Origin of the sequence: Pseudoalteromonas sp. OOF1S-7 (assembly GCF_022347765.1) — a bacterium.
Classification (GTDB): Bacteria; Pseudomonadota; Gammaproteobacteria; order Enterobacterales; family Alteromonadaceae; genus Pseudoalteromonas.
Map to the genome: position 1 here is coordinate 1 of NZ_JAKRFZ010000017.1, position 57,671 is coordinate 57,671.

A 57,671-nucleotide genomic window follows, 5' to 3' on the forward strand; every position below is an offset into this window, starting at 1 on the left:
ATTTGCTTGGTAACCATAGCATTTTGGAACCACCTGACTCCATGCCGAACTCAGTAGTGAAACGAAATAGCGCCGATGATAGTGTGGGGTTTCCCATGTGAAAGTAGGACATTGCCAAGCGCCTAATTTTATATAAAAACTAAAATAAAAATTGAAAAGATTTTCCTGGTGAAAATAGCGTTTTGGAACCACCTGACCCCATGCCGAACTCAGTAGTGAAACGAAACAGCGCCGATGATAGTGTGGGGTTTCCCATGTGAAAGTAGGACATCGCCAGGGCCATATTATGAACCCGTTGCAGCAATGCAGCGGGTTTTTTCATTTAGGTTCTAAAGAGTTTAATAAAGACAGCATTTTGGAACACCTGAATGGAAGGTCAGCCCCGTGGAAGGCAAGCCCCGCCCATGTTGATGTCGCGCGCGAAAACTGCGAAAAATGGAGTTTTCAAATGGTTAAAAGAGCTTTCATACTTTCATTTGAATCTTTGCTTAACTTTATTCAGTTCCTCTAAATCTTTACGCCTAGATTCTGCATAGATTTCGTCGTTCAGATTATCTATTTGCTTAACCATATAAGATGAAAGGATCGATCGAACTGAACCGTCAGACTCGTTAATTGCTTGAAGGACGGCCTCTGTTTCTAGCTCAATTTCATAAAAACAAGAGTTGTAATTATTCATCAAAGTGAGAATGAGGTACCCTTCTTTCTCCGCTTCCAATTTAGTTAGCTGATATTCGCAAGTATATTTGAATAGTGGGTTTGTATAACCTGCGATGCATTCTTTCCCTTTGATATCACGGCTGAGAGTATGACAAGTTTCCCCATATTTGGGTTTGTATTCATCTCTTATAAGCCGATACAACTCCAAGCTGTTGCCACTTAACTTTAGTTCACTAAATACAGAACCAACGGTCCTTAAGTTGTCATACCATCCTTTAAAAAACCTGACTAAAGCCATGTATTTTATCCACTATTAGAGCTTAACTAGACTCTATTGTAGCGCTTGAGACAAATTATACCTCAAATTCTCTATAATGCAGGTCAGGTGCTGGGCCAGTGATGCGATCATTCTCGATGAAGGCACTCCCACTCGAGACACTATCACCCAGAACTGTACTCCGTATTCTATCACTATGCTGCGCTATTGTCGTGCCATCTGTATTGATCTGAACAACTTCTACAACACTTCGGCAAGTGCCTCCTAGGCCTGCGCCTAGACGGTTTAATAAATTAGATATTTGTTACTCCCCCCCTGATGCCTTGGTTTACAGTAATCGCCCCCTGTGCGTTGATAGAGGCGCTTATGCTGTCACTATCACAGGATGCTTTATATAGAGAATCAGCATACCAGGCTTGATGGGAGGCAATGCCTGAGTCAGCTATGTACGAATATCAGATATTCGCTTATTGCCACTTCTGGCCAGTTCATACGCCCCACGCTGAAGAGCTGCCTGGTTGTCAGTAACTAGCGAATCTACTCCATCATATGCATATTGAACACCTAATGTCCCCGCGCGTTTAATTTTGCACGCCATACCTTGTTGTTCACCCCTGACAAATATAGCCGTATATTCAGGGCTCATTGTTTACCTGGTGTTGTGCTCCAGTATCAGGAAATCATTTAGTATCACATCACACACAGCGCTATCTGTGTCCCAGGGGGTTACTGGCCATTCAGGAATGACGGATACCGTTTTTGTAATGTCATACCAATTTTACTTAATGCCTGTTCAATTTGAAGGAGTAAATCTGCCGCTAATTACATTAAAAATTTATCGTTTAGAACAATTAAATAGCAATATTTTTGCCTTGTTATCGACCCTATTTTCTCGCCTCAAAATAGAACACTTAATTAAGCAAATTGGTATCACTGAGATCCAATATACCGCCGACGCTTTGCGCTATCCGTAGCATCGCACTGGCTGGCGTCAGCCCTCTGTAACTAAATTCACTTTTTGGTATAGGGTAATCAATCAACTGTTTGTCCAAGGTCCAGCTTGTATTAGTTAAAGAGTCAGACATGATCCCCGCAAGTATTCGCATTGTCGGGTTTATGAAATTTGTTTCGCGCGCGTATGGCGAGGATAGCTTTGCAAGTTGCTCGCGTATTAAGGCGCTGTAGCTGGCCGAATTGAACCTGTCACAGGTGTTTGGCTGCTCACATATCATCACGTATTCATAGCCATTTACGCTAACCAGTAGTTCCCGAACCATGGCTCGATCCATATCGATGGCGCTGAAAAACTTGATTGAGCCAGTTGCGGTAGACTAACCGCGCTCAAGCGAATAGCTGCACGAGATGATCAATATATCGGTATTGCCGGATAGACGTTTGCAGGTGATTGTGGGTTGCATTATATAGGCTCTTCTTATCTGTGGCTCTATGGGGAGTTTTCGGTCCTGCGTCGGTATATTGTCATCAGAGCGAACCAGGCTGTTGGGTAATCTCCTGAATAAGAAGTCGTGGACCTCCCAACAGGGACTTGCTTAACTTCTAGATACAGACTCTTCCGTAAGTTACCTGTAGCGTCGCGATGCGGCAATTTTCCGCCACTTAAATATTGGCCTTATTCTTGCTTTTATCTCATCAAGTCAAATTTTTGGAGTCGGGTTATGGCTATTAGTTTTGATAAAGCATTGGGGGTTCACCCTCACTCTATGCTGATCCGCTCTCAGCGTGCTGAAATTTTGGCAAGTAACATCGCCAACGCAGATACTCCCGGATATAAAGCAAAGGATATCGACTTTGGTCAGGCTTTTAAAGCGGCAAAATCGGCACAGCTAAGCGGCAATAAGATGGTGAGAACCAATGAGAAACACCTTAGTGGTGGCACTCAATTAAATAACGGTGTTGAACTATATCGTACGCCAAATCAAGCAGATACTGGCGATGGGAACTCAGTGGATATACAAGTGGAACGAAACTTGTATGTACAAAATGCATTAGAGTACCAAGCTAGTTTGAATTTTTTATCTGGTAAATTTAAAGGGCTCAAGAAAGCCCTAAGTGGTCAAGGTAGCTAATCATGAGTTTATATAATGTTTTTGATATAGCGGGTTCAGGCATGAGTGCCCAGAATGTCCGTCTAAATACGACCGCCAGTAATATTTCAAATGCAAACAGCGTTAGTTCAAGTCAGGACCAGGTGTACAGAGCTAGGCACCCAGTTTTCGCCGCCGAATTAAACAAAGCTGCGGCAGCTCAACCGAACACCATGGGGTCGTCGGTTGGGGTCAAAGTTCTGGGCATTGTGGAAAGTGATAAGCCTTTGCAGGTTGAGTACAACCCCAATCATCCAAGTGCTGACAAAGACGGGTACATCTATAAGCCAAATGTGAATGTGGTTGAAGAGATGACAAACATGATCTCTGCATCGCGTTCGTACCAAACGAATGTTCAGGTAGCGGATGCCGCTAAGCAGATGCTTAGCAAAACCCTGCAACTTGGCCAGCGCTAAGTGGGAGTATAGCCAATGAGTAACGAAGTCAATTCAGCAACCTCGACCTATGTCGATTCATTGCGTTGGCCTGACAAGCAGGTACCGACAGAAAAAAATGATGAGTTGAAGCAAGAGGATTTCTTTGCGTTATTGACTCAGCAATTGTCTTATCAGGATCCCAGTAAACCGGCAGACAATGATCAGATGATTGCGCAAATGACGAACTTTACAATGGCTGAGGGGATCTCGGATCTGAATTCAAAGTTCGAATCATTGGCTGAATCAATGACCTCTAATTCAGCACTGCAGGCGTCAACATTGATTGGCAAAAAAGCGCTGCTTGAGTCAGATACGATCGAGCATGGCCCGGACATGCAGTCGCGGGGCTCTATTATCGTAACAGAGCCTGTTGAGAAATTGACGGTCAGTATCCTCAATGACAAAAACGAGCTGGTAAGAACAATTGACCTTAAAGATCAAAATCCCGGCGCAGTTCGCTTTGACTGGGATGGTAAAAACACCGATGGTGAAATGTTACCGCCTGGAGATTATACAATAAAGGCCGAGGGCTCTGTGAACGGCAAGTTTACAGCCTTGCCTACAGCGACTTTCAGAAACATTGAAAGCGTCAATGTCAATGGTGCAAGCGGCATCGTGATTAACACTAAAGCGGGTGCCGTGCGGCTTACTGACGTCGCGGAATTAGCCTAATTAAAAAGATTTAACCTTAATCGCAAGAGGTGAGAGTATGAGTTTCAATATTGCATTAACAGGTTTAGCTGCGGCTCAGAAAGATCTGGATACCACAGCTAACAACATTGCCAACGTGAACACGACAGGCTTTAAAGAATCACGTGCTGAATTTGCATCGGTGTATGCATCTTCTGTATTTAGTGCCGGTAAGACAAAAAATGGTGATGGTGTACAAACCACTATGGTTGCGCAGCAGTTTCACCAGGGTTCATTGAATTTCACTCAAAACTCACTGGATCTGGCGATAACCGGTGAAGGTTACTTTGCAATGAGTGAAGAGCTCGGGGCACAGGACTTTACGTATTCCCGTGCAGGTGCCTTTAAACTCAATAAAGACAACTTTATTGTTGATGCACAGGGTAACTTTTTACAGGGATTTCCGGTTGACCCAAGTACGGGTGATACGACCTCGGTAAGTCTGAGTACATCATCAGCACTGCAAATTCCCGATGCGTCTGGTTCACCTCGAGCCACCACCAGTGTGTACTCCTCTTTTAACTTGGATTCGCGTGCTTCGGCACCCACGTTAGCATTTGACCCTACAGAAAGCGCAACCTATAACAGTTCTACTTCAACGACGATTTACGATAGTTTGGGTGAACCACATATTTTGCAGCTTTACTTTGTAAAAGAAGACCCAGCTACCAATCCTAATGAATGGCAGGTTTACGCAACACTGGATGGTACACAATTTAATACTTCAGGAACCGATGCGGCACCACTTGGGCCGATTACAGAGTTTCAATTTGACCAAAATGGTCTGCCACTCTCAACCGGCGATCCACAGGTTGGTAACACAGGTACAACCTTTAACCCGTTTCCGATTCCTGCGGGGGCAGGTGCGGGACTATCAACCCTGTTGTCAAATGGCGCAACATTCCCAAGTAATGTGCAAATGAACTGGCGCGATGAGGCAAACACCTCAAACAAACTGCCGACACAGTTCGCCAGCCGTTTTGAGGTTAAAGCGCTTGAACAGGATGGTGCCACAACGGGTCGACTGGCCGGGATTGATATCGGTACTGATGGTAAAATCGTTGCGTCATACAGTAATGGTGACTCTACTTATTTGGGCCAGGTTGCGATGGTGCGTTTTTCTAACTCGCAGGGTTTACAGCAAGTAGGCAATACCGGGTGGAAAAAGAGCTTAACATCTGGTGAGCCGATTGCGGGTGAGCCTGGCTCCGGAACATTGGGCTCGATCAACTCCTCCGCATTAGAACAGTCCAATGTTAACCTGACAAATGAACTAGTGGACCTGATCAGTGCACAGCGAAACTTCCAGGCGAACTCACGAGCACTGGAAGTCAACTCAACACTTCAGCAGAACATTCTGCAGATCCGATAATCTACGCCATCACCTCTCAAGGCCGCTTTATGCGGCCTTTTCATTTTCTTGACGATCATCTTGGCATCTATATTGCTTTAATCAGTATAGATTGAACAATTTTAGGTCGTTCCCATGGATAAAATGCTGTATGTCGCCATGTCAGGTGCCAAACAAAACCTGGTTGGTGTCGGGCTAAAGGCAAATAACCTGGCCAATGCCAATACGACGGGGTTTAAAGCCGATTTTGCGCAGGCTCGCTCAATGCAGGCATTTGGTGAAGGGTTACCTACGCGTGTGTTTGCAATGCAGGAGCGCCCGGGAACCATGATGACGGGTGGTGCAATCACTGAAACTGGTCGAGAGCTTGATATTGCAGTGGATGAGAAGTCCTGGATCAGTGTTGTCGATGCAGCCGGCGAAGAGGCATATACAAAAGTCGGTACGCTGAATATCACCGCAGATGGTGCACTGGTGACTAGCCATGGCCGTCAATTAATTGGCGAAGGCGGACCCATCATACTTCCGCTGCCGGTAGAAAAAGTGGTCTTCAGTGATGACGGCTCGATTCAGGTTCGTCCGCAGGGCGCACCGGCTAACTTTTTAGAAGTGGTCGACCGATTAAAGATTATTAACGCAGACAATAGCAAACTGGAAAAAGGCAATGATGGTTTGTTTAGGCCAAAAGAAGAACTGCTCGAAGATGGTGTGTGTGGATTTTGTGAAATTTCCCCAACCGCGAAAGTGATGAGTGGTTATCTGGAAATGTCCAATGTGAACCCGGTTCACGAAATGGTGGACATGGTAAACCTTCAGCGTCAGTTTGAAATGCAGATGAAACTGATGAAAACAGCTGAAGAAATCGATGAGCGACACACTTCGCTCCTGCGTATCGTTTAAGAGAGTGAGGTATAGATTATGAACCCAGCATTATGGATCAGTAAAACCGGCCTAGATGCCCAACAGACTGATATTTCGGTTATTTCGAATAACCTGGCGAACGCCAGTACCGTTGGCTATAAAAAGAGTCGTGCGATATTTGAAGACTTACTCTATCAGAATATTAACCAACCAGGCGGTCGTTCCTCCCAGGAAACCGAGCTTCCATCAGGCTTGATGTTGGGTGCCGGTGCCAAAGTTGTGGCAAACCAAAAGAACTTTTCACAAGGTAATATGCTGAGCACAGAGAATTCACTTGATTGGATGGTTCAGGGTCCCGGATTCTTTGAAATTCAGATGCCCGACGGCACCATTGCATACACCCGTAATGGCCAGTTTACCACAGATGAAGAGGGACGGATCGTTACCTCAGGCGCGGGCTTTCCAGTGCAACCCGAGATGAATGTCCCGGACAATGCGAATTCCATTACCATTTCACAGGATGGAGAGGTCTCTGTCAGTATTCAGGGGGAAGCTGCTAATACAGTCATCGGTCAGTTGGTTATAAGCGATTTCATTAACCCGTCTGGTCTTGAGCCAATTGGTCAAAACCTTTACACCGAGACTGCCGTCAGTGGCGCTCCGGTGCAAGGGAACCCGGGTGTCGAAGGATTGGGATCAATTGTACAGGGAGCGCTGGAAACATCGAACGTGAATGTGACGGAAGAGCTGGTCAATTTGATTGAAACACAACGAGTTTATGAAATGAACTCGAAAGTGATTAAGTCGGTCGACGAGATGCTTAGTTACATTAATCAGCAGCTTTAATTGATTGGGGGTAGTATGGACAAGTTACGTACACTTGGCCTGGTAGCGGCAGGCTGTATAGCACTCAGTGGTTGTACAACAACGCAGAATAAAGATGTTAAGCGGGACGATCCTTACTACGCGCCCATGTATCCGGAAGCCGAAGCCGCACCCGTTGTACCAACAGGCTCGCTGTTCAATGCATATGCTAATGACCTGTATTCAGACAAAAAAGCGCTACGCACCGGAGACATCATTACGGTGGTGCTGAGAGAGTCAACTCAGGCTTCAAAAGCAGCAAACTCTAAGTTGGATAAAGACAGTGAAGTGGAAATCGATCCTATACTAGGGTTAGGCGGCGCGGCTGTTAACTGGGGAAATAAAAGTATCCAGTTGGATGCAGGATCTAATTCGTCTTTTCAGGGAGATGCGCAAGCTAACCAGTCAAATAGTCTGATAGGTAATATCTCTGTCAATGTAATGCGGGTTTTACCAAATGGTAATTTAGTGATCCGAGGCGAAAAGTGGCTGACACTGAACACTGGGGAAGAATTTATCCGCCTGGAGGGCTTGGTCAGACCGCAAGATGTGAACGCCGATAATACGGTGGAATCAAATCGCATTGCGAACGCGCGTATTCAGTATTCAGGCAAAGGTGATACTCAGGAAGTACAAAGTGCTGGCTGGCTGACCAAATTCTTTATGAGCGCCATCATGCCATTTTGAGGTAACAGACAATGAGATTATTCAATTTGCTTGTGCTTGTCACCGCACTTGCTACAAGCCAGTTTGTACATGCAGAGCGCATCAAAGATGTGACTATGGTTGAGGGGGTGCGCTCAAACCAGCTGGTCGGTTATGGTCTGGTGGTTGGCTTGCCAGGCACAGGGGAACAAACCCGGTTCACCGAACAAAGTTTTAAAGGTATGTTGAATAGCTTTGGTATCACGATGCCGGCTAATCTCAAGCCAAAGATTAAAAATGTTGCTGCCGTAGCTGTTCATGCCGAGTTACCAGCGTTTGTAAAACCAGGTCAAACAATTGACGTTACTGTGTCTTCTATCGGTAGTGCAGGTAGTTTGCGTGGCGGCACCTTATTACAGACTTTTCTGAAAGGGGTCGATGGTAATGTGTATGCGATTGCTCAGGGAAGCATGATTGTGGGTGGCTTAGGGGCTGAAGGGTTGGATGGCAGCCGGGTTGTGATTAACACTCCGACTGTCGGGCGTATTCCAAATGGCGGCACAGTTGAGCGTGCAGTCAGAAGCCCGTTTACACAGGGGGATCATATTACGTTCAACCTGAACCGCCCTGACTTTACAACCGCTAAGCGCCTGGCTGATACCATCAACGACCTGGTCGGACCGCAAAGTGCGCAAGCAATGGATGCCGCTTCGGTACGGGTGATCGCACCTCGTGACCCGTCGCAGCGCGTTGCTTATCTATCGACTCTGGAAAATCTGGAATTTACACCTGCAGATACCTCCGCCAAGATTATAGTCAATTCACGCACCGGTACCATTGTGATTGGCAAAGAAGTCAAACTACAGCCTGCGGCCATTACCCATGGCGGGTTAACGGTGACCATTGCTGAGCAAGTGAATGTCTCTCAGCCACAGCCTTTGTCAGAGGGTGAAACTGTGGCTACGCGTCAGAGCATTGTTGATGTTAATCAGGATGACTCCCGAGCTTTCGTATTTGACCCCGGCTCCAGCCTGGACGATCTGGTTCGGGCAATCAACGCAGTTGGTGCTGCGCCTGGTGATCTGATGGCTATCCTCGAAGCGTTGAAAGAAGCAGGTGCGATACATGGTCAATTAGTTGTCATCTAGTGCTTCTTTTATAATCAAATAGTTAGCCTCATTTAATGAGGCTTTTTTTTGGCTCAATAATTGCATTGTATTTAGTTATGAATATTGATGTGTTTTTGAGCAATGAATACTGATCCGACTCGCAACCAAAGTTTCTATGACTTAACCGACCTGAACTCGTTGAGACAGGACGCGCTGAAAAGTACCGGAGATGCCAATGCCTCTGAAGAAGCGTTGCGCAAGGCGGCTCAGCAGTTCGAGTCTATTTTCACCCAGATGATGCTGTCCAGTATGCGTAAAGCGAATGAAGTACTGGAAGACAAAGACAGTCCGTTTAATTCCAGCAGTGTTAAGTTCTATCGCGACATGCATGATCAGCAGATGTCCATGCAGCTCTCCAGCGAGGGAAGTTTAGGCCTTGCGGATCTTATCGTGCAGCAATTATCACCTAACCGCGATGGCTATATGCCGAGCTCGGTATTACGTACGGGTGCCGAGTTACAAAGTGATCGGATTGCCAACGGCGAAGTGAATCAAGCGAAAGTTGAGCAGCAGCCGAAAGTGGAAGAAAGTGTGTCAAGCGATGTGCGTTTCGACAATCCAGAATCCTTCATTAGCCAACTTTGGGAGCATGCTCAGTCCGCGGCGGCCAAGATTGGTCTAAACCCGGCTGTAATGGTTGCACAGGCGGCACTTGAAACGGGCTGGGGTAAGCACATTATTGCGCGTCAGGATGGAGAAAGCAGCTTTAACCTGTTCAACATCAAAGCAGACAAGCGGTGGCAAGGCAGCAGCGCCAGTAAAATGACGCTCGAGTTTGAACAGGGCTTGCCAGTCAAAAAGCAAGCGAATTTTAGAGCCTATGACTCGCTTAAAGATAGCATCAATGATTATGTCGATTTCCTGCAATCAAATCCCAGGTATCAACAAGCCTTAGCGAAGACAGACAATCCGGATCAATACCTGGATGCGCTGCAACAAGCCGGCTACGCAACCGATCCAGATTATGCAGAAAAAATTAAACGTGTGTTGGGCAGAGGAGAATTTCAGTCCATGTTGTCAGCGTCAGTGCATCAGGGAGTAAACTAAGATGTCCTTTAACCTTATGAACATTGGTACATCCGGAGTCAGAGCCAGCTCTGAGTTACTCCAGACGACCAGTAAAAACATCGCAAACCTGAATACCAAAGGCTATGTTCGCGAACGAACTGAACATACCACGATGATCAATAACCAGGTTGGCCGTGGTGAAACTGTGCGTTTGCTGAATGAGTTTGCCCAGAAACAGCTAAATCGGGACCTATCAAGCCAGGCTTACTACGAACAATTTGTCACGGAAGCGACCCGCGTAGATACCTTGTTTGGTGAAGAGTCAAATAATCTGAATCAGAGTATCAACTCGTTGTTTAACAACATGCAAGAGGCGATGAACTTACCCTCTTCTACGGTTGCGCGCTCTTTGTTTTTGACAGATGCACAGAACTTGATCGATCAAATGGATCGCCTATCTGGGATCGTGTTTGATCAGAACAATATTGTGAACGAGCAATTATCAATTTATTCTGATGAAGCCAATAACCTGATCCAGAAGATCAGTGATATGAACACGCAAGTTGCGGCTTTGAACGGTAATAATAGCGATGGCAGTGGTAGCTCCTTGCTTAATCAGCGCGATCAAGCCATCAGAGATCTTGCCGAGCTGGTGGACATTGAAACCTTAGATGGCAGCAATGGTGAAAAGTTGGTTTTTCTGGGGTCCGGGCAGTCACTGGTCATGGAGAACGGCAGCTTTAATCTTTTTTCGATGGATGGAGATCCAGACCCCAATCATAAAGCTCTGACGCTCGATGTGACTGACGGGGCCGCAGTGGCTTTGGAAGTGGATCATATAAATCTGAAAGGTAAGATAGGTGGCCTGATGGCGTTTCGCGATGACATTTTGGTACCAGCACAAACCCAGCTTGGTCAAATCGGGCTGTCACTTGCAGATGCCTTTAACCAACAGAATCAGTTGGGCATGGACCTGGATGGTAACCTCGGGGGTGATATATTCACACTGCCAACTGTGGGTGGTTATCCATACGCAAGTAATACCAGCACGGCGCAGTTAACCGCGACCGTTGAACCTGGCAAAGGAAAAGAGGTACCCGCGACAGACTTCAGGGTAACTTATACGGCGGCAAACACCGTCGAAATTGCAGCGGTAGATAGCAAAGGTAATGTACTGGGGTCACCTGTGACAGCAACGGTCAATGCAGGCGTGATCGATTCCAATTCCGTAGCTCCGGGTGTCGATATGTTCGGTTTACAAATGAACCTGACAGGCACAGCCAATGTTGGCGACAGCTTTCTGGTTAAACTCAATTCAGGTACTGCGGGCAACCTGCAACTTGCTACAGAACGGCCGGAAAGTTTGGCACTGGCCTCACCAATACGAACTGAGACAGCGGCGAATAATGTCAGTACGGCAAATATTTCAGTAGGCTCAGTGACCAACACCGACCCCGCTACAAGCAACTTTACAGCGGCACCACCAAGCCTGACCAATGGAACCATAACCCTGACTAAAACGGCAAACGCCAATGAATATCAGATTGTAGATGGTAATGGTACCAATACATTTACGATCACGCCGCCGGCTGAAAACATTCTTGCGCAGGCGGGGGGCGCGTATGCCAGCTACGGTTTCGACTTTAATATCGAAGGGACCCCAGCGACAGGTGATACCTATACCATAGAGTTTAACACCGGTGGTTTTGATGATAACCGCAATGGTCTGGAGCTCAGTAAATTACAAAGTTCAGAACTGGTACGCCAGAATGTTGTGACGACGGCGACGGCAGACAACTTAAAAACTTTTAATGAAGCGTATGCCGGCTTGGTAACAGAAATTGGGGTTGTGGCCAATCAGGCCAAAACCAACGGTGCTGCATACGAGGCCCTAGCGGCGCAATCTGAAGCCTGGTACGAATCTATGGCCGGCGTAAACCTGGACGAAGAAGCAGCAAATTTACTGCGTTTTCAACAATCTTACTCAGCGGCTGCGCAGGTACTCAGTGCAGCAAGAACTGTGTTTGACACCTTATTAAGTGCGGCGAGGTAATTATGCGTTTATCTCAAAATATGATGTATCAGAATAACCTGAATTCGATACTGGATAACCAACAAGAAGTAAATAAAGCCATGCAGCAGGTTAATACGCAAAAGCGCGTATTAACAGCATCCGATGATCCATCTGCGATGGCTCGGGCGTTACTGTACACAGATCGGATCCAGACCAATGAGCAATATACAAAAAACCTGACCATGCTCAAAGGGCGGTTGGACACCCAAGAAGGGGTGCTGGACAATATTAAGGATTCATTGACGCGTGCATTGACCCTGACAGTCCAGGCGGGTAATGGTTCTTTGGTAGATGTAGACCGAGCGTCACTTTCTGAAGAGCTCAGCGCGATTCAAACGGCAGTACATGACCTGATGAATGCCAAAACAGAGGACGGCAGGTATATTTTTTCTGGTTATCAGGATAATACTGAAGCCTACTCATATAATAGTACTCAGCAACGTTATCAGTACAATGGCGATCAGGGTCAGCATAAAATTAAGGTTGCCGAGGGCGTGGAAATTAAATCCAGTGACAACGGATTTGACGTGTTCGAAAGCGTACAAACACGCCTGAATGTGGTCTCTAATACTGCGACTGTGTCTGGTGGGGTTGTGAGTTCCGATGTGTATGTTACTAAACAAGGGCCTTTTGATGAGTTCCATAAAGCGAACTATAATCCGGACCCGACGGCACCTGCTGGATCTAATACCTTTAGTCTGGTACTTACAGCTGGCACGCCCAATACCTACACTTTACAGCAAGGTGCGACAGTACTGGCGAGTGGCAGCTACGAGGATAACCATATTGAAGTTGCTGGTATGGAATTCAGTTTAGCAGGGAATGCCCCGGGGCAAATAGACTTTGACCTTAAGGCACCTGAAAAAGACAATGTACTAAATATGTTAGATGATTTAATCACGGCTCTGAATGATCCTACACTCGGCGAAAAAGATTATCGCCAGGTGCTGGCTGACTCCATGATAGGCATTGATAACGCCAAAAACCGGGTTTCTCAGGTGCAGTCGGGTTTAGGGGGCCGGCTCAATACGGCAACTCGTATTACCGACGCCAATGCAGACCTGGACATTAACAATAAGATTGCGAAAGCGGAACTGGTTGAGTTGGATATGGCGGAAGCTATTACTGATCTGACGAAACATGAAACAGCACTTCAGGCGTCTCAGGCCACCTTCGGCAGGTTGTCTAATCTGTCTCTACTCGACTATATCAGATAATCCACTCTGCAAGCGGCTTTTGAGCGTTTCTTTAGCCGTTTGCTTTTGACCTCTCTTTTCTTCAGTTTAGATTCTAACTTCATAACTTTCTTATACTTTGCATTAAAGCGCCAGATTTATGCGGAAATATCTATGCGGCAATTTATTTCCTATCCTGGGTCGGTTTATAGTTTAAATTTCATTATAAAACAATAGCATGACTTTTTTTTAGAAAATCTTCTAAAGTATTTTTCCTGCCGCCCGATAACTTAAGTAACCAAGCCGGAGAGTGAAAACAAACCTCGAAGGTTATGAGAGTAAGTTTTAGAAGTTTGAGAGTGGGCACTTACAGAGTAAGCACTCAGATTATAGTGGGAGAATCACCATGGCACTTTATGTAAATACTAACGTAAGTTCATTGAATGCTCAAAGACAATTAAACAATTCAGGCAACTCGCTTGATGTTTCCTTCAAGCGTTTATCATCGGGCTTCCGTATCAACAGCGCTGCTGATGATGCAGCAGGTCTACAAATTTCAGACCGTCTGACTTCACAAATCAACGGTTTAAATCAAGGTAACCGGAACGCGAACGACGGTATCTCGCTAGCCCAAACCGCTGAAGGCGCGATGGACGAAGTTACCTCAATGTTCCAGCGTATTCGTACTCTGGCACAGCAAGCGTCAAACGGCTCAAATACAGACGAAGACCGTTTGGCGATTCAGGAAGAGATCCGCTCACTGTCTTCAGAGGTGAACCGGGTTGCAGCAGATACAACCTTCGGTGGTCAAAACCTGCTAGATGGGTCGTATGCAGCGAACTTCCAGGTTGGTGCTGATGCCGTGCAAACTATCAGCTTCAGTATGCAAACGGTCGGTGGTACTGCAAACAGCTTAGTTGCTAACAATGGCTTTACAATGTCAGGTATTGCCGGGGTGGCAAGTGGCGTAACTGGTGCCTCTTTGAGTGCAACTGCAGGTACAATCAGTAACAGCGTTGGTGCTTCGGCAGATAATACCGCTTTCTCTAACGTGTTTACAGCCGGCGGTATCTCGGTATCATCTCAGGCGAATGCTCAGGCTGTATTAGCTGGTATGGATGCACTAATCGCGGTAGTTGATAAAAAACGTGCTGAACTCGGTGCAGTTCAAAACCGCTTCCAGTCGACTATCAGAAACCAGTCAAACATTGCTGAAAACTTATCTGCTGCAAAATCTCGTATCAAAGATACAGACTTTGCCCAGGAAACCGCAAACTTGACGAAAATGCAGATCCTGCAACAGGCGAGCCAAACAATTCTGAGTCAGGCTAACCAGCGTCCACAGGCTGCGTTAAGTCTACTGGGATAAGATAGGTAAGAAAACAGGTGCCCTGACTTGATGGGGTATTTAGTCAGGGCACCCAATTGGATGATAAAGCGGAGGAGCTTAAATCCAATTACAGTTCATCAAAACAATGAACACGTTAATGTTAGCACTTTTCGTGCCAATATTATGAAAAAATATTGACACCCACTCTCAAACTTCAAAAAAGAGGCTTTAATGCCTCTTTTTCACATCTTGTCTATATTAAGATACGTAATAAGCAGGTTATTTTAGCCATATCATCACCACGTTTCTCATTACCTGTGTAGAAGGTTCTTTCCTGCTGGAGCAGGTGGTGGCTGAAACAAGTATAGTTAAGGGCGCAATGCGCAGCCTCCAGTACTTCTTTTTTAATCATTGTCAAAATTTCTTGGCACACACTTTGCTTTATTCAGTTCAGAAGAAATTAAGTTTGTACAAGCGGCATTGGATTGCCCCTTCACTGAGCTCCGGCCAGTGATAACAATTGCCTCCTTGTACACCAATGAACAGCTCAATGCTGAGCATTTGTATAGAGAGAGTGAATCATGGCTTTATTTGTAAATACCAATGTCAGTTCCATTAATGCGCAACGACAACTACAACAGTCCGGTGTTGAGCTGGATACGTCTTTTAAGCGCTTGTCTTCAGGTCTGAGGATCAACAGTGCGGCAGATGATGCTGCGGGTCTACAAATCTCGGACCGGCTACAATCGCAAATCCTGGGCCTGAATCAAGGTAATCGAAATGCCAACGATGGTATTTCATTAGCTCAAACTGCTGAAGGTGCAATGGATGAAATTACATCTATGTTTCAGCGTATCAGAACATTGTCACAACAAGCTGCCAATGGTTCTAATACTGATGAAGATCGCCTTGCAATCCAGGAAGAGATCCGCCAGTTGGCGGCAGAAGTTAACCGGGTCGCCAGTGACACGACGTTTGGTGGTCAGAACCTATTGGATGGCTCTTACTCTGCAAACTTTCAGGTAGGTGCCGATGCGGTACAGACTATTGGCTTCAGCATGCAGTATGTCGGCACTACCGCCAACAGCCTGGCCGGAAATGGTGGATTCACACTTTCAGGTATTGCCGGTGTTGCAAGTGGTGTGTCTGGTGCTTCGTTGAGTGCAACTACTGGCACCATTAGTAATAGTGTGGGTGTATCGGCCGATAACACCGCTTTCTCCGACGTGTTTACTGCGGGTGGTATTTCTGTCTCTAGTCAGGCAAATGCACAAGCTGTTTTAGCTGGTATGGATGCGCTAATCGCTGTTGTGGATAAAAAGCGTGCTGAACTGGGTGCGGTGCAGAACCGTTTTCAGTCAACTATCAGAAACCAATCCAATATCTCTGAAAACTTATCTGCGGCGAAATCACGTATTAAAGATGCAGACTTTGCAATGGAAACTGCAAAGCTGACAAAAAACCAAATCTTGCAGCAAGCTAGCCAGACTATTCTAGGCCAGGCTAATCAACGGCCTCAAGCTGCATTGAGTCTACTTCAGGGATAAAAAATTATTTTATAAATAAAGCTAAAGCTTTCGCTTTACCTGACGATAGAAGAGTTAGAGAACTATAACTTTAGGACTCTAACTTAGCGTTTGCTACAGGGTAGGGGTATCCCGTACGAACGTTTCTAAATTAGATAAAGCGGAGGCTATTATGGCTTTATATGTAAATACCAATGTGAGTTCATTGAACGCACAGCGGCAATTAAACAAATCTGCGGGTGCGTTAGATACATCGTTTCAGCGCCTTTCATCAGGTTTGCGCATTAACAGTGCAAAAGACGATGCGGCAGGTATGCAAATCACAAACCGTCTGACCGGTCAGATCAATGGTCTGAATCAGGGGATCCGAAATGCGAACGATGGTATTTCACTGGCTCAAACTGCAGAGGGCGCGCTAGATGAAACCACTTCGATGTTTCAACGGATCAGGACGCTTGCTCAACAAGCTTCAAACGGCTCGAATACCGATGAAGACCGTTTAGCTATCCAAGAAGAAATCCGTTCATTATCTGAGGAAGTAAACCGTGTCGCAGCTGACACCACTTTTGGTGGACAAAACTTGCTGGACGGCAGTTATGATGCAAACTTCCAGGTCGGTGCCGATGCAGTACAGACAATCTCATTCAGTATGCAAAATGTTGGTGGCACAGCCAATTCGTTAACGACTAACAATGGTTTTACCATGTCAGGTCTTGCGGGCGTAGCGAGTGCTGTAACAGGCGCTAGCTTAAGTGCAACGGCGGGCACCATCAGTAATACGGTGGGGGCAGCAGCAGATAACTCTTCTTTCTCAAACGTATTTACGGCTGGTGGTATCTCTGTGTCGTCTCAGGCAAATGCACAAGCTGTGTTAGCGGGGATGGACGCTTTGATTGCGGTTGTGGATAAGAAGCGTGCGGAACTGGGTGCGGTGCAAAACCGATTCCAGTCTACTATACGTAACCAGTCAAATGTTGCAGAAAACCTGACCGCAGCACGCTCTCGTATCCAGGATACCGACTTTGCAGCAGAGACTGCGAGTTTGACCAAAATGCAGATCCTGCAACAGGCGAGTAGTTCAATTCTGAGTCAGGCTAATCAGCGCCCTCAGGTTGCCCTGTCGCTATTAGGCTAATAATGGTGTGGCGTCAAGTATACATGAGAAATCTTGAAACTTGGCGTATACTTACAGTTAGACTAATGAATGGAGGTGTATTGTGAAAGAGATTCAGGCAACATTAGGGCTTGGCTCAAATAATGCGGTGCTCACTCCTGGTCAAATTAAACCTGAGGAAAGTGCGGAGACGCTCCGGGCTGTAGAGAAGTTAACCAAACTGGCTGATAACCCTACAGTTCGTGCCCAGGAAAAGCAAAAGGAAGAAGCTGACCCTGATACGCAGGACAAATTATTCGCTCAGGTGAAATCTGATCTGGCGAAGCTGAATGACTTTATACCGGTCACGGCAACCAATTTGTCATTTGAGTTTGATGACAAGGGCAACCCGCCCTTCATCAGAGTCATAGACAAAGGCAGCGATGAAGTGATCCGGGAAATCCCCTCAGAGGAATTTCGTGAAGTCGCTAAGGCTTTGGAAGAATTTGCCGATAAAGTATCAGGAAAAGGTTTGCTGTTTGACAGGACAGCATAAATGAAAGTGAATTGGAGGTAGCAAATGCCACTTATAACGTCTGCAGGCGTCGGCTCAGGTCTGGATTTGGAGAGTATTATCAAAGCATCTGTTGATGCTGAAAATATTCCCAAAATGCAGGCCTTCGTCAAGAAAGAAGAGTCTTTGAAAGTAGAACTCTCTGCCTTAGGCGAGATTAAGTCTGCTATCTCCAAACTCAATGATACTGTTGAAAAGCTGGCCGACCCTGATAACTTCGGTAAACGGGTCGCCAACATCACACAACCTACATCCGGCGATATTATTAGCGTCACGCCGACGTCAGATATCTCTGTTGGTAACTTCGACATTGCCGTCAAACAATTGGCACAAGGTAGCCGAGCGGTGTCGGCAGACGGGGCTTACACGTCAATTGATGATGTTGTTAGCGCCACGGGAGGAACCTTAACGTTCGGTGCAGGTGCAGACAATAGCTTTACGTTGGATGTCACTGCTGGTATGACTCTCGGTGAGTTAAGAGACGCCATCAATGCATCAGAGACTAACTTTGGGGTGACAGCCAACATTGTAAACACAGGCACTGCAGCGGGCTCCAAGCTGATATTAACATCCAATGTGAGCGGTTCAGGCAATGATCTGACCGTCACCAATGACAACGCAGAGCTTGATAAAGTATCGATTGGTACAACTGGTGGGATGACAATTGCCACAGATGATGCCGCGCGTAATGCCATTATTACTGTAGATGGCCTGGAAATACAAAGCGATACCAATACTTTTAAAGATGCAGTGCAGGATATGACTATCAAGGCGCTGGCAAAGAGCGAGGGTGATGATACTAATGGCTACGATACAGCGAGTCTGAATGTTGACTATGACAGAGAATCAGTCAACACACTGATTGATGAGTTTATCGCAAACTATAATAATCTGATTGGTAATATTGGTTTCCAGACCCGGATCGGTAAACCTCTTAATGGCGATTCATCCATGCGGACACTCAGTGATCAGCTGGTCACGGGCTTGTCTACCACTTTGACTGACGCAGGGCCATTTGAAACCATCTTTGATATTGGTTTGGGGATTGACAAAGACGGATATCTCGAGAAATCGACTCTGGTTCGAAGCCTAAATGAAGCTATGGATAGCAATTATGATGATATTGGCACAGCGTTTGCAGGTGAAGGGGGAGTTGCCAAGCAGCTTGAATCGTTGCTTGGTAATTATATAGATTCAAGTGGTTTAATCAAAGATCGTGAAGACAGCCTGAATGGCCAATTGAGTGATCTGGAAGATGATGTAGAAAACCATGAATATCGGATGACGTCTTTAGAGGAAAGGTTGAGAAAGCAGTATGCCGGTCTTGATGTATTGATCGCACAAATGCAACAAACTCAGTCATATCTGGGGGCACAGCTCGCCAATTTACCTGGATTCACGAAGTCTAAGTAAGGAGCCATTATGTATAATGCAAGAGTAAAAAATTATCAAAAAGAGGCACTGAAAACCCGTGTCGCAGGTGCTGACCGCTACGAAGTAATTCAAATGCTAATGGCGGGGGCTGTTGAGAAAATGGTGCTTGCTAAAGTATCTATTGAAAAACGCCATCTCGAGGCCAAAGCTGAGCATATTTCAAAAGCATCCGCCATCTTGGAAGCGTTGCGCGGCTGCCTGGATTTTGAAGTAGGTGGAGAAGTAACAGAAAACTTGTATGCACTGTATTCATACATGATTGATAGGTTATTGGATGCAAGTATCCAGAATGACCCTGCAATCGTTGAAGAAGTGTCAAATCTACTCAAAGAAATCAAATCGGCCTGGGATGCGATTCCTTTTGAAATAAGGGAACAGACCCTAAATCAGAATGGTTCTGATGCGAATGTTAACGCAGGATAATATTCAGCAGCTGCACGAGAAGTTAGCTTTATTAAAGCAGCACAGCGAAGATGATAACTTTGACAGTGCCGTTAAATGTGCAGCAGAAATTGATACCGCTATTAAGCAAATAGTCGTGTCAGAAGAGATCCCAGAAAGTGGTCGGCTTGTTTTGGTTGAGTTATATAACGAATTGAATGAGCTTTTAGGCCACTTGGTGCAGAAAAAGAAAGAGACGGCTTCTTTACTCAGTAAGCACATAGGCAATAAAAAGAAATTAAACCTCTATAAAAACACTTAATACAGTGTGGCAATTCAATGAAGCAAGACTCTTTCCAAGATCAGATAAAATCGTTAGATGAAAAACTAACCGAAACCCTGGAACATCAAAAGCGAGAAACTAAGTTTGCAGAACAAGCGAATGTGAGGTTCGAAAAAAACTTAGCCTGCTTTGAACACTACTTTCCCGATATTGCTAATACCATCGTCAAACATCAGGTAAGAAGTGATTTCTGTATTCATGTAACTAAGACCGGGGAGGGCAACTTTGTACCAAAAGGGTTTGACGCTCCCATCTATTCCCAGGACCCCATAGAACAAACTAAAGAGCAAGTTCAGTGTCAGATAGATAACCCTGTTTTTAGTCTGACGGATTATACAGGCTACCCGATTAATGACACAGATGACCGTATTCATATTAGATATATGTCTAAACTGTCTAAGTTTATGAAGCGTGTGCGTAGCGAACAAGCACAGTATTTCGATACGTTACCAGATACTTTTCCTTCCGCAATCATTTTTGGTATAGGTTTGGGCTATCATGTTCCGATGTTGATGGAGCACACACGGTTCGATTACACGTTTCTGATTGAGCCAGACTTCGAGCAGTTTTATGCCAGCTTGTTTTGCACTGACTGGTTTACGGTGATAGAAAAGATAGATGAGCAGGGCGGCTGTTTGTTTTTCCATCTGGGAGCAACATCACATTCATTCATCCAGGACTTAGAGAAAATTGCAGAAGATGTTGGAGCCTTTTCAATAGTTCGAAGTTTTTGCTATCAACACACGCCCGATGCAGATTTAAATGTGCTCATTAAAAAATGGACTCAAGAGTATTTCCGGTTTCAATATGGTCATGGGTTTTATAATGATGCAATAACGGGTCTTGCTCATTCAATTCTGCATATCGAAAATCAGGTACCAGTGCTGACTGGGGAAGCCAAACAACTGGACTATGATACCCCGGTTTTCATCATAGGAAATGGCCCCTCGCTAGATGACGCCGAGCACTATATTAAGCAAAATCAGGGCAAGGCGATAATTGTTGCGGCAGGGACTGCAGTCGCGTCCCTGTTTAAGAAAGGCATTCAGACTGATTTCCATGTTCTTGTAGAGCGACCGCTTCATAATCATAAAATCTTTGAACGTATACTATCGAAAGAAGAATATGCCAAGATTAACCTGCTAGGGCTAAACACGGTTTATCCGCAAACCAATGATAGATATTTGTGGTCAGGGATTGCTGTAAAAGGGAATGAGGCAGGTACCTCTCTGATGGACTTGCTAAACTTGCAGTCTGAGGGTAAAACACTGCCAAAAATCCCTTATTGTAACCCTTTGGTTGCAAATGCCGCCTTATCGTTCTTTTTACATATGGGCTACCGGAATATTTACCTGTTTGGTATTGATAATGGCAGCGCGCCTGATGGGGCTCATCATAGTCGCGATAGTATTTACAAAGTACGTAATGATGATGACTCTGAAGGGATCCCAAGTATCCCGATCAAAGGTAAGACAATAGAAGGAAACCTGGGTGGGGTCGTGGTTTCAAATAATTTGTTTATGGTTGCCCACGCTCAGCTTGAAAAACTGGTTTCTCACTACAATGCTAGCAGTGTCTTTAATGTAGGTCGTGGTGCAAAAATAAAACATGCTATTCCACTTGCTGTCGAGAATTTACTGGATATAGAGACAAGTCTGAACAAGCCTGAAAAAATTGAGTTTATCAAAGCACACTTTTTTAGTGTGTGGGACATCGAAGAGGTCGATGACAAGTTAATTGCAGCGGATAAGTTAGAGCAAGTGTGCGATCACCTTATTTCTATTGCACAAGAGCCTATATCAGATAGAAGCCAAGGGTTAGAAAATCTTCGACGTCAGTCCCGGTATTTATATTCAATACGGGATACCGCTCTTGGGCATTTATTTCATGCTATCAAAGGCTCAATGCTTTATTATCATTGCCCATTAATTACATTGTTATACAGCTATAGCGATGAGCATTTTACTTTGGAGCAGTTTTCGGGGCTAAATGCACTTTGGGTCGATTACTTACGTGAAATTAAACAAGACTATCGTATAAGTTGCAGAAAAGCATGTGACTGGGCTCCCTAAAATTGAGAGAACGCATTGTCGGCGATGCGCCTTGTTGAACCAGGCAGGTTCAAAATAGCAACAGACACCTTTTTACGGATAATAGAGTTATGAATAAAAATATCTTGGTCTTAGGTAGTAATTCCCCATCGGGTGCAGCGTTTTGCCGCTCTGCGGGGCTTCAGGGTAATAAAGTGATAGCAACCAGCCGTTCTGTAGAAGCTGCGGACTTGTTTTTGCCTTATAAATGGGAAAAAGAGTTGGATGTTGAGTTTCATCAACTGGATATTAATAAGGATATAGCGAAATTCTTGGATTTAGCCAAAAAGCACCGCATTACCCACGTCGTTAATTTTGCTTCACAAAGTATGGTGGGGCAAAGTTGGCAGCATCCAGAACACTGGATGCAAACAAATGTTGTGGGATTGGTTTCTTTGTTAGAGGCCATGAGGCACTTGTCTGGCTTGGAAAATTATATCCACTTTTCGACCCCCGAAGTGTATGGCTCAACAGAGTCATGGATCAAAGAACACACAAACTACGCGCCAAGTACACCGTACGCATCTTCAAGAGCGGCAGGGGATATGAATGTTAAGCTATGGGCTGATACATATGAGTTGCCATGCATCATTACACGTGCAGCCAATATATACGGCGCGGGACAGCAGCTGTACCGCATTATACCCAAAACCTTTCTGAGTTGTATGCTAGGCAGAAAGCTGCCACTACATGGTGGTGGCCACTCAGAGCGTGCTTTTATTCATATTAATGATGTTGCTAATGCACTCTTACTGATCCTGGAACAGGATAAGCCTGGCGAGACCTATCATATTTCGCCACATGAGAAGATTAGCATCAGAGACTTGGTTGCCTCGATATGTACTCTGTGCGAAACAGATTTTGAAGAGGTTGTCGAAATATCTGAAGATCGGGTTGGTAAAGATCAGGCCTATCTGCTGGAATCATCTAAACTGATGAATACCTTGCAATGGGAGCCTAAAGTAACTTTAGAGCAGGGTCTGATGGAGGTTCATGACTGGTGCAGTCGCAATGTCGACTTCTTAAGTCAGCAGTCTGTCAACTATGTGCATAAGCGTTAGGTTGCTGAACATGGGAAAAGAAATTCCGTTTGTTGATCTCCCCTATCGGTATGCCAAATATAAAGCGTATTACCATCAAGATTTAGATATTGTGCTTAACTCAGGCCAGTTTATATTGGGCAATGAAGTTACTTTATTTGAACAGGAACTGGCTGCATATCACGGCGCCTCTCATGCGGTTGGTGTTGGAAACGGCACTGACGCACTGATTCTGGCTCTTCAAGCATTTGGTATTGGCTCAGGAGATGAGGTCATTACCACGCCAATGTCTTATTTGGCCTCAACATCTTCCATCGTAATGGCAGGGGCAAAACCGGTATTTGCTGATGTTGATAATAGCTTAAATTTATGTCCTGACTCAGTTGCTCTGAAAATAACCGCAAAAACTAAAGCAATATTAGTTGTGCATCTATCCGGAAATCCGGCAGATATTGTATCTTTACGAGCGCTCGCAGATCAGCATGGCCTAATTTTAATAGAAGACTGTGCACAGGCAATTGGAGCGACTGTACAAGGCAAGAAAGTAGGCACCTTTGGTGATGCGGCGTGTTTTAGTTTCCATCCTCTGAAAAATATTGGGGGAATAGGAGATGGAGGCGCCATTATACTCGATAGTGAAGAGCACGCCCGGTGGTTAAAAATTGCCAGAAATCATGGACATGCTAATCGTGATGAATGTAGTTTTTGGTCAGTGAACTCCAGATTGGATGCTTTGCAGGCGCGTTTCCTAATGACACAGTTAAACCTGTATGAAGAAGAGTTGACTCGTAGACAAGGAATTGCCCGGATATTTTGTAATGAACTGAGTGGTGTGGTGCAGCTGCCAGATAGTCACCAGCATTCTCAGTCGTCTTACAATTGGTTCATGATACTTGCCGAGCATCGAAATGAGTTGTGCAATTATTTGAAATTAAAGGGCATTGAAACTAAAATACACTATCCAAAGCTAATCCCTCAATTGCATGCAGCTAGATCGCTGGACGTTGATAGTCGAGATTTCTCCAATGCGATTGAGCTAACGAAAAGAATATTAAGCCTGCCCATTGCAGAGCATATTGGTGTCAGTGAGGCACAACATATTGCAAATAGCATCAAGGAGTTTTACGTCTGCAAAAAGTAGGCTCGATACTTGCTGAGTAGTTATTGGTCAATAACGAGTAAATAGTATGAAGTACGTAATTATTGGTAATGGTATTATCGCGCTGAGTAGCGCCTTTAGACTATTACAGAAATGCGGGTCACAGGATGAGATAGTGATAGTTGGCCCTGCAGATCGGGTTGGCTCAGCGACTTTAGCAGCCGCGGCAATGCAAAATTCATTTGCAGAAATAGGTGCTCATAGCCTGAAATCTGACGAAGATTTTTTTCACTTTGAGTTGAGTCACAAAGCGACCCGGGAGTGGCCTGCTTTTGAGCGCGATTTGATCGCCGCTGCAGGTGAGAACCTACCAAAAGATTGTAGTCAGTGTGAGATATATACAGGTGGCTGCTTTGAGCAGGGCACCTATGTCATTAACAATACCGCAACGGATGAGTTAGACGATAAGAACTTTAAAGCCATACTACAAGCTTTGGAAGACTTTAATGAACAGCACATGCTCGTTGATCCGGCCGATATACCTAATTATTACCCCAGCCAACATAAACGGGCAACCCAGGCGGTATATATTCCAAATGAAGGGTGGCTCAACCCAAGATTGGTGCTCGAAAAGCTAGATAATATCTTAGCCAATGACGATCGGGTAACGGTTATCGATGCCAAAGTAACGCACCTTGAAGCAGAAGGTGGGCAGATCAAGCATGTTGTGACTGAAGGTGGAGAGTGCGTTAGCGGTGATGAATACTTGCTGGCAGCTGGCGCGCCGACCCAGAGTATTTTAGAAAACAGTAAGCTTGATATTGAAACAATCAAGATGTTTTATGGCATTGGCGTGTCCTTAGAGATTGTGTCTCCCGGTTACCCACATACAAAGTGTATCAGGACCCCAAATAGAGGGGGGGCGTGTGGTGTGTACACCGTACCGTTTTATTTAGGTCCGGGAAAATCAAAGGAACATATTGTCATAGGGGCAAGTAATTACCTCTCACCCGAGCCCGTTTATCACGGTCGCTTAATTAGTATTGAACATTTGATGAGAGCGGCAACAGAAGAAATTAACGGTCATTTTTATAATGCTCAACTCGTTCGGACAAATGTAGGTTGGCGGCCAACATCTCAAGATACATTTCCTTTAATTGGCCGTTCGTCACTAAGAAACTTAACGATTGCAACGGGCACCAAGCGTGATGGATTCCACATGTCCCCTGTTTTGTCAGAGGTGATTGCGGACATGCTGCTGCATAATCCAGTTGATACACGTTTTTCCTATTTTCATCCTGAGCGCGAGCTGATAAAAAATGTTGATAGAGAAACGGGGATAGATATCGTGGTTGAAAGCTTAATGAGTGAGCAATATCAGCATGACTATCGACCATCTAATATCAGAATGAACCAGCAAGTGAGAAACACATATAGACAAGATATAGAAGCGCTGCATGACAAAGTCGGCGCTGTTGATTGGGGGATCCCTCCTGAGCTAGTTAACATGTACAGACGTGGCTTTGCTAAAGTTAAGTAACTGCCTAAAGTGAGGAATGATATGAATATTTTTGTAACGGGTGCTTGCGGTTACAAGGGCTCAGTATTGGTGCCTAAACTTCTGGCTCAAGGGCATAAGGTGCTCGGCATTGATTTGATGTGGTTTGGAAATCACTTAGATGAGCATGAAAATCTAACCCTGATAAAGGGGGATATTCGCGATCCGCAAAGCTACTCGTTAGATGGCATTGACATTGTCATTCATTTGGCATCTATAGCGAATGACCCGTGTGGGGATTTAGACCCTCTGAGCACCTGGGAGACCTCATGCCTTGCGACAGAAAGGCTTGCAGACAAAGCTGCCAGAGCGAATGTGAAACAGTTTATTTATGCATCTTCTGCCAGCGTATATGGGTTAAAAGACGATGATCAGATTACGGAAGATTTACCATTGGTACCTATTTCAGTGTATAACCAAAGCAAAATGGTTACAGAAAGAGTGGTATTGTCTTATCAGAATCAAATGATCGTACAAATAATAAGACCTGCGACAGTATGTGGCTTATCACCCAGAATGAGGTTAGATGTTGTCGTGAACTTGTTAACGATGCAAGCGCTCACTAGAAACAAGATAACCGTATTGGGTGGCTCGCAGCTTCGTCCGAACATTCACATCGAGGATATCACAGATCTGTATTGCTTTTTAATTGAACACCCTGAGATAAAGGGCATATATAATGCTGGATTAGAAAACCAATCTGTGCAAGAAATCGCAGAGTTGATACAACACCATACTGGCTGTAGCATTGAAGTTAAACCATCCAACGATCCGCGTTCCTATCGACTAAACTCTGACAAACTAGCAAGTGTGGGTTTTAAGCCTAAATATACAGTTGAGTATGCGATTAAGCAGTTGATAACAGCCTATGAAGCAGGGCAACTAGATGATTCAGAACAGTGGTATAATGTTTCCTGGATGAGAGGCCTACTTAAAAGGCAAACTAGCCGATTATAATGGTAGAGAAAATGAATAAATCAGAAAAACAAAGTAAATTTTCCGCTTATAAAAATATCATCCAATACCATGGTGTTATTAATGGTGTGCGTAGGATCGTCGACCAGTTCTGCCAGAACGATTGGTATGATATTAAAAATGGAACTAATTTCTCACAAATTTTATCCGGTGATCAGTATCACGGTTCGCTAGAATCTAAAAACAGTGCTGTAATGCATTATCAACCCGTGTATACCGCAGCTATTAAGAAGCCACTACAAGATATGGTAAAAAACCAGCCTGTGGTAGGCGCATCTAGTACTTGTTTTGTAGATCTTGGCTGTGGGCGAGGCAAAGCATTACATATTGCAAAGTCGACGTTGCAGCATATTATACCGATTGGTATAGAACTGAATGAAGAGTTGTTAGAAGATGCAAAGAAAAACCTGGCATCTGTTAGGTCTTATCAAAAGGACTCCCATTCCGTTTTTGTAAATGCGAATGTTAACGATGTTGATTACAATGATTTATTAGCTGATTTTGATGTTGTTATTGTTTTTAATAAAAACTCATTTGATAAAGCCACCACAGACAATACCCTGAGAAAAATAATCGAAGCGTCGAAAGGGAAGTCATTATTTTATATCTACAGCAACCCTGTCTTTGAAGACTTGTTTGTGCAGCATCAGTGTGTCTTTACAATGAAAGGCTGGCACAAGAACTGGAATACAAAGGTCTTTAAAATCAATGAGCAAGAACTATGAGCCCGGTGATTCAAGAAATTGACTTTTTCGGTTCTTCAGGTCCTCGAAAGGCCAGTGACAGGCTCAAAAAAATAGTTGCGAGAAGTAAAAATCAAGGTGAGTCAGAAGATTTTCTGGGCTATGGATTTGATTATTTTGATAACTCAAGTTATGGCGTCGGGTATGGTGGCTATCATTATGATGGCCGTTATGAAAGTTCTGTCGTAAAGCTAATGGATTTTTTTAACTTGAAGCCGGGTATGTCTGTTTTTGAAGCCGGCTGTGCAAAAGGTTTTGTGCTATATGAGTTTCACAAGTTAGGACTGGATGTTCGAGGTATCGACTTAAGTTCATATGCCATAGATAACGCCGTACCTGAAATTCGTCAGCAGTTAGTGCAGGGATCATGTATTGAAACACCTTTTGAAGATAACTCTTTTGATTTGGTGTATAGCAAAGAGATGCTGCCCCACCTTTCGGAAGATGAGATTGAAAGGGCTATTAGAGAGTTTTGCCGAATCACAAAAGGAAATATATTTTTAGAGATCCAGGTATCTTCAAATAATGAATCAGAAGAATTAATAAAAAAATGGGATGCGACGCATAAAACAGTAAAGACGGCTGAATGGTGGATAAGGAAACTCGAATCTTTGGGTTTTTCTGGAGTAGTTAACTTTAAGGCTCTTTTTTAATATGAAAGCTGTCATTTTTGATATGGACGGTGTTATTTCAGATAGTGCAAGCATTCATGCAGTCGCTTGGGAACACGTACTTAGTGATGTCGTCAAGAAATATATTTCTCCTGAACAAAAGTTCACCTATGAAGACTACCTTAATTATGTTGACGGGCGCTCGAGATTAGAAGGAATTCAGTGTTTTCTTACGCATAAGAAAATCCTGCTACCTCAGGGACAACTGACTGACACTTCGATTGATTCAATCCATGGAATTAGCAATCTCAAAAACAGTTTATTCAATGATATAGTCGATAGAGATGGCGTAAAAGTTTTTTCGGATGCTCTGTCTGTCATTGATAAATTAACGATAAAGAAAGTGCCAATTGGTATTGGCACATCCAGCAAGAATGCCGTAAAAATACTAAATAGTATTGGTATATTTGAAAAGTTTGAGTTTTTACTTGATGGCAATATTGCTGCTGAAAACAATGTTGCTTCTAAGCCGAATGGCGAGTTTTATGCCTATGCTTGCAAATTAGCTAATACACCGCGTCAACACTGTGTTGTGATTGAAGATGCTATTTCGGGTGTGATTGCTGCAAAAAATGCTAATGTTGGTATGGTGATTGCTGTTGACAGGGGTAACAATGAAGCTCAACTTTTTGAAGCGGGTGCCGATGTAGTAGTACAACAGCTGACAGATATTGATCTGAGCGCTATAGGCTAGCCAAGAGATTCACTATGATTTATCAACTATACGATCTTGAAGAAAAAATAGCGAGGTTAAAAGCCTCAGGTAAAACGGTTGGATTATGTCACGGTTGCTTTGACATAATTCATACTGGGCACGTACGTCACTTTAATTACGCGAAAAAAATGTGTGATTTTTTATTCGTTAGTGTGACGGCTGATCAGTTTGTTAATAAAGGCCCGGGTCGTCCGGTTTTTCGAGATGCTGAAAGGGCTGAAATTCTTGCCAGTCTGAGCGACATTGATGGCAGCGTAATCAGCCACAGCGCCACCGCGGAGCTGGTTCTGAGTGTGCTGCAACCCAGCATTTACTTTAAAGGTCAAGAATATCAGTCGGACAGTACTCGCTTCAGTGCAAACTTTCAAAAAGAATTAGGGGTTGCGAGCAAGCTGGGAGTCGATGTTGTTTTTACACAAGAAAAAGTAGACTCAAGCACCAGAATAATCGACAAAATTCGGCTTTAGATCCTGAAAACTAATGAGAAAAAAAATGGCAGAAGATAAATTTTTTGGTTGTGGTTCGTCTGAATACGCGAAAAGTCGATATGTACCTGTTTTAGAAGGTAAAGATATTGAAAACCTCACGCTGGGGAAAAACACCTCAGCTGTGTTTAATACTGACCCAAAAATGTTGGGTTTCTCCGCCTCAAAGCATAAGTTTGTGGGCAAAATGTTTAATAATTATGACAAAGTTCTGGAAGTTGGTTGTATGGATGGCTTTGGTAGTGCCATCGTATCCAGTTTCGTAAAGAATCTAGTTTCAATAGACTATTATAAGCTTCACCTGGAACAAGCTGAAAAAAACATCGCACCTCATTTTCCGAATATCGTATTTAAAGGTCATGATATACTCGATGGCCCAGTCGATGGCGGGTTTGACGGTGCCTATTCTTTAGACGTTCTGGAGCATATTGATCCTGCACAGGAAGACTTGTATATGCAAAACGTTGTTGCATCATTATCAGATTACGGTACTTTTATCGTAGGTATGCCTTCGCTTGAGTCACAAGTCTACGCTTCAGAAGAAAATAAGTTTGCACATATAAACTGCAAATCAGCCCCTGATTTACACGCTTTTTTATCCAAATATTTTCGGAATGTATATGCCTTTGGCATGAATGATGAAGTGTTACATACAGGTTATTCACCGATGTGCCAATACATTATTAATATTTGCTCAGTTCCTATTCGCTAGGCTCCGAGATGTATACAGTTTTATATGGCATAAACACAAACACATCTGTTTGTTATGATCTGGTAGATGCACACAAGACAAAGTTGATAGCAACGACAGATGGCTCAGGTCAGTTTAAAGGCTATCAGACTCTTAATCTGGATGCTCTTGCTGAGGTCAATGCTCAGCAAAGCATTGAAAAGATAATCATCTGCTCCATGTATGTTTCTGAAATAACCACAAGCTTGCTTGAAAAAGGTATTCTGCTGGATGTTATTTATTATTATGACTTGAGCTGCTTTGAAGTAAGACCAGTACGAGAAGTCATTAATGCGGATATAAAAGAGCATGATATTCTCTATGCGTTCTACGACCTGTCAAGCAACCTACCCACATTTGATTGTGTTCAGTTTGCATTGTTGGCTGAGCTGGAGAGGGTAAAAAGAAAGAAAAAATTTCTGCAGTTTATTATAGTACCAGATCGCTCCGCCTCACAATCCTATCTGGGATTGAGCCAGTATCATGACCAGCATGACCTGAATTGGCGTATCACTCATATTGTTGAGCCAGTATTCTCTTTAATCAAAAGCGCACTGACAGTGTCTACACTGGCCCTGAGAGAGCAGGCAACCTCATTAATGGCTGGCGTAGCGGAGGGGCAGGTATTTCCGTCCAACTTTGGTGCAGCGGGCAATAGCCATGCAGTGCGGCAGATTATGCTTAAGCCCTATGTTGACGCAGGATATTCACTGTCATTGTTAGCGCCTCATAGAGAAGCTCAGCGGCAAGTTGATACGTTTTTTGAAAAAGTTGTGGGTGATAAAAAGGCCGTGGTCATCACGTTGAGAGAGTATGCCCATCAGCCTCAACGCAATTCTGACCTGGCATCCTGGGAAAGGTTTTTATCGCAGTTGGATAAAGAGGTATATTTCCCGATTATTGTTAGGGATACGTATACTGTCGCTGATAGGTTACCCGATGGGCTGGCAAACTATACTACCTTCCCACTTGCTGCGATTGATATCCACTTTAGAGTGGCGTTGTACCGCAGGGCCTTCATCAATATGGCGAAAACGAATGGGGCATTTTACTTGTGCAACTTTATTCCTGGCTGCCGTTCTTTGACTTTTATCGAAGTGGACGACCTTAACCCCACAATGAGTACTGAAACCTGGGTTCGCAGCGGTTATCGCCCCGGTGAGGATGCATTTCTTAGGGATAATGCTGATCAGAAGATTATCTGGGGGCCAGATTCATATGAAAATATTGCCTCATCATTTGCTCGAATTAATAAGTGACCTTTAACAGCATATTATGATAGTGAAATCATCTTACAGTAAGCACGAAAGTGACATTCCTACTTTTGAAGTGTCCCGTTATCTTGAGACTTTCCTGCACGACAGAAAAGCACTTGTTGGAAAAGCAAGCGATCTGTTTTGTGGTGTATCAGCTGAAAGTCGTGATACTGCATTTTCTTTTAATGCGCTTCATTTTGCTAATTTAGACGGGCAAGATCAGGTTGTGGAGCGTCTGTTTAAAGTGGAAAAAAGGTTTGTCATACATGGTGATGTTAATTCTAAGCAGGTCGCTCAAATCGAAGCACTTAAAGCGTGCAGTGAGATTGAGGTAGAGTTGTCACTCACTTACTTTCTGTTGACTCATTTTGAAATCCAGAAAGACTTTAACTCGCTAAATTCAGCGGTCAGGCTGATTGATCACCTGAGTAGTAAAATATATCAGGAAGAACACAAAGTCTATGCTGGGCACTTTATCGAGTTAATTGAGCTAGAAACCACTTGCTTGTTTGGAGGGGATAATGTTTCCTGACCTGTCACTTATTTACTTCCCATCTGAACGAGCGAACGCTTATTTGCAGGTGCTGGCGGAATTAAAAATAAACCTCTCTTGTATTATAGTGATGAAAAACTCGTTTAAAAAAGAAGCGAGTCGTTGTGTGACCGAGCAGAATATTTCAGAGGGAGCAAGAACGCTATTCACCCTGGAACAGTATCTTCGAGCGTTCAATAGTGACGTTATTGAGTGCACAGCAGAAGATATCAATAATGATGAAGTGTTCAGAATTCTGGCTGATAGGCCAGAGAAAAACTGGCTTTTTTGCGGTGGGGGGATCCTGGGGAAGAGGATGTTCACATTGGGTAAAAAGTATATTCATATTCATCCAGGAGAATTGCCGGCCTTTCGTGGCAGCACCTGTTTTTACTATAGCTTGCTGCATGATAACTCACTGGCAGCGAGTGCATTTTTTCTTGAGCCATCGCTAGATTCTGGCGCACCGCTTAAGGTTTGCAAGTTCAAAGTTAATCGTCCCGCACAGATCCTGAGTACAAATTACATGGACTATGTACTAGACCCCTGGATCCGCTCTGAGACACTCAAAGCGCTCTTACTTGAAGGGGTTAATGCAACACCGCAATCATCTGGAACCGTTGTTGATACTCGTAGTTATTATGTTATTCATCCAATACTTAGAGCGTTAACCATAAATAAATTAGCTGAGCAGTATCAGCCAGATCTAGGTCAGGGGATATTCAAAATTGAACAAGAGTAATCATGATCAGCGTTCGGGCGCAGTCCTTTGGTTAACAGGTCTGTCTGGCGCTGGTAAAACAACCATAGCTAAGCAGGTCTACGCATTTCTGAGCTCCGGTGGTTATCACCCCCTGATGCTGGACGGGGATGAAGTCAGAGACGCTATTCGGGATCCCCATTGGGGGTTTGACAATCAAAGCAGGCTAAATGGCTCATACCGATATGCACGGCTGGCCTCGCTCATAGCCAAACAAGGGCATGTTGTCATCATTCCCACTATTAGTATGTTTGAGGAAGTGAGAAGCTGGAACAGGGAGCATACACCCGGGTATTATGAGGTGTATCTAAGAACGGAAGAAACAACACGAAAAGCGCGGGACCCCAAACAGCTTTACGATGAACGTGTTGAAGATAGAAGGTTTATGGCGGGGTTAGACTTGTCAGTTGAGCTGCCAAGTAACCCGGATTTGGTGGTTGATAATAATGGCGGGGAAGAGTCAATTGTCGCCGTTTCAGATTTGATTTTCCGGAATTTTGTTGAACACTTACAAAGCGTGGGTTGTTGATATGCCCTCAGAAAATATTGCACAGGGGTTGTCTGCTCTTTCTAAAGCGGAAACATTGCAGGCAATCAAGGAGCGTCCGCTCAATGCGCGCATACTGGATCTGGTGATAATCCACTACAGCGAGTGGCTTAACATGCCAGAACAATGTCTGACAACGGTAAAAAGCCAATTTGATTCAAATGTCATTGTTCGTTCCAGCTCTCAACAGGAAGATACTGCTGGCTCAAGCCTGGCGGGTGAATTCTTATCAGTATTGGATGTGCCGCTGGATAGCGAGAGTCTCACTAAGCAGATCAACGCTGTTTTTGCTTCCTTTGGGAAAGTGGCACCAGATGACCAGGTATTTGTACAAAAAATGCTGACGAATGTTGAAGTGGCCGGGGTTGCATTTTCCCACGATCCAAATACCGGAGCACCGTACACAGTCATTAATGCCGATCTGTCTGGTGATACTGCCAGCATTACCAGCGGGACAGGTGAAGAAGGCCATACATGGTTTATTCTTCATGGGACACCGGCAACATTGTCATGGCAAATAGCGCTGCTTGAGATGATGGAGCAGTTATCTCATTACTTTGAAGGCAGCCCTATCGATGTCGAGTTTGCGTTTAGCGAAGGCCAGCTTTATCTCTTACAAGCGCGTCCGTTGTGGATCAGCAAGACTTATGCAGCCAGTGACCCTCAGTTGCAACTAGAACTACGTTGTATCGAAAAAAAACTCAATAGATTGTCTCAGCCCCATCCATACTTGCATGGTAAAACAACCATGTACGGAGTTATGCCAGACTGGAACCCCGCTGAAATTATCGGCATTAAACCCAGGGCTTTAGCATTATCTCTATACAAAGAGCTTGTTACAGATGATGTCTGGGCCCATCAAAGAGCTGACTATGGTTATCGTGATGTCGTAGGCTTTCCCCTGCTTACAGTGCTAGGCGGGACGCCTTATATTGATGTCAGGACAAGCTTCAACTCATTTATTCCAGCTACTTTGGATTCCAAGCTTGCAGATAAGTTAGTAAACGATTATTTGCAACAGTTGGCAGCTCATCCGCAGTCTCACGATAAAGTTGAATTTGATATTGTCATATCGTGTTTTACGTTTGATCTGGACAGCAAACTGGATGCATTGGGTCACCACTTTAGCCGTGACGAGAAAGCGCAGCTCAAAGCGTCTTTAATTAAACTCAGTAACAGAATTTTTTCAGGTATTTGGCGAGATGACCTTAACAAGATAGAGCGATTAGTTGATAAGCAAAAAACCATAGTCAATTCTGATTTGAACAAGATTGATAAAATTTATTGGTTGTTACAAGACTGCAAGAGCTTTGGCACTTTGCCCTTTGCGGGACTTGCCAGATGCGGCTTTATCGCGGTTCAGCTGTTAAATTCAATGAGGTCGTGTGGACTGTTGACTGAGCAAGAAGTTGAGCAATTTATGCTGAGCATAGAAACGGTTAGCTCCCAACTCGTTCAAGACCAAAAAGAATTGTCAATGCAAGCTTTGATTGCTAAATACGGTCACCTGCGCCCCGGCACATATGATATTGATTCCGCAAGGTATGATGAAGCCCCCGAACGGTATTTTTGCGAAATGAACCATGAAGAAAAGGGGCAATGTGTCGATTTTAGTATTTCGTTGCGCAGCCTGAATGCAATTAATGAAGAGTTGACTAAAAATCAGTTAGAGATAGACGCTGTAGGGTTACTCAACTTTATTAAAGAGGCTATAGAGGCGAGAGAATATGCAAAGTTTATCTTTACGAAAAGCTTAAGTGACGCCATCAAAATCATAGAGGCCCTGGGCAATCAACTCGGCTTTACCCGAGCAGAGATGGCCAACGTTGACATCAAGGACATTCTGAAACTGTACTCGACCTCGCTTAGTGCAAAAGAGTCGATCAAGGCATCCATTCATTTGGGCAGAAACTACCATAGCCTCAGCCAGGCAATTAAATTACCAGCGCTAATCTGTGATGTATCAGAAGTAAGGCTGTTTCAACTGCTTGAGGACGAACCGAACTTTATTACTCAATTGCATGTTACAGGTGAACCCATCGTCTGGCACGAACAACAGAGTAAAGCAGCGTTGAAAGGCAAGATAGTGTTTATTGATTCTGCAGATCCTGGCTATGACTGGCTATTTAGTACCGGCATTGTTGCCTTGGTAACACAATACGGGGGACGTAATTCTCACATGGCAATTCGGGCCGGCGAGCTTGGCTTACCTGCTATTATCGGTGCTGGTGAGAAACACTTCCACAGCTGGAAGCGGTACAAGATGATTACCTTGGATTGCCTTAAGCAGAAGGTTGAATGTACGCAATGAAATTAATTGCCATTACTCAACGTGTCAGTGAGATCTCTGAATACGCTGAATGGCGCGACCAATTGGATCAGCGCTGGACAGCACTCCTAAGTCAGGCTGGTTACCATCCGTTGTTGGTACCTAATCATGCTGAGGTTGCGCTTGAACTGGTTCAACGCCTGCAACCCAATGGGATCATTTTTACCGGAGGCAATGATTTAGTGAAATACGGCGGAGAGAGTCTGGCTCGTGACAAAACCGAACAAACATTGCTTAAGTATGCAATCGAAAAAACACTACCGGTATTGGGCGTTTGTCGTGGCATGCAGTTGATTCAGGATTATTATCAGACGAGTTTGATTGATCTGGAAGGCCATGTGATGCCTCACCAGGAAGTGATGGTGTGCGGTCAAAAAATGATCAAGAACAGCTACCACACTCTGGGCACACGCCAAAACACGGCGCACTTTTCCACCTTTGCTACCTCTAAAGATCAGGTTGTGAAAGGGATAAAACACCAGAGTTTGCCGATCCTCGGCATAATGTGGCACCCGGAAAGAGAGCACCCCTTTGCGCCGGAAGATGTCAAACTAATCAATAGGCACTTTAAATGACAAAAGCACTTATTTTGGCCGCGGGCCAAGGGACACGGTTAAGGCCACATACTGAAGAACTTCCAAAAACAATGGTAAAAGTTCATGGTAAAGCGATTATTGAATACCAATTAGATGTTTTTAATGGGCTGGGAATAGATGATATTGCAATCGTTGGGGGGTATCACCACGAAAAGCTTGAAAAGTACGGACTTAAAAAGTTTGTGAATGATGAGTTTGAATCGTCCAACATGGTGCATAGCCTATTTAAAGCACAAGCGTTCTTTGATGACCAGGATTTGGTGATTAGTTATGGCGATATTATCTACGCTGCCGATATAGTAACTAAGCTACTTGCTTGTCCTAATGAAGTCGTTGTGAGTGCAGATCTGGACTGGGAATGGCTATGGTCTCAAAGGATGGAGGATCCCGTTGAGGACGCTGAATCTTTTAAGTATCTCACGGATGGCAGGGTAGTTGAATTAGGGAAAAAGCTCAAATCAAAGCAAGAGGCGCAAGCGCAATATATTGGTTTGATTAAAGTGTCGGGCGCGGCACTGAAACGATGGTTGTCATATTATTTGTCATTATCCATTGACGAAACAAGGTCCATGTATATGACGGACTTTATTCAGTTTTTGATCGAAAAAGGGGAGCCTGTGCATTGTGCGTGTCACAGTAAGGGGTGGCTAGAAGTCGACAGTGTAAGTGATTTGGCGCTGTACCAGGGGTTACCCATATCTCACTTTGAGATCGACAGATAGTAAGTAAATTTAGTTTGGACTTTAAGGTGTTATTAAACAATGCCGTGCAGAAGTTGTGTTATTAGCGGAGCAAAAAAATGAGTGCAGTACCCGAATCTTACCCTTTCAGACACTGGTCAATCGAGCAAATTCCTCATTCCGCTACTATTGCAATATATGGCGCAGGTGAAATTGCAAAAGCGTTTTTCGAAGAACAGATTTTAACAAATCGAAGCGATATAGAAGTAAAGCTATTTTTGGACAGCAAAAGAGACGGGGTGTTTATGGATAAACCCTTGCTGAAGTATGAGGCTGGTAAAGATTATAAAGTTGACTATATTTTAATTGCTACGATGTTTTGGCCGAATATTGTGCGTTACATGCCCTCTTTGGAAAATGTTGCTATATACAAATATAACCAAGAGCGATTTAAGTTGGTTATTGTAGATGAAGATAAAAAAATCATTTTCAGAAGAAATGCGAGAACAGGATCTGGGGATGTCGGAAGGATGATGTTTTCCGAAGGTGGGATTCAAAAAATAATCAACATCCATGATAAAAAATACGCAGACTACTTTACATTCACTTTTGTAAGACACCCAACAGTCAAATTTTTGTCAGCATACTACCTATATATTATTGAGGATATGAAGCTAGACTTTACTCAGTCGCCTGGGATTGACTTCTATTCGGTCTTAAATGCACTGGGTATTTCTATGAGCTCACCTAATATTGATGAGTTTATTGAAAAGTATATGGTTTTACCTGAATCTATTCGGGATCCACATTTTTGGGGGCAAACTGAACATCTGAGTGGTCAAATTGATTTTGTCGGCAAGCTAGAAAATATGCATTCTGACATGGCGACATTGACTCAGGTTACGGGGGCCTATAAAGCCTATAAGCTAAAACATAGCGCGCCTAAAAGTATTTCAGAATATATTAATTCAGAGTCAGTGAGTACAATTCGTGCGGTTGAACATATTTTCAACGAGGATTATACCACCTACTCGTACTGAAATTACTTTTTTGCAAGGAGTAGATATTATGAAGAAAGTGTTTAGAAGCAAGCAAAATTCAGAGTATTGGGAAAAGCGCTGGCTGGATTCTGGCTGTGATAAAAATGAATTTTCGAACATGGAGATTTACCCGATAAAATTTGCCCAACTGGTTGCTGATAAAGCGGACAGGATCCTGGAGGCGGGTTGTGGTACAGGCAGGCTGTATTTCCATTATAAGAAACAAGGTAAGGATATTAAAGGGATTGACTTTAGTGAGAACGCGATTACAGCGATAAAAAGCCATGCTCCAGATGCACAGGTTGAGCGTGGCAGTATCACTGATCTGCCCTATGACTCAGGCTATTTTGATACCGTGTTTGCATTTGGGTTGTATCACAATATCGAAGACATGAATGAATTAACAAAAGCATTCAGTGAAACCAAGCGAGTATTGCAGCCAGGTGGCAGTTTGGTGGCATCTTTCCGTTTTGATAGCGTGGAAAATAACCTCATTGAAAGAATCGTTAGAAAGAGGCAGCAAGAAAGCAACTATAACCAGTTTCATCGTTGGCATTTTACTTTAAGTGAAATTAAAGCCTTTCTGGAGCCAGAAATTTTAGTCGAAGACGTCTATTACGTAAGAAATGTATCATTTCTGTTTAAATTCGACTTTTTCAGGGCCAAATCAATGAAAGCAGATAGCTTTGATGAATCGAGAGCGAGAGCCAGTGGTTTTCAGTTAAACGGGTTAGGGAAGATGTTAGATAGGGTTTTGCATACCTGTTTCCCCACTTTGTTTTCGAATCTTATTGTTGTGGTTGGTAAAAAGGCAGCAACCTAAAACCTGGCGTGACTCATCCAGCGACAGTCAATGTGGCTAACAGGCTGATAAACGTCAGACTGTTTTTTGCTCAACATGGCTGTTTAGCTGATGCAGGTGTGGATTACTCAGCAGCAGTGCGGTTAACTGTTGATAAGAAAAGTCAGTGCGATGGTTTAGGGCCTGATAGATTGCCTGTATTGCAATATAGTCGTCAGGCTCGTCTAAAGTGAGACGAAAATGACTATGGTCCTCTAATGCGCTGATAACGTAGGTCTTTAACGACTTAAATTTCGCCATGCCCAGAGTGACATGTTCTCTGTCTGGTGGCGATGTTGCATTTTGATGCGTTAGTGCCAGCAAAGAGTATGGGAAAACGCAGCAATCCAGGCCTCTGGGGAACCCGCTGTGAGGCCCCAGGCTCACCATATCATAATCGTGGTGCAGGAATGTGTTAATAGCCTGAGTGGTGAGCGCATTGTCGATCAGCGGGCAATCGCTGGTCAAGCGCACAATAGCCGTGTCGTCTGTCGCACCGAACTGGCTTGCAGCTTGATAGTAGCGACTAAGGACATCATTTGTACTACCTTTGAAATAATCGACATTAAGTGATTCGCAAAGGGACACAATGGGCTGCTCAGTTCCGTCATCGGTCGTTGCGACAATAATATTTTCATGCCAGGGCGCCAACCGCTCCAGCATTACCTGCAGGACAGTGCTCTCACACAACGGCAGCATAACCTTGCCGGGAAGACGGGTTGAGGTCATTCTTGCTTGAATAATGATCTGAACTTTATTCATAGAAGTCATTGTTATCATTGTATTTGAGATCAATATAGCAAATGATTACACTCAAAGACAGAGACAAAGCAGTGATGAAGCGCGCGAAGCTATTGACCTGAGACAATGTTTACGCACATTTTTAAAACGGGCGCGCATTTTGCTTAATATGACAAAGATGCCAGTGTAGAACAAGAAGGCGCACAGTGAATTTTAATAAACACATTACTATAGCAGGTAACAAAGTCGGCCACGACCAGCCCTGTTATATCATTGCAGAAATGTCTGCAAATCATGGTCAATCATTGAGTAAGGCCAAAGAGTTAGTGTATGCAGCAAAAGAAGCCGGAGCCGATGCAATTAAGTTGCAAACCTACACCGCCGATACGCTGACCATGGACTGTAAACTGCCGCACTTTGAGGCAACTGGCCCTTGGCAGGGACAGTATTTGTACGACCTCTATAAAGGGGCATATATGCCCTGGGATTTTCATGCTGAGTTGTTTGAGTTGGCAGACAAAATCGGGATCACGTGTTTTTCCTCACCATTCGATAAAACGGCGGTCGATCTGTTGACCCAACTGAATGCACCAGCCTATAAAATTGCGTCGCCGGAGCTGATAGACCATCAGTTGATCCGCGACGTTGCGGCAACGCAAAAGCCTGTGATTATGTCGACGGGCGGCGCCACACTAATAGAGATTGCAGAAGCGGTGAAAGTGGCAGAGGAAGCGGGGATCAAGGAGCTTTGCCTGATGAAGTGTACCAGTACTTATCCAGCCCCGGCAGACAGTATTAATCTGCGCACTATCCCACACATGCAGGAAGCATTTGGCTGTCCGGTGGGCTTATCTGACCATACTTTAGGGAATGATGTACCACTGGCGTCGGTAGCGGTGGGTGCCTGTATGATTGAGAAGCACTTTGTAATGAGTAAAGAAGATAACACCGCAGACAGTTTCTTCTCCATGACACCCGATGAACTGGCTGCCCTGGTGCATGGTGTGCGACAAATTGAGCTGGCAATGGGCCAGGTTCATTATCCCAGGGACGCGTCTAAAGCCCGCCGCTGTGTTTACATAGTCAAAGATATCAAAGCGGGAGAAGAAATTACCGCTGAGCATGTCGCACAAATGCGTCCTGGTGGTGGGGAGATTATGCCCAAATCCTTACCACACCTGATTGGTCGTACCGTGAATAAAACGTTAGTGCGTGGAATGCAACTGAGCTGGGGAGATCTACTATGAGTGTTCAACGCGAAGCCGTACTGGCCTTGTTAAAAGCGTTTTTTGAAGCGCGCGCTGTGCTGGTAAGCGAAACTGATTTTGAGTCATTTGATTTTATTGCGGCCGGTGTTCTGGACTCTTTTGAGGTGTTATCGATGATCATGCACATCGAAGCACATTTTGGTTTGTCAGTGCCGCCAGAGTTACTGCTTGATACACGCAATGCACAAGTAGGTCGGTTTACCGACGCCATAGTGGCACTGGCATGATAGCCATTCGTGTAGACACGCGTTGTGGCCTGGGCCACTTTATGCGCATGAAGTGGCTTGCCAAAGCGCTAATCGACCAACATCAACGGGTCATAATGCTGGTGGACGCGCAAACTGTGCCCACCCGTTTTTACCAAGACATGGATATCGTGTTGGTTGAAGTACCACAGCAATCAGACACCGTTAGTGACGCACAGTTTGTGCTGGATGTCCTTACTCAGCGAGGAGAAACAGCTTGCTGGTGGGTGGTTGATGGTTACGGCTTTGATATGCATTGGGAGCAAGTTATCCGGAAAACGGGTACGCCGCTATTAGCGATGGATGATTTGGCCCGGGAACATGTGGCCGAGCTGGTGGTTGATGCCAAATGGCAGGGAGCGGGTACACCATCGCGCTATAAGGGGAAGCTGGCTCAGCATAGTCAGAGTTTACTGGGTCCGGACTACTGTATTCTGGCACCTGAATATCACCACGCAGACGCGCAAAGGCGTGACGGAGTACTATTTTCTCTGGGTGGCGGCGGGGACTGGCATGCACCAACGCAGTGGATTTCCCGGCTACTTGAAGCACCGCCAGCAGGCTTTGAAGCCACACCAATACAGGTGGTGATTGGGCCCAAGGCCACAGGTACAGAGCAGCTATATACACTTGCAGAGCAACATAGTCGTCTGACGTTAATTGAGCAGGCGACCAGCCTGGCCTGCTACTATCAGCGTTGTGGTTTATTTGTTGGCGCGCTTGGAACTTCTTTATATGAGCTGGCTGCGACACAGACGCCGGCACTGAGTTTTAGCCTCGCAGCTAACCAGAATAATGCATTAGCGGACCTGGAGGATCTTGGTCATTATCTGCACATTCCCGATTTGCTCGAGCAAGACAGAGACAAAGTGGCTGAGTTAATCGCAACTTTGTACGATGCGCGTAAGCGTGTGCAGCAGCTTTGCACGGACGTCACTATTCCTGTGGACGGACGGGGCGCAGAACGCATTGCCTCAGCACTTTTAAACGGTGCTGACTCTGGCCTGACGAAGGTTAGCAACGCCCCGCAGGCGCCCAAAACCAGCTGGACACTGGCACAAAGCTTGCGCTTATGTCCAGTCACAGATGCACATATTAACCGCTATCTCAGCGCCCGTAACCGCAGTGATAATGCCTGGCGTATGACAATAACTGATCGCATTGATGCCGTTGATCATTATCGCTGGTGGTTTCGCCAAACCCGTGATTCATTTGTATTGTCGCACGATGATGAATCATTACTTTACGTCTGGCACCAGTGTACACAGTTGGAAGGACAGAAGTATCTTTTTGGAGGCTGGTTTGCAGCCAGTGACGCGGTGAATTTTGTGCACGCGCAACTGATCTTGCAGTGGCAGCTAATACACACCGCCAAAGTGTACCCCGAGGCCACCTGGGTTGCGGTGATCAACAAGCAAAACCGCTTTGTAAACCTGCTTAATCAACGGGCAGGTTTTGTGCCTCTGGCTAAAGGTGAGCCCGGTTATATCGCTGCACAGCAACTCTTTCCTAATGCCTGTGAGGCGGAGTTTAACTTTGTTGCCAAATACCCATCGAGGACAGACTGTGAGTAATATCTATCAAATTTTTGCACAGCACGTGCAGTCTCAGCCGGATAAAGCCGCCTTGGTGTTTGGGCAACAGACACTGAGTTATCAGGCACTGAATCTGAAGGTGTTAAAGCTGTGTGCACACTTTAACCGTTTGGGCTTGCAGTCCGGCCAGCGGGTGGCGTTATTTGCACCGAATGGCCTGGAATATCCGGTTGTGATGTTGGCTGCAGCTCGTTTGGGCCTTGCTATTGTGCCTTTGCCGATTAGTCTAAAAGGTGATGCTCTGTCGGTGGCGTTGAAGAAAACCCCGGTCGCAGCCGTGATAGCCTGGCCTTCTATCGGACGAACTTTATTGGCAGACGCGGTCATTGACCCCAACAATTTGATCAGTCTGGCACAGCCTGTTGCCGATGAACCCTGTTGGCAAGACATCATGGCGGGAGCGTTTGAGGCACAGGAGATGGAGACACCTGAGCCAATAGTCGATGTAACAGCCCCCTATATACTGACCATGACGTCTGGCTCTACGGGCCAGCCTAAACCCATAGTGCTAAGCCAGCAGTGCAAGATCAGCCGTGCATTTGATGCGACTATCAACTATTACGGATTGACTCGGGACGAGGTGGTGTTAGTCGCCACACCGTTGTATCACTCTCTTGCCCAGCGTGGGGTCCTGATGCCGCTGATGTTGGGGGCAACCAGTGTGATCCTGGCCAAGTTTTCTTTACCGAAGTGGTTAGAAGCCATTGCGACGCACAAAGTCAGTTTTCTGTTCGCGGTATCTGCCCAATTAGAAAGTTTGCTTAGTAGCGACGAAGAAATGGAACTGAGCTCGTTGCGCTGCGTGGTATCGTCTTCTGCGGTGCTGGCAGCAGAGTCTAAACAAGCTTTGCTGAACAAGTTACCTTGTCGCTTTCATGAATGTTATGGTGCCTCTGAAGTGGGGGTTGTCAGTGATTTTTGCGTCAGTGAGCGGCAAGATAAAAACGGTGCTGTCGGCGTGGCTTTACCGTTTGTTCAGATGAAAATTGTGGATCCGACAGGGCAAGCTCTGGGGACGGGTGAAGTTGGCGAAATTGCCTGTCAGACCTTAACCGGGTTCAGTGGTTATCTAAAAATGCCACAGCAAACTCAGGACGCGTTTGACTCTCAGGGTTTCTTTCTGACCGGTGACTTGGGTTATCTGGATGAAGATGGCTTTTTATATTACGTCGGACGTAAAAAAGAGGTGATATCCAGCGGAGGGATCAACATTTTTCCTCAGGATATTGAAGCGGTGTTTAAGAAACACCCTCAGGTGATTGACTGTGTTGCTTTTGGCTGTGCAGACAGGCAACTGGGTGAGTATATCAAGGTGGTCTATGAGCAGCAGGGTGAGCTGGATATCAGCCGGGAGTTGCGATTACTGTGCTTGTCTGAACTGACTGATTACCAGCAACCGCGTACGCTTGAGCGTCTCAGTGCATTGCCCAGAAACCCCATGGGTAAAGTGCTCAGGAATGACGTAAAAACACACCATTCGGAGGTGTAAAACTGGTGTCAGGCTCAGACCTGACACCAACCGTGTTGCTCGTTAGAAGCGACTGCGGCTTCAAAAAGAGCCAGCCCGGCCTGCGCCTGAGTAAAGCCAAATACGTACTCGTTGTCAGGCACGGTGCCTGCCTGATAGGCAGACAAAGCCTGATGAATATCTGTGTATAAGTTGGCAAAGGCTTCAACAAATCCGGTAGGGTGTCCCGGTTTCATGCGATTGTAACGGAACTGATTGGCGTATTGACACTGTCCTGCGCGATCGAGAATTTCTCTTCTGCCATCACTGAATTGCAACTGAAGCTCATCCGGATTGAGTTGCACCCAGGTGGCGCTGCCCGCCGTGCCATACACTCGGATCTGCAAACCATTGCGGTGACCGATGGCAGTTTTTGACATCCACATACTGCCGCGGATCCCATCCGGGTATTTAAGCAGCATTTGGACATCGTCAATCAATCCAGAGTAGTCGGAGTGATTGGCAAACTGAGCACAGGTTTCTGTTGGTTCCAGCTCCAGCAAATAACTCGATAAGTGATGTAAATGTACGCCCAAATCAAGACAGATAGTGGGCACCTGATAGTCCTGCAATCGCCACGCCTGTGGCTTGGCGGGTTTGCCTGCGATATCGGGCGGGCGCTTAAAGCCCTCTTGTGGCATTTCCAGATGGATTTTCTGGATCTGACCGAGTTTACCCTGAGCAATCAGATGCTTAAGCTCACGTACCATGGCATAACCGCTGTAGTTATAGGTCACTGCCAGAAAGTGTGTTTTCGGGTCATACACTTTAGCCAACGCCTGTGTTTGGGCTGTACCACAGACCAGCGACTTTTCGCAAATGATTGGCATATTTTCATTCAATAGTGCCGTCAGCACCTCAAGGTGATGAGGTGTTGGGGTGAGCACGACCACTGCGTCTACTCGTGCTTTTTCTTGCTTAATAAGTGTGCGCCAGTCGCTGTAGGTGCGTTCTGGTGCGATATCCCATTGCTGCGCGGTAGCAACATTGGCACCTGGGTCACGGCTGAAGGCGCCAGCCACGACTTTAAAGCGATTATCCAGTTGTGCGGCACTAAAGTGCACATAGCCAACAGCCGAATTCAGGCCGCCACCAATAAAGGCAAGGTTTAAAGACCTCTCCATCATGCACTTACTCCTTGATATTATTTTGAATATTTTGCCAACCGGTGAGCAAATTACGTAAGGTCTTCACTACTTCTTGTTGTTGAGCGTATGTTAGTAAAGGAAAAAGAGGAATGGTGATCGCACTTTGGTAATACGCTTCACTATTCGGGCAGTAGCCCTCGCTAAACCCTAAGTCTTTGTAAAATGGCTGCAGGTATATAGGAATATAATGTACGTGGGCACATATTCCCGATGCTCTCATTTTGGTCACTATGTGTTGTTGTAGTTCACGCGAGCTATCCGTAAAACGAACAACGTATAAATGGTAAGTGCTGAGTTGTAACTCTGACTGAGAGAGCGGGGTGATGCCTTCAATCTCGGCAAACATTTTGTCGTAGGCACGTGCTAGCTGGTTTCGGCTGGTGACAAATTCGTCGAGTCGAGCCAGCTGACTCAAACCCAGAGCCGCCTGAATATCTGTCATCCGATAGTTATATCCCAGTAATTGCTGTTGATAATACCAGGGGCCGTGGCTTTCTTCAGTCATTTGTTCAGGATCAGATGTAATGCCATGACTTCGAAATGCTCTCATACGATCTGCCAGTTGCGGGTTCTGAGTGACAGCCATGCCACCCTCAGCAGAGGTGATAATTTTTACCGGGTGGAAACTGAATACACAAATATCCGAGTAAGTACAATGACCAACCGGTTTACCCTGGTACTCGCCTCCTATCGCGTGAGAGGCATCTTCGATAACTTTAAAACCATATTGTTTGGCCAGGGCTCCTATTCTTGCCATGTCACACGATTGCCCTGCGAAATGAACGGGGATAATCACGTCTGGTAATGCATTTAAGCGTGCTGCTTGTTCCAGCTTTTCTGACAGAGCAGCGATGCACAAGTTACCCGTATTTGCATCTATATCAACAAAGTCAACTGTCGCACCACAATATAAGGCACAGTTCGCCGAAGCGACAAAAGAGTTAGGAACAGTCCAAACTATGCTGCCTTGTTTAACATCTAGCGCTTTACAGGCAATGTGTAATGTCGACGTTGCACTGTTAGCAGCGACAGCACCGACTGCGCCACAGTATTTAGCAACGGCGTCTTCGAACTGACGTACAGTGGGGCCCTGAGTTAAAAAGTCTGATTTCAGTATTTCGATAACAGCGTCGATGTCTCGCTGTTCAATACTTTGTTTGCCATAAGGGATCATATTGAGCTCCAGGCAGGCTAGGCTAATGCCTGAGCGTTAAAGGCTTTTATGGCTTCCACAGACAGATAGTCCGGGTTGCTGAGTGAGTTATATTCAAACCCAGGCGCTACCGGCTGGCCTTGCTCGCGAAGGGCATTGGTATCAAAGTCATTGCTACGACTGCTAAACTTGATACCGGGTGCAATCACAAAGTGATCGCTAAATTCAAAGGTGTTAAAGCTGAGATCTTCGGGGCACATCACTTCGTGTAATTTCTCTCCTGGTCGAATGCCTATGATTTTATGTGGCAATTGCGGGGCCATTGCTGTAGCAAGATCAACAATACGGATAGAAGGTATCTTAGGCACAAAAATCTCACCTCCCAACATACGTTCAAAGTTTTTCAAGACAAAATCCACGCCTTGCTGGAGACTGATCCAGAAGCGGGTCATGTCGGCATGGGTAACAGGGATATGGTCGCAGCCTTCATCAATCAAGCGCTGAAATACGGGCACAACAGAACCACGTGAACACACAACGTTGCCGTACCGTACCACAGAGAATAAGGTCCTGTGGCCCCCTGCAATATTATTTGCCGCAACAAATAATTTATCTGAAGCAAGTTTGGTTGCGCCGTATAGGTTAATTGGGTTGGCGGCTTTATCTGTTGACAGAGCAATCACCTTTTCTACATTGTTGTCCAGTGCGGCCTCGATCAAGTTTTCGGCCCCATTGATGTTAGTTTTGATGCACTCCATAGGGTTATATTCAGCAGCAGGCACTTGTTTAAGTGCAGCAGCATGGATCACAAAATCAACCCCCTGCATGGCACGATAAAGGCGGTTTTTATCTCTTATGTCACCGATAAAGTAACGCATACAAGAATCGTTGAAGACCTGCTGCATCTCAAACTGTTTCAGCTCATCACGAGAAAAAACAATGATTTTCTTTGGCTTGTATCGGGTAAGTAGTGTTTTGACATACTTTTTACCGAATGAGCCTGTGCCGCCAGTAATGAGAATCGTCTTGTTGTCAAACATAAAAGCCCACCTAAAGGTGCATTGAATTCTTTACAGTATAGAAAAAAGCATGACTGTAGCAAAATTCGCTTAGCAAAAATAAAAAGCGATTACTCAATACTTTATATCAGTTATCGAGAATTTGCAGTAAATATACTGAGCGGGCTGTTCAATTTCTTACAATAGATGACTTTTTAAACACAAAGGAGTAGACTTGATGGAAAATAACACCTGATGGGGAGGCGTTATGAAGATACAATCTCAAAGTAATAGTTTTTTTAATCAGGTTGACCAGACCAACAATAAGCTTAATCAACAGCTTGCAAGTGGTAAAAAGGTCAACTCAGCGGCGGATGATGCGGCTGCGCTGCAGATCATTAACCGTCTGACGTCGCAGCAGGAAGGTTATAACCAGTCTATACGCAATGCTTATGACGGTATTTCTTATTCTCAAACAACCGACTCCGCATTGTCAGGTGTAAATGACGCCGTGTCGCGGATCCGGGAGTTATCACTTCAGTCCGGGAGTGGTGCGCTGACCGACAGCGACAGGCAAGCTTTGCAAGAGGAAGTATCGCAGCTGCAGTCTCAGATAACAGATACCTTTGCGAACACCACTTTCGGTGGTCAGGCCTTGTTTGACGGTAACCAAACCAGTTTTCAGGTAGGACCGGACGCAAACACAACGCAAGGGTTCACAGCGTCGGACGGCAGTTTTGCGAACCCTATTCTGAGTGTTGATATCTCGACCCAGGCGGGTGCTCAAACAGCCATCGATGCCGCAGATCAGGTATCTGAAGCGCTGAATACGCAAAGAACACAACTGGGTGCGTTTGAAAATACCCTTAACAGCACAATACGTGGCCTTGGCACACAAAGAGATAATATTGCTGAGAGCCAAAGCCGGATCCAGGATACTGACTACGCCAGTGCAGTAGCAGAGCAGACCGCCAATGATATTTTATCTCAGGCTTCTATTGCATTACGTGGTCAGGCGAATCAGTCTGCTTCGTCAGTGCTGGGTTTGCTGTAAATCTAATATTACCAGTACTTTGACCTTAAAAAGCCAGTGATCTTACACTGGCTTTTTTAATGCATTATCACCAAATAACTGTCGTGCAACAGAAAAGTCTTCTTTTTCAGAGGCACATCAAACCAGACCAGTGTCGCATTGCCGGAAGCGATTCATATTCTGTGGTCAGGAGTTCCTTTTTTTCGTACTTGCGCCCGGTTTTTCTGGATTTTAATCCTTAAGTATTGATTTAGCGCATAGGCCGCGGCGTTTTTTTGGCGTTGATGTCAAAAACTTGCCACTTAGGTATTGCATCCCCATGCCACTGACTTACAATCATTACTATTGATGTATACGAAGAAGTTTGACCTTGCGGGCATGATTACGATCCTCGATAACAATAATAACAGAGCAACCGGACTGGCAGCGGCATTGAGTTTTGTCGGGCAGCCGGCACAGGTGATTGCAGAGCCGGATTTTTCTCCCGATCTGTTAAGCCATCTGCAGGAGCCAGTGATCATCCTGGGTGCTTTGTCGCAGCACAATCATGAAGTACTGATTAAGTCTTTGCCCGCAGTGCCGTTCTTACTGATAGGGGAAACCTTACGGCCACTGCTCTCTTTAGCCAATGTAATTGGTCTCATCACTGAGCCTTTTAGCCAGGAAGTGACCATGCAGCTATTGCACGATTGTCAGCAGTACCTACGCATGTTACCGGGCAAATCGACACAGCTGAATGATGCAAAGTCGTTTGATGGCCTGGTTGGCGATACTAAAGCCGTTAAAGAAGTGCGCTTTTTAATCTCCCAGGTGGCTAAAACAGATGCGAATGTATTGATCCTTGGTGAGTCAGGAACCGGTAAAGAGGTCGTTGCACGTAATGTGCACTTGCTATCCAACCGCAATACCGGTCCGTTTGTGCCAGTGAACTGTGGTGCAATTCCTGGTGAGCTGCTGGAAAGCGAGTTGTTTGGTCACGAAAAAGGTGCATTTACCGGTGCAATTTCTGCGCGTAAAGGCCGTTTTGAACTGGCACAAGGTGGGACATTATTTCTCGATGAAATAGGTGATATGCCATTGCAGATGCAGGTTAAGCTGTTACGTGTGTTGCAGGAAAGAAGCTATGAGCGAGTTGGAGGCACTAAGCCTATTCAGGCGGACGTCAGGGTTATCGCTGCGACGCACCGAAACCTGGAAACCATGATCGAAGAAGGCAAGTTCCGTGAGGATTTATTTTATCGCCTCAATGTATTCCCCATTGAAAACCCTTCACTACGCGAACGTGCTGACGATATTCCATTATTATTGAAAGAATTACTACGCCGCGTTGCTGAGCAAGGTGGCAGTTCAGTCAAATTCACCGACCGTGCAATCGACAGCCTCAAAGCGCATAGCTGGCCTGGTAACATTCGTGAGCTGGCTAACCTGGTTGAGCGGATGGCCATTATGTTCCCGGAAAAAGTAGTGGATGTTACAGACTTACCGGGTAAGTATCGCTATATCGAAGTTGAGGCTTACGAACCCGAATATCCGGAAGAGCTGCTTGAAAAAGATGTTTTTAACGAGCTGTTCAGTGACGGGTTCAGTGATTTTGAAGATGAAGACGAAACGCAAGACCAGGGCAGTGTAGAACCCGGGCTGGGACGATTGCCAGATGATGGGATCGAGCTTAAAGAGTATCTGGCTGAGATGGAAATTAGCCTTATAACCCAAGCGCTGGAGCGCTATGATTATGTGGTTGCCAGAGCGGCTGAGATACTCGGTGTACGGCGTACAACGCTGGTCGAAAAAATGAAAAAGTACAACCTAAACCGCGACTAGCAATGATTGTAAAATCCCAAAAACGGCGCTTTGATAGCGCCGTTTTTTGTGGTCTCGAAAAAGCTGCCTGCCGGTCTTCCAGTCATAGTGGCTTTGGCCAAAAAGCACCTGATGTTTTTGCGTCTATAACTAAGGCCCAAGGTATACTTTATTTTTGATTACTCAGTTGTGCTTGAATATCCAACTGCTGATACATCTCTAAAATCGGCGCCTTACAAAAGCAGTCGTCGTGATGATCATTGACCATGCCACAGGCCTGCATATGGGCGTAGACTGTAGTGGGTCCAAGAAACTTAAAACCCCGTTTTTTCAGATCTTTTGCGAATTGTGTACTGATCTCTGTAGTGGCCTGATAATCCTGCGGGCTATGGATCGTGCTCACGATTGGTTCAAAGTTAACAAACTGCCACTGGTAGTAAGCAAAACTTCCAAATTCTTGTTGTATCTCAATAAACCGCCTTGCGTTATTGATTGTTGCCTGGATTTTTAGTTTGTTACGAATGATCCCTGCGTTATCCATCAATTTAATGACGTCCTCTTCTGTCATCGCCGCGACCTTGTGTGGGTCAAATTGATGAAACGCCTCCCGGTAGTTGTCACGCTTTTTTAAAATGGTGTACCAGCTCAGACCCGCCTGCGCCGATTCCAGTGTAATAAACTCGAACAACTTAGTGTCTTCCAGTACGGGTTTTCCCCACTCTTCATCGTGATAGGCGACGTAATCTGGCTTGCTTAAGTCAACCCAGTGACAGCGTGTAGTCATGATATTGTCCTTAATGTTGGTGATAGACAAGCGTCAGTTTAGCGTATATTTAATCGCTGTACAAATAAACAGTGTCAAACTTTTGATGGCAAGTAATCAGATATAATCCACTGAATTTAATGGAAATTAAAACTGGCATGCCAATTGCTTTATCTGTGTATCTAGGTTTATGAGAGCAATATCATGGCATTAGCAAAAGTGATTAATCCACAATTTGTGCCAACCACTCAGTACAATCCTTGCTTATTGCAAGAAGCGTATATGGGCGAGCTGAGCGATCTGCGACAGCAGGCTAGCTGGTTGAGTCATCTGGTCGATACCATGCCAGCCGGTGTGGTGGTACTGGATGGTCAGGGCATGATAGCCAAGGCGAATCAGATAGCCATTGATATGCTAGGCGAACCTCTGGAAGGAGAAAAATGGTTCAGCATTATCCAGCGTTCATTTTGCCCACAGCAGGATGATGGCCATGAAGTGTCTCTCAAAGACGGACGTCTGATCAAACTCGATATTACTGCCCTGACCCCGGAGCCCGGGCAGTTGATCCTAATGACAGATCTGACGGAAACAAGGCGTCTGCAAGCGCGTGTAGCCCATATGCAGCGCCTAAGCGCACTGGGTAAAATGGTCGCCTCTCTGGCGCACCAGGTACGTACGCCTTTATCTGCTGCCATGTTGTATGGTGCAAATCTGGGCAGCAGTAAACTACCGGCACAGTCACGGGATAAGTTCCACTCTAAGCTGATGTCGCGTCTTAAAGATCTTGAAAATCAGGTCAATGATATGCTGTTGTTCGCAAAAAGTGGAGAGCAACAGGTAATTGAGCGCGTTTCAATGCAACAGCTGCTGAGTGAGGTCAAAGCCGGTGCCGATGCCATGGTATCACTGCATAAGGCAGAGTTAACCGTGGAGTTACCCGAGCCGGATATTGAAATTCTGGGCAATAAGACGGCACTGGCCAGTGCAATTCAGAATCTGATCCACAACAGCGTGCAACATATTGGCGCGGGTGCCAAAATAAAGATTTGCGCCAAGCGAGAGCCTGGTACGGATACCGTACGTATCAGTGTTGCAGACAACGGTCCCGGTGTTGACCTGAGCCAGGCAAGCAAATTATTTGAACCATTTTATACGACTAAATCACAAGGCACTGGCCTGGGGTTAGCCGTCGTCAACTCCGTTGCCCATTCGCACAAAGGCCGGGTTGACGTTAGCAACAACGAAAGCGGAGGCGCATGTTTTAGCATGCTACTGCCCATTTCCAGCGAACATTCATCATTACAGGAGGCCGTATGAGCAACAAAATTTTGGTTGTAGAAGACGATGCCGGGTTGCGTGAAGCACTGATTGACACCCTTGAAATATCGGGATTTGAGTGCGTCGAAGCTGATAGCGCTGAGCAGGCAGTCTTATTGCTAAAAGAACAGGCATTTTCACTGTTGGTCAGTGATGTACAAATGGGGGCGATGAGTGGTCTGGATCTACTCAGATCGGTGAAGCTCAATTACCCTGAGTTGCCAGTGTTAATGATGACCGCCTATGCCACGATTGACGATGCGGTTGAAGCGATGAGACTTGGCGCGATTGATTATATGGCCAAGCCCTTTGCGCCTGAAGTATTGCTGAACATGGTCAGTCGCTATATGCCCGAGAAAGAGAAAGAAACGGATGGCCCGGTTGTGGCTGACAGCAAAAGTCTCGAGCTGCTTGAGCTTGCCAAAAAAGTGGCCCGCTCAGATGCCAGTGTGATGGTGTTGGGTCCCAGTGGCTCAGGCAAAGAGGTACTTGCTCGTTACATCCATGACCGTTCAGAGCGCGCTGATCAGCCATTTGTGGCCATTAACTGTGCGGCGATCCCGGAAAATATGCTGGAAGCCACTTTGTTTGGTTATGAAAAGGGCGCCTTTACTGGTGCAATTGCAGCCTGTCCGGGTAAGTTCGAACAGGCACAGAAAGGCACCATTTTGTTGGATGAAATCACCGAAATGGATCTGGGCTTACAAGCCAAATTACTGCGGGTACTACAAGAAAGGGAAGTTGAACGTCTCGGGGGTCGCAAAACGATTGAGCTGGATGTTCGGGTTCTGGCAACCAGTAACCGAGACCTCAAAGAGGCAGTGAAGGATGGCGTATTCCGTGAAGACCTTTATTACCGGCTTAATGTGTTTCCTTTAACCTGGCTACCACTGGCTGAGCGCTGTGGCGATGTTGTGCCACTGGCGGAACATCTGTTACAGCGTCATTGTGACAAAGCCGGAAAACTGACGCCCACGCTATCGCCGTGTGCCAAAGACAAGCTGCTCAGCCATGCCTGGCCTGGTAACGTCAGAGAGTTAGATAATGTAGTACAGCGGGCGTTGATCCTACAGCAGGGAGCAAGCATTACCGCTGATGACATCTTTATTGAGAATTTTTCTCCCGTTTTTAGCTGCACAGCGCAACAGCCACCTGAACAACCTGTAGCATTGACCGTCACCGATGTTGAACCTGCTGATCAGGCTGACATCAATATGGCTGACGATGCCGACGGCTTGAGCTATAAAGAAGAGTTGCAGGACAAAGAACATCAGATCATTCTGGACACGCTGAACCGTTGCAATGGTAAGCGTAAGGATGTGGCTGAGTTGCTTGGGATCAGCCCAAGAACACTCAGATATAAGCTGGCCAGAATGCGCGATTTGGGGTTACCCGTACCGGCCTGAGTTGCAAACCATACCATCCGGGCAATCATTGCCCGGATTTCCCGTCTTTCATAATGAGAAGTGTCACTGTCAAAAATTCGACTCTGTGATTTGTTGTGTAATTCATTGAATTTATTGAATTTATTTGTGGCATGATTTGTGCTTTATTAGAGTTATGTATAACTCACAAAGTGAGCCAGACCATGAAAATTCAATCTACCGGGCTGTACCAGGAAATGCAGGCAATGGCCTCAGAGGCCGGCCGTGTCAGACCTCAGGACCCGAATAAGCTACCCGTTCAGGCAACGGCTGCAACATCAAGCGCCCAGTTTGGCGACTTACTCAGTGATGCACTCAATACGGTTGCGGGGTTACAACGAGATGCTAAAGAAAAGGTCACCGCAGTTGAAATGGGGGATCGTAGTGTATCTTTAGCAGAAGCGATGATTGCCAAAAACAAATCATCGGTGGCTTTTGATGCCACAATGCAGGTCAGAAATAAGCTGATCGAAGCATATAAAGACATCATGAGCATGCCGGTATAAACAGAGTTTAGTGGAGAGTAATCGTGGCTACCAATCAATCAACCGATCTGGCACTTGCTGATGGACAACCAGTTCCTGGTGCAGGTGGTGATGCAGATACGCAACAAGAGCAAAAATCGGGCTACTTTAGTGCTTTGAGCGGTGTTGATATGCTCCGCCAGGTTACTTTGGTGATCGCACTGGCTATCTGCCTGGCAATCGCTATTTTCATCATTATATGGGCACGTCAGCCCGATATGCGCCCGTTAGGTCAATACCCGACTGAAGAGCTGGTCCAGACTCTGGATTTTCTGGATGCGCAGAAAATCGAATATGACCTGGATGGCAATACCATCATGGTCGCAGAATCTGACTATCAGGATATCAAGTTGAGAATGGCCCGTGACGGGTTCAGTCAGGCCCCCAGCAGCGGTACCGATATCTTAATGCAGGATATGGGCTTTGGTGTGAGTCAACGGCTTGAGCGTGAGCGCCTTAAGCATAGCCGTGAACAACAGCTGGCACGCACAATAGAAGAGCTTCAAGACATCAACCGTGCCAAAGTTTTATTGGCTATTCCCAAAGAAAACGTATTTGCACGCCGTGAAAAACAGCCGTCAGCGACTGTGGTGGTGACGTTGAAGCGTGGCCGGACACTGGACAGCGAAGAAGTGGATTCCATCGTCGATATTGTTGCATCTGCTGTGCAAGGTTTGACGCCAGCTCGAGTAACCGTGACAGATCAGAATGGTCGCTTGCTCAATTCCGGTTCTCAGGACTCGCTGGCTGCACGATCTCGTAAAGAATATGAAATTGAGCGCAAGCGCGAGCAGGAATATCTGGAAAAAATCGACAGCATTATGATCCCGGTAGTGGGGCTGGGTAAATACACAGCGCAGGTTGATCTGACAATGGACTTCAGCGCGGTAGAAGAAACCCAAAAACGCTTTAATCCGGACTTACCTGCGGTACGCAGTGAAACTACATTTGAAGAGAATAATGTAGGCGGCCTGGCCGTGGGTATCCCGGGTGCGCTGACAAACCAACCGCCAGTAAACTCCAACATCCCTGAAGTGGCTGGCCAGGGCAATGGTTCAGGCACAACTCCGTCACGTATTCATAAAGAAGCCACACGTAACTATGAGCTGGATACCACCATTTCTCATAAGCGTCAGCAAACTGGCGTGATCCGTCGTATCAGTGTCTCAGTCGCGGTCGACTATATGAACAAACCGGATGCTGAAGGTAATATGGTGATGACGGCACGTTCACAAGAAGAACTCAATAACATACGTCGTTTATTGCAAGGTGGTGTGGGCTTTGATATGCAGCGTGGTGATGCACTGGAAGTGGTGACCGTCCCATTTGTGCGTGAAAATATTCTTGAAGAGAGTGATTTACCACTGTGGGAACAAGAGTGGTTTATGAAAACCATCCGGTTGGTCATGGGCGCATTGGTTATTATTGTGCTGATTTTGGCGGTTGTCAGACCTATGCTGAAACGCCTGATTTACCCGGAAGATACGCTGGAAGAGTATGATGAAGATGCGCTAACCTCAGGAGTAGACCTTGGCGACAGTACTTTAGATATGCTAAACAATGACTTTGATGAATCAGCAGTTGGCTTCTCTTCCGATGGTACATTACAATTGCCAGACTTACATGGTGACGAAGACTTGCTTAAAGCGGTTCGTGCACTGGTTGCCAATGAGCCAGAGCTGTCTTCTCAAGTAGTCAAAGCATGGTTAACTGAAGATGAGTGATGAAGAACAAAAACAACTGCCGCCGGCATTTGATGTAGACAAACTGGATGGGGTCGACAAGGCTGCCATCCTGCTACTGAGCCTGACGGAAGAAGATGCCGCCCAGATCCTGAAGCATCTGGAACCCAAACAGGTTCAGAAAGTGGGCATGGCGATGGCGGCACTCGATGATTTGTCGCAGGCAAAAATCAGTGCGGTACACAATCTGTTTATCGAACAGATCCAAAGCTTCAGTACCATTGGCTTCCAGTCAGAAGACTTCATTAAGAAGGCACTGACAGCGGCACTGGGTGAAGATAAGGCAGCCAGCCTGATCGATCAAATTGTGATGGGCTCAGGTGCTAAAGGTCTGGATTCACTGAAATGGATGGACTCCAAACAGGTGGCTAATATCATCCGGAACGAGCACCCGCAGATCCAGACAATTGTATTATCTTATCTGGAGCCGGAACAGTCCGCCGAGATATTGTCTCAGTTCCCGGAGAAAGTTCGTCTCGACCTGACAATGCGTATCGCTAACCTGGAAGAAGTTCAGCCTGCGGCACTGCAAGAGCTGAACGAAATCATGGAGAAACAGTTCGCCGGTCAGGCCGGTGCGCAGGCTGCGAAAATGGGTGGTCTGAAAGCCGCTGCGGATATTATGAACTACCTGGATACCAACATTGAGGGCCAGTTAATGGACTCTATCCGTGAACATGATGAAGAGATGTCACAGCAAATTCAGGACCTGATGTTTGTCTTTGAAAACCTTATGGATGTAGAGGACAGGGGGATTCAGGCGATTCTGCGAGAAGTGCAGCAGGACGTGCTGATGAAAGCCATTAAAGGCGCCGATGACTCTCTGAAAGACAAGATCATGAAGAACATGTCTAAACGTGCCGCAGAAATGATGGCCGATGATCTGGAGGCCATGCCTCCTGTGCGGATCAGTGAAGTAGAAGCGGCGCAAAAAGAGATCCTGGCAACGGCTCGGCGTCTTGCTGACTCGGGTGAAATTATGCTCGGTGGTGGTGGTGGTGAGGAGTTCCTGTAAGCCATGGCAGAAAAAAAGTTATATCGTGGTAAACCGGTCAGCTCTGAAGCGCTGGATGAACTGTTAGAAAACTGGCCGATCCCAGATGTGGAGGAGGACTTGAGTAAGTACTCAGGGCGTTCAACGGCAATGGGGACACCTCTTGAGGAGCTTTATCAGCAAAAAGTGAAACACGCCGAGCCGGAACCTGAAGAAGAAACCGTCCCAACGCTGACCCTTGAAGAGCTGGAGCAGATAAGGCAAGACGCATATGAAGAAGGGCTCAAGCAGGGCCATGAACAGGGTTATATCGAGGGTTTTGACAAAGGCGTCAGTGAAGGCAAAGAAGCTGGTTACAAAGAAGGCGTCACGCTCGGTAAAGAGCAGGGGATCGAAGAATCTAAGCCCCTGATAGAAGAGCGCCTGCATGCTTTGTCTGCGTTACTGGAGGCCACCCAAAAACCCCTGCGCCAGATAGATGAAGCAGCAGAAAAGCAACTACTACAACTCGTCAATTTATTGGCAGAGCAAGTGATTTTTGAGCAGGTTAAGACGCGCCCGGAGCTTATTTTGCAAGCACTGAAGAAGGGGATTGATGCGTTACCACTGCATGATACGCAGATGCGGATCAATTTGCATCCCGATGATCTGGCGCTGGTCAAAGAGGCGTATGGTGAAGACACCATTGCTGAGCAACACTGGCAACTCGTACCCGAACCGACTCTTGAGCGGGGG

General features: G+C 45.5%; 56 protein-coding genes and 2 rRNA genes (1 of these 58 running past the window's edge). 51 read left to right on the forward strand and 7 right to left on the reverse strand.

The features are described 5' to 3' along the window. Window positions 1-5 precede the first annotated feature (5 nt). A 5S ribosomal RNA gene (gene rrf, locus MHN33_RS19280) occupies window positions 6-120 on the forward strand. Between the two features lie 44 nt (window positions 121-164). Next, window positions 165-279, forward strand: a 5S ribosomal RNA gene (gene rrf, locus MHN33_RS19285). Between the two features lie 193 nt (window positions 280-472). On the opposite strand, the gene MHN33_RS19290 is transcribed toward rrf (MHN33_RS19285), so the two are convergent. Together MHN33_RS19290 and MHN33_RS19295 are read right to left on the reverse strand one after the other, a co-directional pair. Then, entirely contained in the window at window positions 473-958 is a 486-nt protein-coding gene (locus MHN33_RS19290) for a hypothetical protein (protein WP_239400436.1), read from the reverse strand. An 890-nt stretch (window positions 959-1,848) separates the two neighbouring features. Then, on the reverse strand, window positions 1,849-2,214 hold the full coding sequence (locus MHN33_RS19295; RefSeq protein ID WP_239400438.1) for a hypothetical protein: 366 nt from the start codon (window positions 2,212-2,214) through the stop codon (window positions 1,849-1,851). 399 nt (window positions 2,215-2,613) lie between these two features. Between MHN33_RS19295 and flgB the strand changes: the two genes are divergently transcribed. The 37 genes from flgB to MHN33_RS19480 all read left to right on the forward strand — a co-directional run bounded on the left by flgB (window position 2,614) and on the right by MHN33_RS19480 (window position 38,666). Further along, on the forward strand, window positions 2,614-3,024 hold the full coding sequence (gene flgB / locus MHN33_RS19300; RefSeq protein ID WP_239400440.1) for a flagellar basal body rod protein FlgB: 411 nt from the start codon (window positions 2,614-2,616) through the stop codon (window positions 3,022-3,024). Window positions 3,025-3,026: 2 nt separating this feature from the next. Next, window positions 3,027-3,458, forward strand: coding sequence for a flagellar basal body rod protein FlgC (gene flgC, locus MHN33_RS19305; RefSeq protein ID WP_239400442.1), 432 nt, complete (start codon window positions 3,027-3,029; stop codon window positions 3,456-3,458). A gap of 15 nt (window positions 3,459-3,473) precedes the next feature. After that, a complete protein-coding gene (locus MHN33_RS19310) occupies window positions 3,474-4,151 on the forward strand; it encodes a flagellar hook assembly protein FlgD (RefSeq protein ID WP_239400444.1) in 678 nt (225 codons plus the stop codon). A gap of 37 nt (window positions 4,152-4,188) precedes the next feature. Continuing rightward, window positions 4,189-5,541: a flagellar hook protein FlgE gene (flgE, locus tag MHN33_RS19315; RefSeq protein ID WP_239400446.1), complete on the forward strand. Its 1,353-nt coding sequence runs from the start codon at window positions 4,189-4,191 to the stop codon at window positions 5,539-5,541. Window positions 5,542-5,655: 114 nt separating this feature from the next. Further along, entirely contained in the window at window positions 5,656-6,420 is a 765-nt protein-coding gene (locus tag MHN33_RS19320) for a flagellar basal body rod protein FlgF (protein WP_239400448.1), read from the forward strand. A gap of 18 nt (window positions 6,421-6,438) precedes the next feature. After that, window positions 6,439-7,227, forward strand: coding sequence for a flagellar basal-body rod protein FlgG (gene flgG, locus MHN33_RS19325; RefSeq protein WP_239400450.1), 789 nt, complete (start codon window positions 6,439-6,441; stop codon window positions 7,225-7,227). Window positions 7,228-7,242: 15 nt separating this feature from the next. After that, on the forward strand, window positions 7,243-7,932 hold the full coding sequence (gene flgH, locus MHN33_RS19330) for a flagellar basal body L-ring protein FlgH (RefSeq protein ID WP_239400452.1): 690 nt from the start codon (window positions 7,243-7,245) through the stop codon (window positions 7,930-7,932). Window positions 7,933-7,943: 11 nt separating this feature from the next. Next, complete coding sequence (locus MHN33_RS19335) at window positions 7,944-9,038, forward strand: flagellar basal body P-ring protein FlgI (RefSeq protein WP_239400454.1); 1,095 nt, start codon at window positions 7,944-7,946, stop codon at window positions 9,036-9,038. 102 nt (window positions 9,039-9,140) lie between these two features. Continuing rightward, complete coding sequence (flgJ, locus tag MHN33_RS19340) at window positions 9,141-10,106, forward strand: flagellar assembly peptidoglycan hydrolase FlgJ (RefSeq protein ID WP_239400456.1); 966 nt, start codon at window positions 9,141-9,143, stop codon at window positions 10,104-10,106. A 1-nt stretch (window position 10,107) separates the two neighbouring features. Further along, the gene (gene flgK / locus MHN33_RS19345; protein WP_239400458.1) at window positions 10,108-12,120 is read left to right on the forward strand and encodes a flagellar hook-associated protein FlgK; all 2,013 of its coding nucleotides are present in this window, start codon (window positions 10,108-10,110) and stop codon (window positions 12,118-12,120) included. A gap of 2 nt (window positions 12,121-12,122) precedes the next feature. Then, window positions 12,123-13,358, forward strand: coding sequence for a flagellar hook-associated protein FlgL (gene flgL / locus MHN33_RS19350; protein ID WP_239400460.1), 1,236 nt, complete (start codon window positions 12,123-12,125; stop codon window positions 13,356-13,358). A 364-nt stretch (window positions 13,359-13,722) separates the two neighbouring features. Continuing rightward, window positions 13,723-14,685, forward strand: coding sequence for a flagellin (locus MHN33_RS19355; RefSeq protein ID WP_239400462.1), 963 nt, complete (start codon window positions 13,723-13,725; stop codon window positions 14,683-14,685). A 542-nt stretch (window positions 14,686-15,227) separates the two neighbouring features. After that, entirely contained in the window at window positions 15,228-16,193 is a 966-nt protein-coding gene (locus MHN33_RS19360; RefSeq protein WP_239400464.1) for a flagellin, read from the forward strand. 151 nt (window positions 16,194-16,344) lie between these two features. Next, on the forward strand, window positions 16,345-17,307 hold the full coding sequence (locus MHN33_RS19365; RefSeq protein WP_239400466.1) for a flagellin: 963 nt from the start codon (window positions 16,345-16,347) through the stop codon (window positions 17,305-17,307). Between the two features lie 82 nt (window positions 17,308-17,389). Then, entirely contained in the window at window positions 17,390-17,821 is a 432-nt protein-coding gene (locus MHN33_RS19370; RefSeq protein WP_239400468.1) for a flagellar protein FlaG, read from the forward strand. A gap of 24 nt (window positions 17,822-17,845) precedes the next feature. Beyond that, window positions 17,846-19,252, forward strand: a complete 1,407-nt coding sequence (gene fliD / locus MHN33_RS19375) for a flagellar filament capping protein FliD (RefSeq protein WP_239400470.1) — start codon at window positions 17,846-17,848, stop codon at window positions 19,250-19,252. 9 nt (window positions 19,253-19,261) lie between these two features. Beyond that, window positions 19,262-19,696: a flagellar export chaperone FliS gene (gene fliS / locus MHN33_RS19380; RefSeq protein WP_239400472.1), complete on the forward strand. Its 435-nt coding sequence runs from the start codon at window positions 19,262-19,264 to the stop codon at window positions 19,694-19,696. Then, on the forward strand, window positions 19,680-19,976 hold the full coding sequence (locus MHN33_RS19385) for a hypothetical protein (protein ID WP_239400474.1): 297 nt from the start codon (window positions 19,680-19,682) through the stop codon (window positions 19,974-19,976). Before fliS ends, MHN33_RS19385 begins: the two co-directional genes overlap by 17 nt. Before the next feature lie 17 nt (window positions 19,977-19,993). Continuing rightward, window positions 19,994-22,069: a 6-hydroxymethylpterin diphosphokinase MptE-like protein gene (locus tag MHN33_RS19390; protein ID WP_239400476.1), complete on the forward strand. Its 2,076-nt coding sequence runs from the start codon at window positions 19,994-19,996 to the stop codon at window positions 22,067-22,069. Between the two features lie 89 nt (window positions 22,070-22,158). Then, window positions 22,159-23,148 (forward strand): GDP-mannose 4,6-dehydratase, encoded by a 990-nt coding sequence (locus tag MHN33_RS19395; protein ID WP_239400478.1) that lies wholly within the window; start codon window positions 22,159-22,161, stop codon window positions 23,146-23,148. A gap of 10 nt (window positions 23,149-23,158) precedes the next feature. Further along, window positions 23,159-24,268, forward strand: a complete 1,110-nt coding sequence (locus MHN33_RS19400) for a DegT/DnrJ/EryC1/StrS family aminotransferase (protein ID WP_239400480.1) — start codon at window positions 23,159-23,161, stop codon at window positions 24,266-24,268. 46 nt (window positions 24,269-24,314) lie between these two features. Continuing rightward, window positions 24,315-25,766, forward strand: coding sequence for an FAD-dependent oxidoreductase (locus MHN33_RS19405; RefSeq protein WP_239400482.1), 1,452 nt, complete (start codon window positions 24,315-24,317; stop codon window positions 25,764-25,766). A 21-nt stretch (window positions 25,767-25,787) separates the two neighbouring features. Further along, window positions 25,788-26,741 carry an SDR family oxidoreductase gene (locus MHN33_RS19410; RefSeq protein ID WP_239400484.1) on the forward strand — a complete coding sequence of 318 codons (954 nt, stop codon included), beginning with the start codon at window positions 25,788-25,790 and terminating at the stop codon, window positions 26,739-26,741. An 11-nt stretch (window positions 26,742-26,752) separates the two neighbouring features. Continuing rightward, entirely contained in the window at window positions 26,753-27,484 is a 732-nt protein-coding gene (locus MHN33_RS19415; protein WP_239400486.1) for a class I SAM-dependent methyltransferase, read from the forward strand. After that, window positions 27,481-28,155: a class I SAM-dependent methyltransferase gene (locus MHN33_RS19420; RefSeq protein ID WP_239400488.1), complete on the forward strand. Its 675-nt coding sequence runs from the start codon at window positions 27,481-27,483 to the stop codon at window positions 28,153-28,155. Before MHN33_RS19415 ends, MHN33_RS19420 begins: the two co-directional genes overlap by 4 nt. A gap of 1 nt (window position 28,156) precedes the next feature. Beyond that, window positions 28,157-28,867 (forward strand): HAD-IA family hydrolase, encoded by a 711-nt coding sequence (locus tag MHN33_RS19425; protein WP_239400490.1) that lies wholly within the window; start codon window positions 28,157-28,159, stop codon window positions 28,865-28,867. Between the two features lie 14 nt (window positions 28,868-28,881). Further along, window positions 28,882-29,355: an adenylyltransferase/cytidyltransferase family protein gene (locus MHN33_RS19430; protein WP_239400492.1), complete on the forward strand. Its 474-nt coding sequence runs from the start codon at window positions 28,882-28,884 to the stop codon at window positions 29,353-29,355. Window positions 29,356-29,380: 25 nt separating this feature from the next. Further along, on the forward strand, window positions 29,381-30,085 hold the full coding sequence (locus MHN33_RS19435) for a class I SAM-dependent methyltransferase (RefSeq protein WP_239400494.1): 705 nt from the start codon (window positions 29,381-29,383) through the stop codon (window positions 30,083-30,085). Window positions 30,086-30,093: 8 nt separating this feature from the next. After that, window positions 30,094-31,362 (forward strand): hypothetical protein, encoded by a 1,269-nt coding sequence (locus MHN33_RS19440; RefSeq protein ID WP_239400496.1) that lies wholly within the window; start codon window positions 30,094-30,096, stop codon window positions 31,360-31,362. A 16-nt stretch (window positions 31,363-31,378) separates the two neighbouring features. Next, window positions 31,379-31,891, forward strand: coding sequence for a hypothetical protein (locus tag MHN33_RS19445; RefSeq protein WP_239400498.1), 513 nt, complete (start codon window positions 31,379-31,381; stop codon window positions 31,889-31,891). Further along, window positions 31,881-32,633: a hypothetical protein gene (locus tag MHN33_RS19450; RefSeq protein WP_239400500.1), complete on the forward strand. Its 753-nt coding sequence runs from the start codon at window positions 31,881-31,883 to the stop codon at window positions 32,631-32,633. Before MHN33_RS19445 ends, MHN33_RS19450 begins: the two co-directional genes overlap by 11 nt. After that, a complete protein-coding gene (locus MHN33_RS19455; protein WP_239400502.1) occupies window positions 32,620-33,180 on the forward strand; it encodes an adenylyl-sulfate kinase in 561 nt (186 codons plus the stop codon). Before MHN33_RS19450 ends, MHN33_RS19455 begins: the two co-directional genes overlap by 14 nt. After that, the gene (locus MHN33_RS19460; protein ID WP_239400504.1) at window positions 33,152-35,509 is read left to right on the forward strand and encodes a PEP-utilizing enzyme; all 2,358 of its coding nucleotides are present in this window, start codon (window positions 33,152-33,154) and stop codon (window positions 35,507-35,509) included. Before MHN33_RS19455 ends, MHN33_RS19460 begins: the two co-directional genes overlap by 29 nt. Beyond that, entirely contained in the window at window positions 35,497-36,102 is a 606-nt protein-coding gene (locus MHN33_RS19465) for a gamma-glutamyl-gamma-aminobutyrate hydrolase family protein (RefSeq protein WP_239400506.1), read from the forward strand. The genes MHN33_RS19460 and MHN33_RS19465 overlap by 13 nt, the downstream gene beginning before the upstream one ends. After that, window positions 36,099-36,845, forward strand: coding sequence for a phosphocholine cytidylyltransferase family protein (locus tag MHN33_RS19470; protein WP_239400508.1), 747 nt, complete (start codon window positions 36,099-36,101; stop codon window positions 36,843-36,845). Before MHN33_RS19465 ends, MHN33_RS19470 begins: the two co-directional genes overlap by 4 nt. 77 nt (window positions 36,846-36,922) lie before the next feature. Next, on the forward strand, window positions 36,923-37,843 hold the full coding sequence (locus tag MHN33_RS19475) for a sulfotransferase family 2 domain-containing protein (RefSeq protein ID WP_239400510.1): 921 nt from the start codon (window positions 36,923-36,925) through the stop codon (window positions 37,841-37,843). Window positions 37,844-37,871: 28 nt separating this feature from the next. Further along, window positions 37,872-38,666, forward strand: a complete 795-nt coding sequence (locus MHN33_RS19480; RefSeq protein WP_239400512.1) for a class I SAM-dependent methyltransferase — start codon at window positions 37,872-37,874, stop codon at window positions 38,664-38,666. Window positions 38,667-38,720: 54 nt separating this feature from the next. Here the strand turns inward: MHN33_RS19480 and MHN33_RS19485 are convergent, their stop codons facing one another. Beyond that, window positions 38,721-39,446 (reverse strand): glycosyltransferase family protein, encoded by a 726-nt coding sequence (locus MHN33_RS19485; protein WP_239400514.1) that lies wholly within the window; start codon window positions 39,444-39,446, stop codon window positions 38,721-38,723. A 185-nt stretch (window positions 39,447-39,631) separates the two neighbouring features. Between MHN33_RS19485 and pseI the strand changes: the two genes are divergently transcribed. Genes pseI through MHN33_RS19505 form a run of 4 tightly spaced genes read left to right on the forward strand, consistent with a single transcriptional unit; the run spans window position 39,632 to window position 44,022 of the window. Then, a complete protein-coding gene (gene pseI / locus MHN33_RS19490) occupies window positions 39,632-40,672 on the forward strand; it encodes a pseudaminic acid synthase (protein ID WP_239400516.1) in 1,041 nt (346 codons plus the stop codon). Beyond that, on the forward strand, window positions 40,669-40,920 hold the full coding sequence (locus MHN33_RS19495) for a phosphopantetheine-binding protein (RefSeq protein WP_239400518.1): 252 nt from the start codon (window positions 40,669-40,671) through the stop codon (window positions 40,918-40,920). The genes pseI and MHN33_RS19495 overlap by 4 nt, the downstream gene beginning before the upstream one ends. Next, window positions 40,917-42,512, forward strand: coding sequence for a pseudaminic acid biosynthesis protein PseG (locus MHN33_RS19500; protein ID WP_239400520.1), 1,596 nt, complete (start codon window positions 40,917-40,919; stop codon window positions 42,510-42,512). Before MHN33_RS19495 ends, MHN33_RS19500 begins: the two co-directional genes overlap by 4 nt. Continuing rightward, window positions 42,505-44,022 carry a class I adenylate-forming enzyme family protein gene (locus MHN33_RS19505; protein ID WP_239400522.1) on the forward strand — a complete coding sequence of 506 codons (1,518 nt, stop codon included), beginning with the start codon at window positions 42,505-42,507 and terminating at the stop codon, window positions 44,020-44,022. The genes MHN33_RS19500 and MHN33_RS19505 overlap by 8 nt, the downstream gene beginning before the upstream one ends. Window positions 44,023-44,036: 14 nt before the next feature. Here the strand turns inward: MHN33_RS19505 and MHN33_RS19510 are convergent, their stop codons facing one another. The 3 genes from MHN33_RS19510 to pseB are packed head-to-tail and all read right to left on the reverse strand — an operon-like array spanning window position 44,037 to window position 47,381. Next, a complete protein-coding gene (locus tag MHN33_RS19510) occupies window positions 44,037-45,167 on the reverse strand; it encodes a Gfo/Idh/MocA family oxidoreductase (protein WP_239400524.1) in 1,131 nt (376 codons plus the stop codon). Between the two features lie 4 nt (window positions 45,168-45,171). Beyond that, window positions 45,172-46,362 carry a UDP-4-amino-4,6-dideoxy-N-acetyl-beta-L-altrosamine transaminase gene (pseC, locus tag MHN33_RS19515; RefSeq protein WP_239400526.1) on the reverse strand — a complete coding sequence of 397 codons (1,191 nt, stop codon included), beginning with the start codon at window positions 46,360-46,362 and terminating at the stop codon, window positions 45,172-45,174. A 17-nt stretch (window positions 46,363-46,379) separates the two neighbouring features. Beyond that, a complete protein-coding gene (gene pseB / locus MHN33_RS19520; protein ID WP_239400528.1) occupies window positions 46,380-47,381 on the reverse strand; it encodes a UDP-N-acetylglucosamine 4,6-dehydratase (inverting) in 1,002 nt (333 codons plus the stop codon). A gap of 226 nt (window positions 47,382-47,607) precedes the next feature. On the opposite strand from pseB, the gene MHN33_RS19525 reads away from it, so the two are divergent. Together MHN33_RS19525 and MHN33_RS19530 are read left to right on the forward strand one after the other, a co-directional pair. After that, window positions 47,608-48,393 (forward strand): flagellin, encoded by a 786-nt coding sequence (locus MHN33_RS19525; protein ID WP_239400531.1) that lies wholly within the window; start codon window positions 47,608-47,610, stop codon window positions 48,391-48,393. A 357-nt stretch (window positions 48,394-48,750) separates the two neighbouring features. Then, a complete protein-coding gene (locus MHN33_RS19530) occupies window positions 48,751-50,193 on the forward strand; it encodes a sigma-54-dependent Fis family transcriptional regulator (RefSeq protein ID WP_239400622.1) in 1,443 nt (480 codons plus the stop codon). Between the two features lie 148 nt (window positions 50,194-50,341). Here the strand turns inward: MHN33_RS19530 and MHN33_RS19535 are convergent, their stop codons facing one another. After that, entirely contained in the window at window positions 50,342-50,956 is a 615-nt protein-coding gene (locus tag MHN33_RS19535; protein WP_239400534.1) for a DNA-3-methyladenine glycosylase I, read from the reverse strand. A 183-nt stretch (window positions 50,957-51,139) separates the two neighbouring features. Between MHN33_RS19535 and MHN33_RS19540 the strand changes: the two genes are divergently transcribed. The 6 genes from MHN33_RS19540 to fliH all read left to right on the forward strand — a co-directional run. Next, the gene (locus MHN33_RS19540; RefSeq protein WP_239400536.1) at window positions 51,140-52,252 is read left to right on the forward strand and encodes an ATP-binding protein; all 1,113 of its coding nucleotides are present in this window, start codon (window positions 51,140-51,142) and stop codon (window positions 52,250-52,252) included. Then, window positions 52,249-53,658, forward strand: a complete 1,410-nt coding sequence (locus MHN33_RS19545) for a sigma-54 dependent transcriptional regulator (protein WP_239400538.1) — start codon at window positions 52,249-52,251, stop codon at window positions 53,656-53,658. The genes MHN33_RS19540 and MHN33_RS19545 overlap by 4 nt, the downstream gene beginning before the upstream one ends. A 182-nt stretch (window positions 53,659-53,840) precedes the next feature. Continuing rightward, complete coding sequence (gene fliE / locus MHN33_RS19550) at window positions 53,841-54,182, forward strand: flagellar hook-basal body complex protein FliE (protein WP_010385672.1); 342 nt, start codon at window positions 53,841-53,843, stop codon at window positions 54,180-54,182. 20 nt (window positions 54,183-54,202) lie between these two features. Continuing rightward, the gene (gene fliF, locus MHN33_RS19555) at window positions 54,203-55,924 is read left to right on the forward strand and encodes a flagellar basal-body MS-ring/collar protein FliF (protein WP_239400624.1); all 1,722 of its coding nucleotides are present in this window, start codon (window positions 54,203-54,205) and stop codon (window positions 55,922-55,924) included. After that, on the forward strand, window positions 55,917-56,957 hold the full coding sequence (fliG, locus tag MHN33_RS19560) for a flagellar motor switch protein FliG (RefSeq protein WP_054015617.1): 1,041 nt from the start codon (window positions 55,917-55,919) through the stop codon (window positions 56,955-56,957). The genes fliF and fliG overlap by 8 nt, the downstream gene beginning before the upstream one ends. A gap of 3 nt (window positions 56,958-56,960) precedes the next feature. Continuing rightward, window positions 56,961-57,671, forward strand: the 5' portion of a protein-coding gene (fliH, locus tag MHN33_RS19565; RefSeq protein WP_239400540.1) for a flagellar assembly protein FliH. It continues 105 nt past the right edge of the window; 711 of the gene's 816 nt are visible here — the first part of the coding sequence; its start codon is at window positions 56,961-56,963; its stop codon lies off the right edge, out of view.

What these genes read in the sequence shown, in the direction of transcription:
- MHN33_RS19435 (WP_239400494.1), top strand. Translation starts at nt 29,381, where the DNA reads ATGGCAGAAGATAAATTTTTTGGTTGTGGTTCGTCTGAATACGCGAAA.
- MHN33_RS19440 (WP_239400496.1), top strand. Translation starts at nt 30,094, where the DNA reads ATGTATACAGTTTTATATGGCATAAACACAAACACATCTGTTTGTTAT.
- MHN33_RS19495 (WP_239400518.1), top strand. Translation starts at nt 40,669, where the DNA reads ATGAGTGTTCAACGCGAAGCCGTACTGGCCTTGTTAAAAGCGTTTTTT.
- MHN33_RS19510 (WP_239400524.1), bottom strand. Translation starts at nt 45,167, where the DNA reads ATGATGGAGAGGTCTTTAAACCTTGCCTTTATTGGTGGCGGCCTGAAT.
- MHN33_RS19475 (WP_239400510.1), top strand. Translation starts at nt 36,923, where the DNA reads ATGAGTGCAGTACCCGAATCTTACCCTTTCAGACACTGGTCAATCGAG.
- MHN33_RS19445 (WP_239400498.1), top strand. Translation starts at nt 31,379, where the DNA reads ATGATAGTGAAATCATCTTACAGTAAGCACGAAAGTGACATTCCTACT.
- MHN33_RS19360 (WP_239400464.1), top strand. Translation starts at nt 15,228, where the DNA reads ATGGCTTTATTTGTAAATACCAATGTCAGTTCCATTAATGCGCAACGA.
- flgJ (WP_239400456.1), top strand. Translation starts at nt 9,141, where the DNA reads ATGAATACTGATCCGACTCGCAACCAAAGTTTCTATGACTTAACCGAC.
- MHN33_RS19310 (WP_239400444.1), top strand. Translation starts at nt 3,474, where the DNA reads ATGAGTAACGAAGTCAATTCAGCAACCTCGACCTATGTCGATTCATTG.
- flgC (WP_239400442.1), top strand. Translation starts at nt 3,027, where the DNA reads ATGAGTTTATATAATGTTTTTGATATAGCGGGTTCAGGCATGAGTGCC.
- flgL (WP_239400460.1), top strand. Translation starts at nt 12,123, where the DNA reads ATGCGTTTATCTCAAAATATGATGTATCAGAATAACCTGAATTCGATA.
- MHN33_RS19500 (WP_239400520.1), top strand. Translation starts at nt 40,917, where the DNA reads ATGATAGCCATTCGTGTAGACACGCGTTGTGGCCTGGGCCACTTTATG.
- MHN33_RS19365 (WP_239400466.1), top strand. Translation starts at nt 16,345, where the DNA reads ATGGCTTTATATGTAAATACCAATGTGAGTTCATTGAACGCACAGCGG.
- MHN33_RS19385 (WP_239400474.1), top strand. Translation starts at nt 19,680, where the DNA reads ATGTTAACGCAGGATAATATTCAGCAGCTGCACGAGAAGTTAGCTTTA.
- MHN33_RS19295 (WP_239400438.1), bottom strand. Translation starts at nt 2,214, where the DNA reads ATGGTTCGGGAACTACTGGTTAGCGTAAATGGCTATGAATACGTGATG.
- fliE (WP_010385672.1), top strand. Translation starts at nt 53,841, where the DNA reads ATGAAAATTCAATCTACCGGGCTGTACCAGGAAATGCAGGCAATGGCC.
- MHN33_RS19450 (WP_239400500.1), top strand. Translation starts at nt 31,881, where the DNA reads ATGTTTCCTGACCTGTCACTTATTTACTTCCCATCTGAACGAGCGAAC.
- MHN33_RS19420 (WP_239400488.1), top strand. Translation starts at nt 27,481, where the DNA reads ATGAGCCCGGTGATTCAAGAAATTGACTTTTTCGGTTCTTCAGGTCCT.
- MHN33_RS19540 (WP_239400536.1), top strand. Translation starts at nt 51,140, where the DNA reads ATGGCATTAGCAAAAGTGATTAATCCACAATTTGTGCCAACCACTCAG.
- MHN33_RS19410 (WP_239400484.1), top strand. Translation starts at nt 25,788, where the DNA reads ATGAATATTTTTGTAACGGGTGCTTGCGGTTACAAGGGCTCAGTATTG.
- MHN33_RS19405 (WP_239400482.1), top strand. Translation starts at nt 24,315, where the DNA reads ATGAAGTACGTAATTATTGGTAATGGTATTATCGCGCTGAGTAGCGCC.
- MHN33_RS19390 (WP_239400476.1), top strand. Translation starts at nt 19,994, where the DNA reads ATGAAGCAAGACTCTTTCCAAGATCAGATAAAATCGTTAGATGAAAAA.
- flgK (WP_239400458.1), top strand. Translation starts at nt 10,108, where the DNA reads ATGTCCTTTAACCTTATGAACATTGGTACATCCGGAGTCAGAGCCAGC.
- MHN33_RS19480 (WP_239400512.1), top strand. Translation starts at nt 37,872, where the DNA reads ATGAAGAAAGTGTTTAGAAGCAAGCAAAATTCAGAGTATTGGGAAAAG.
- pseB (WP_239400528.1), bottom strand. Translation starts at nt 47,381, where the DNA reads ATGTTTGACAACAAGACGATTCTCATTACTGGCGGCACAGGCTCATTC.
- flgE (WP_239400446.1), top strand. Translation starts at nt 4,189, where the DNA reads ATGAGTTTCAATATTGCATTAACAGGTTTAGCTGCGGCTCAGAAAGAT.
- MHN33_RS19525 (WP_239400531.1), top strand. Translation starts at nt 47,608, where the DNA reads ATGAAGATACAATCTCAAAGTAATAGTTTTTTTAATCAGGTTGACCAG.
- MHN33_RS19430 (WP_239400492.1), top strand. Translation starts at nt 28,882, where the DNA reads ATGATTTATCAACTATACGATCTTGAAGAAAAAATAGCGAGGTTAAAA.
- MHN33_RS19320 (WP_239400448.1), top strand. Translation starts at nt 5,656, where the DNA reads ATGGATAAAATGCTGTATGTCGCCATGTCAGGTGCCAAACAAAACCTG.
- MHN33_RS19425 (WP_239400490.1), top strand. Translation starts at nt 28,157, where the DNA reads ATGAAAGCTGTCATTTTTGATATGGACGGTGTTATTTCAGATAGTGCA.
- MHN33_RS19465 (WP_239400506.1), top strand. Translation starts at nt 35,497, where the DNA reads ATGTACGCAATGAAATTAATTGCCATTACTCAACGTGTCAGTGAGATC.
- MHN33_RS19485 (WP_239400514.1), bottom strand. Translation starts at nt 39,446, where the DNA reads ATGAATAAAGTTCAGATCATTATTCAAGCAAGAATGACCTCAACCCGT.
- MHN33_RS19395 (WP_239400478.1), top strand. Translation starts at nt 22,159, where the DNA reads ATGAATAAAAATATCTTGGTCTTAGGTAGTAATTCCCCATCGGGTGCA.
- MHN33_RS19415 (WP_239400486.1), top strand. Translation starts at nt 26,753, where the DNA reads ATGAATAAATCAGAAAAACAAAGTAAATTTTCCGCTTATAAAAATATC.
- MHN33_RS19355 (WP_239400462.1), top strand. Translation starts at nt 13,723, where the DNA reads ATGGCACTTTATGTAAATACTAACGTAAGTTCATTGAATGCTCAAAGA.
- MHN33_RS19545 (WP_239400538.1), top strand. Translation starts at nt 52,249, where the DNA reads ATGAGCAACAAAATTTTGGTTGTAGAAGACGATGCCGGGTTGCGTGAA.
- MHN33_RS19290 (WP_239400436.1), bottom strand. Translation starts at nt 958, where the DNA reads ATGGCTTTAGTCAGGTTTTTTAAAGGATGGTATGACAACTTAAGGACC.
- fliD (WP_239400470.1), top strand. Translation starts at nt 17,846, where the DNA reads ATGCCACTTATAACGTCTGCAGGCGTCGGCTCAGGTCTGGATTTGGAG.
- MHN33_RS19335 (WP_239400454.1), top strand. Translation starts at nt 7,944, where the DNA reads ATGAGATTATTCAATTTGCTTGTGCTTGTCACCGCACTTGCTACAAGC.
- MHN33_RS19470 (WP_239400508.1), top strand. Translation starts at nt 36,099, where the DNA reads ATGACAAAAGCACTTATTTTGGCCGCGGGCCAAGGGACACGGTTAAGG.
- MHN33_RS19400 (WP_239400480.1), top strand. Translation starts at nt 23,159, where the DNA reads ATGGGAAAAGAAATTCCGTTTGTTGATCTCCCCTATCGGTATGCCAAA.
- flgB (WP_239400440.1), top strand. Translation starts at nt 2,614, where the DNA reads ATGGCTATTAGTTTTGATAAAGCATTGGGGGTTCACCCTCACTCTATG.
- fliS (WP_239400472.1), top strand. Translation starts at nt 19,262, where the DNA reads ATGTATAATGCAAGAGTAAAAAATTATCAAAAAGAGGCACTGAAAACC.
- MHN33_RS19535 (WP_239400534.1), bottom strand. Translation starts at nt 50,956, where the DNA reads ATGACTACACGCTGTCACTGGGTTGACTTAAGCAAGCCAGATTACGTC.
- pseC (WP_239400526.1), bottom strand. Translation starts at nt 46,362, where the DNA reads ATGATCCCTTATGGCAAACAAAGTATTGAACAGCGAGACATCGACGCT.
- flgH (WP_239400452.1), top strand. Translation starts at nt 7,243, where the DNA reads ATGGACAAGTTACGTACACTTGGCCTGGTAGCGGCAGGCTGTATAGCA.
- MHN33_RS19530 (WP_239400622.1), top strand. Translation starts at nt 48,751, where the DNA reads ATGATTACGATCCTCGATAACAATAATAACAGAGCAACCGGACTGGCA.
- fliG (WP_054015617.1), top strand. Translation starts at nt 55,917, where the DNA reads ATGAGTGATGAAGAACAAAAACAACTGCCGCCGGCATTTGATGTAGAC.
- flgG (WP_239400450.1), top strand. Translation starts at nt 6,439, where the DNA reads ATGAACCCAGCATTATGGATCAGTAAAACCGGCCTAGATGCCCAACAG.